Annotated in this window: 48 protein-coding genes; 22 read left to right on the forward strand and 26 right to left on the reverse strand. The window is 33.7% G+C overall.

Going from position 1 to position 54,303, the window contains the following annotated elements; genetic code table 11:
- Positions 1-3,622, reverse strand: a 3,622-nt coding sequence (locus tag ACM39_RS18105) for a fibronectin type III domain-containing protein (protein ID WP_048512458.1), incomplete at its 3' end; no start/stop codon positions are given.
- 666 nt (positions 3,623-4,288) lie between these two features.
- On the reverse strand, positions 4,289-4,735 hold the full coding sequence (locus ACM39_RS18110) for a hypothetical protein (RefSeq protein WP_048512459.1): 447 nt from the start codon (positions 4,733-4,735) through the stop codon (positions 4,289-4,291).
- 359 nt (positions 4,736-5,094) lie between these two features.
- On the opposite strand from ACM39_RS18110, the gene ACM39_RS18115 reads away from it, so the two are divergent.
- The 8 genes from ACM39_RS18115 to ACM39_RS18150 all read left to right on the forward strand — a co-directional run bounded on the left by ACM39_RS18115 (position 5,095) and on the right by ACM39_RS18150 (position 14,387).
- Positions 5,095-5,637, forward strand: coding sequence for a YMGG-like glycine zipper-containing protein (locus ACM39_RS18115; RefSeq protein WP_048512460.1), 543 nt, complete (start codon positions 5,095-5,097; stop codon positions 5,635-5,637).
- A 53-nt stretch (positions 5,638-5,690) separates the two neighbouring features.
- Positions 5,691-7,325 (forward strand): LIC_10190 family membrane protein, encoded by a 1,635-nt coding sequence (locus tag ACM39_RS18120; protein WP_048512461.1) that lies wholly within the window; start codon positions 5,691-5,693, stop codon positions 7,323-7,325.
- 50 nt (positions 7,326-7,375) lie between these two features.
- Complete coding sequence (aroC, locus tag ACM39_RS18125; RefSeq protein ID WP_048512462.1) at positions 7,376-8,446, forward strand: chorismate synthase; 1,071 nt, start codon at positions 7,376-7,378, stop codon at positions 8,444-8,446.
- Between the two features lie 16 nt (positions 8,447-8,462).
- Positions 8,463-9,026: a thioredoxin family protein gene (locus ACM39_RS18130; protein ID WP_048512463.1), complete on the forward strand. Its 564-nt coding sequence runs from the start codon at positions 8,463-8,465 to the stop codon at positions 9,024-9,026.
- An 8-nt stretch (positions 9,027-9,034) separates the two neighbouring features.
- Positions 9,035-9,574: a TlpA family protein disulfide reductase gene (locus ACM39_RS18135; RefSeq protein ID WP_048512464.1), complete on the forward strand. Its 540-nt coding sequence runs from the start codon at positions 9,035-9,037 to the stop codon at positions 9,572-9,574.
- Between the two features lie 85 nt (positions 9,575-9,659).
- Positions 9,660-10,007, forward strand: coding sequence for a YkvA family protein (locus ACM39_RS18140; RefSeq protein WP_048512465.1), 348 nt, complete (start codon positions 9,660-9,662; stop codon positions 10,005-10,007).
- Positions 10,008-10,130: 123 nt separating this feature from the next.
- Positions 10,131-11,510, forward strand: coding sequence for an orotidine-5'-phosphate decarboxylase (gene pyrF / locus ACM39_RS18145; protein WP_048512466.1), 1,380 nt, complete (start codon positions 10,131-10,133; stop codon positions 11,508-11,510).
- A 54-nt stretch (positions 11,511-11,564) separates the two neighbouring features.
- Positions 11,565-14,387: an aminopeptidase gene (locus ACM39_RS18150; protein ID WP_228377148.1), complete on the forward strand. Its 2,823-nt coding sequence runs from the start codon at positions 11,565-11,567 to the stop codon at positions 14,385-14,387.
- A 125-nt stretch (positions 14,388-14,512) separates the two neighbouring features.
- On the opposite strand, the gene ACM39_RS18155 is transcribed toward ACM39_RS18150, so the two are convergent.
- Complete coding sequence (locus tag ACM39_RS18155) at positions 14,513-15,382, reverse strand: lamin tail domain-containing protein (RefSeq protein ID WP_048512468.1); 870 nt, start codon at positions 15,380-15,382, stop codon at positions 14,513-14,515.
- Positions 15,383-15,569: 187 nt separating this feature from the next.
- On the opposite strand from ACM39_RS18155, the gene ACM39_RS18160 reads away from it, so the two are divergent.
- Both ACM39_RS18160 and dusB read left to right on the forward strand, forming a co-directional pair.
- Positions 15,570-18,767: a hypothetical protein gene (locus ACM39_RS18160; protein WP_048512469.1), complete on the forward strand. Its 3,198-nt coding sequence runs from the start codon at positions 15,570-15,572 to the stop codon at positions 18,765-18,767.
- Between the two features lie 105 nt (positions 18,768-18,872).
- Positions 18,873-19,868 carry a tRNA dihydrouridine synthase DusB gene (gene dusB, locus ACM39_RS18165; RefSeq protein WP_048512470.1) on the forward strand — a complete coding sequence of 332 codons (996 nt, stop codon included), beginning with the start codon at positions 18,873-18,875 and terminating at the stop codon, positions 19,866-19,868.
- Between the two features lie 53 nt (positions 19,869-19,921).
- Here the strand turns inward: dusB and deoC are convergent, their stop codons facing one another.
- The 5 genes from deoC to ACM39_RS18190 all read right to left on the reverse strand — a co-directional run bounded on the left by deoC (position 19,922) and on the right by ACM39_RS18190 (position 24,428).
- The gene (gene deoC, locus ACM39_RS18170; protein WP_048512471.1) at positions 19,922-20,668 is read right to left on the reverse strand and encodes a deoxyribose-phosphate aldolase; all 747 of its coding nucleotides are present in this window, start codon (positions 20,666-20,668) and stop codon (positions 19,922-19,924) included.
- A gap of 3 nt (positions 20,669-20,671) precedes the next feature.
- On the reverse strand, positions 20,672-21,142 hold the full coding sequence (locus tag ACM39_RS18175) for an Lrp/AsnC ligand binding domain-containing protein (RefSeq protein ID WP_048512472.1): 471 nt from the start codon (positions 21,140-21,142) through the stop codon (positions 20,672-20,674).
- Between the two features lie 28 nt (positions 21,143-21,170).
- Positions 21,171-22,115 carry an endonuclease gene (locus ACM39_RS18180; RefSeq protein WP_048512473.1) on the reverse strand — a complete coding sequence of 315 codons (945 nt, stop codon included), beginning with the start codon at positions 22,113-22,115 and terminating at the stop codon, positions 21,171-21,173.
- Positions 22,116-22,497: 382 nt separating this feature from the next.
- Positions 22,498-23,169, reverse strand: coding sequence for a tRNA (guanosine(37)-N1)-methyltransferase TrmD (trmD, locus tag ACM39_RS18185; RefSeq protein WP_048512474.1), 672 nt, complete (start codon positions 23,167-23,169; stop codon positions 22,498-22,500).
- Positions 23,166-24,428: an NAD(P)/FAD-dependent oxidoreductase gene (locus tag ACM39_RS18190; RefSeq protein WP_048512475.1), complete on the reverse strand. Its 1,263-nt coding sequence runs from the start codon at positions 24,426-24,428 to the stop codon at positions 23,166-23,168. Before ACM39_RS18190 ends, trmD begins: the two co-directional genes overlap by 4 nt.
- Positions 24,429-24,494: 66 nt before the next feature.
- On the opposite strand from ACM39_RS18190, the gene ACM39_RS18195 reads away from it, so the two are divergent.
- Positions 24,495-25,358 carry a glycoside hydrolase family 25 protein gene (locus ACM39_RS18195; RefSeq protein ID WP_048512476.1) on the forward strand — a complete coding sequence of 288 codons (864 nt, stop codon included), beginning with the start codon at positions 24,495-24,497 and terminating at the stop codon, positions 25,356-25,358.
- A 391-nt stretch (positions 25,359-25,749) separates the two neighbouring features.
- Here the strand turns inward: ACM39_RS18195 and ACM39_RS18200 are convergent, their stop codons facing one another.
- The 4 genes from ACM39_RS18200 to ACM39_RS18215 all read right to left on the reverse strand — a co-directional run bounded on the left by ACM39_RS18200 (position 25,750) and on the right by ACM39_RS18215 (position 28,558).
- Positions 25,750-25,989 (reverse strand): carboxypeptidase-like regulatory domain-containing protein, encoded by a 240-nt coding sequence (locus ACM39_RS18200; protein ID WP_048512477.1) that lies wholly within the window; start codon positions 25,987-25,989, stop codon positions 25,750-25,752.
- Positions 25,990-26,074: 85 nt separating this feature from the next.
- Positions 26,075-27,205 carry a peptidogalycan biosysnthesis protein gene (locus ACM39_RS18205; RefSeq protein ID WP_048512478.1) on the reverse strand — a complete coding sequence of 377 codons (1,131 nt, stop codon included), beginning with the start codon at positions 27,203-27,205 and terminating at the stop codon, positions 26,075-26,077.
- Between the two features lie 46 nt (positions 27,206-27,251).
- Positions 27,252-27,767, reverse strand: coding sequence for a DUF1761 domain-containing protein (locus ACM39_RS18210; RefSeq protein WP_048512479.1), 516 nt, complete (start codon positions 27,765-27,767; stop codon positions 27,252-27,254).
- A gap of 161 nt (positions 27,768-27,928) precedes the next feature.
- On the reverse strand, positions 27,929-28,558 hold the full coding sequence (locus ACM39_RS18215; protein ID WP_048512480.1) for a hypothetical protein: 630 nt from the start codon (positions 28,556-28,558) through the stop codon (positions 27,929-27,931).
- Positions 28,559-28,658: 100 nt separating this feature from the next.
- Between ACM39_RS18215 and ACM39_RS18220 the strand changes: the two genes are divergently transcribed.
- Positions 28,659-30,548: an ABC-F family ATP-binding cassette domain-containing protein gene (locus ACM39_RS18220; RefSeq protein WP_048512481.1), complete on the forward strand. Its 1,890-nt coding sequence runs from the start codon at positions 28,659-28,661 to the stop codon at positions 30,546-30,548.
- An 82-nt stretch (positions 30,549-30,630) separates the two neighbouring features.
- On the opposite strand, the gene ACM39_RS18225 is transcribed toward ACM39_RS18220, so the two are convergent.
- Positions 30,631-31,689 carry a Gfo/Idh/MocA family oxidoreductase gene (locus tag ACM39_RS18225; RefSeq protein WP_048512482.1) on the reverse strand — a complete coding sequence of 353 codons (1,059 nt, stop codon included), beginning with the start codon at positions 31,687-31,689 and terminating at the stop codon, positions 30,631-30,633.
- Positions 31,690-32,000: 311 nt separating this feature from the next.
- Between ACM39_RS18225 and ACM39_RS18230 the strand changes: the two genes are divergently transcribed.
- Positions 32,001-32,591: a hypothetical protein gene (locus ACM39_RS18230; protein ID WP_048512483.1), complete on the forward strand. Its 591-nt coding sequence runs from the start codon at positions 32,001-32,003 to the stop codon at positions 32,589-32,591.
- Positions 32,592-32,683: 92 nt separating this feature from the next.
- Here ACM39_RS18230 and ACM39_RS18235 read toward each other — a convergent pair whose 3' ends face one another.
- On the reverse strand, positions 32,684-33,319 hold the full coding sequence (locus ACM39_RS18235) for a peroxiredoxin (RefSeq protein WP_048512484.1): 636 nt from the start codon (positions 33,317-33,319) through the stop codon (positions 32,684-32,686).
- 100 nt (positions 33,320-33,419) lie between these two features.
- On the opposite strand from ACM39_RS18235, the gene ACM39_RS18240 reads away from it, so the two are divergent.
- The gene (locus ACM39_RS18240) at positions 33,420-34,301 is read left to right on the forward strand and encodes a mechanosensitive ion channel family protein (RefSeq protein ID WP_048512485.1); all 882 of its coding nucleotides are present in this window, start codon (positions 33,420-33,422) and stop codon (positions 34,299-34,301) included.
- A gap of 60 nt (positions 34,302-34,361) precedes the next feature.
- On the opposite strand, the gene gap is transcribed toward ACM39_RS18240, so the two are convergent.
- From gap to ACM39_RS18265, 6 genes are all read right to left on the reverse strand, one after another.
- Entirely contained in the window at positions 34,362-35,366 is a 1,005-nt protein-coding gene (gene gap / locus ACM39_RS18245; protein ID WP_048512486.1) for a type I glyceraldehyde-3-phosphate dehydrogenase, read from the reverse strand.
- 30 nt (positions 35,367-35,396) lie between these two features.
- A complete protein-coding gene (gene pfkA / locus ACM39_RS18250; protein ID WP_048512487.1) occupies positions 35,397-36,383 on the reverse strand; it encodes a 6-phosphofructokinase in 987 nt (328 codons plus the stop codon).
- An 83-nt stretch (positions 36,384-36,466) separates the two neighbouring features.
- On the reverse strand, positions 36,467-36,718 hold the full coding sequence (locus ACM39_RS19510) for a DUF4846 domain-containing protein (RefSeq protein WP_262483806.1): 252 nt from the start codon (positions 36,716-36,718) through the stop codon (positions 36,467-36,469).
- 35 nt (positions 36,719-36,753) lie between these two features.
- A complete protein-coding gene (locus ACM39_RS19515) occupies positions 36,754-36,942 on the reverse strand; it encodes a DUF4846 domain-containing protein (protein WP_228377149.1) in 189 nt (62 codons plus the stop codon).
- Positions 36,943-37,020: 78 nt separating this feature from the next.
- Entirely contained in the window at positions 37,021-37,779 is a 759-nt protein-coding gene (locus ACM39_RS18260; RefSeq protein ID WP_048512488.1) for a TIGR03915 family putative DNA repair protein, read from the reverse strand.
- Positions 37,780-37,893: 114 nt separating this feature from the next.
- On the reverse strand, positions 37,894-39,153 hold the full coding sequence (locus ACM39_RS18265; protein ID WP_048512489.1) for a putative DNA modification/repair radical SAM protein: 1,260 nt from the start codon (positions 39,151-39,153) through the stop codon (positions 37,894-37,896).
- Between the two features lie 194 nt (positions 39,154-39,347).
- Between ACM39_RS18265 and ACM39_RS18270 the strand changes: the two genes are divergently transcribed.
- The 4 genes from ACM39_RS18270 (at position 39,348) to sucC (ending at position 43,884) form a co-directional block, all read left to right on the forward strand.
- Positions 39,348-40,676, forward strand: coding sequence for a hydroxymethylglutaryl-CoA reductase, degradative (locus tag ACM39_RS18270; RefSeq protein WP_048512490.1), 1,329 nt, complete (start codon positions 39,348-39,350; stop codon positions 40,674-40,676).
- A gap of 153 nt (positions 40,677-40,829) precedes the next feature.
- Complete coding sequence (locus ACM39_RS18275; protein ID WP_048512491.1) at positions 40,830-41,216, forward strand: DUF423 domain-containing protein; 387 nt, start codon at positions 40,830-40,832, stop codon at positions 41,214-41,216.
- A gap of 68 nt (positions 41,217-41,284) precedes the next feature.
- A complete protein-coding gene (locus tag ACM39_RS18280; protein ID WP_048512492.1) occupies positions 41,285-42,562 on the forward strand; it encodes a chloride channel protein in 1,278 nt (425 codons plus the stop codon).
- A 131-nt stretch (positions 42,563-42,693) separates the two neighbouring features.
- Entirely contained in the window at positions 42,694-43,884 is a 1,191-nt protein-coding gene (gene sucC, locus ACM39_RS18285) for an ADP-forming succinate--CoA ligase subunit beta (protein WP_048512493.1), read from the forward strand.
- Between the two features lie 60 nt (positions 43,885-43,944).
- On the opposite strand, the gene ACM39_RS18290 is transcribed toward sucC, so the two are convergent.
- On the reverse strand, positions 43,945-44,508 hold the full coding sequence (locus ACM39_RS18290; RefSeq protein ID WP_048512494.1) for a hypothetical protein: 564 nt from the start codon (positions 44,506-44,508) through the stop codon (positions 43,945-43,947).
- Positions 44,509-44,877: 369 nt separating this feature from the next.
- Here ACM39_RS18290 and ACM39_RS18295 point away from each other — a divergent pair, with 369 nt between their 5' ends.
- Positions 44,878-45,651: a response regulator transcription factor gene (locus tag ACM39_RS18295; protein WP_048512495.1), complete on the forward strand. Its 774-nt coding sequence runs from the start codon at positions 44,878-44,880 to the stop codon at positions 45,649-45,651.
- 68 nt (positions 45,652-45,719) lie between these two features.
- Positions 45,720-46,907 carry an oxygenase MpaB family protein gene (locus tag ACM39_RS18300; RefSeq protein WP_048512496.1) on the forward strand — a complete coding sequence of 396 codons (1,188 nt, stop codon included), beginning with the start codon at positions 45,720-45,722 and terminating at the stop codon, positions 46,905-46,907.
- Positions 46,908-46,926: 19 nt separating this feature from the next.
- On the opposite strand, the gene ACM39_RS18305 is transcribed toward ACM39_RS18300, so the two are convergent.
- Positions 46,927-48,339 (reverse strand): hypothetical protein, encoded by a 1,413-nt coding sequence (locus ACM39_RS18305; RefSeq protein ID WP_131701492.1) that lies wholly within the window; start codon positions 48,337-48,339, stop codon positions 46,927-46,929.
- A gap of 195 nt (positions 48,340-48,534) precedes the next feature.
- On the opposite strand from ACM39_RS18305, the gene recA reads away from it, so the two are divergent.
- Together recA and htpG are read left to right on the forward strand one after the other, a co-directional pair.
- The gene (gene recA / locus ACM39_RS18310; RefSeq protein ID WP_048512498.1) at positions 48,535-49,536 is read left to right on the forward strand and encodes a recombinase RecA; all 1,002 of its coding nucleotides are present in this window, start codon (positions 48,535-48,537) and stop codon (positions 49,534-49,536) included.
- 262 nt (positions 49,537-49,798) lie between these two features.
- Positions 49,799-51,691, forward strand: coding sequence for a molecular chaperone HtpG (htpG, locus tag ACM39_RS18315; RefSeq protein WP_048512499.1), 1,893 nt, complete (start codon positions 49,799-49,801; stop codon positions 51,689-51,691).
- Positions 51,692-52,132: 441 nt separating this feature from the next.
- On the opposite strand, the gene ACM39_RS18320 is transcribed toward htpG, so the two are convergent.
- The 4 genes from ACM39_RS18320 to ACM39_RS19320 form a co-directional block, all read right to left on the reverse strand.
- Positions 52,133-52,417, reverse strand: a complete 285-nt coding sequence (locus tag ACM39_RS18320) for a hypothetical protein (RefSeq protein ID WP_048512500.1) — start codon at positions 52,415-52,417, stop codon at positions 52,133-52,135.
- Between the two features lie 589 nt (positions 52,418-53,006).
- Positions 53,007-53,324: an immunity 53 family protein gene (locus tag ACM39_RS18325; protein ID WP_082140650.1), complete on the reverse strand. Its 318-nt coding sequence runs from the start codon at positions 53,322-53,324 to the stop codon at positions 53,007-53,009.
- Positions 53,325-53,334: 10 nt separating this feature from the next.
- Entirely contained in the window at positions 53,335-53,970 is a 636-nt protein-coding gene (locus ACM39_RS18330) for a hypothetical protein (RefSeq protein ID WP_131701493.1), read from the reverse strand.
- 119 nt (positions 53,971-54,089) lie between these two features.
- A partial coding sequence (locus ACM39_RS19320; protein WP_048512502.1) for a hypothetical protein occupies positions 54,090-54,303 on the reverse strand: 214 nt, incomplete at its 5' end.

The raw sequence follows: 54,303 nt of genomic DNA on the forward strand, positions 1-54,303 counted from the left end.
AATCCCAAACCACTACAGCCGTTGTTGGTGTAAGGTTAGTAATCGTTAAGCCCGGTGGAGGCAATTCACAAGTTCTTTCTGTTGTAAATACTTTTGGATTCGACCATGGATTAGGAGTAGTCTCTCCAACACACTGATTAGCTATCTGAACTTCATAGCTTGTATAAGGATCCAAGCCTGAAAGCGGATAAGTATTCGCCGGTGGGTTGGGTAAATTAACTGTAGTCCATGTAGTAGTTCCTACGATTCTATATCTCATGATATATGTAGAATTAGGAACAAGAGGTGCCCAGGTAACCGACGCAGAATTTGTAGTAATATTACTGATTGTAATGCTTGGAGGCGTAGGATCACATCTTGTAGTGAATGATGTAATCGGTGAATATGTTCCAACATTTGAACCACAAACAGTAGCAATCTGTACATCATAAATGGTAGCAGGATCTAAACCATCAATTAACAATGGAATGTTTGCTAATTGCGTAGAAGCATATTTTACTTCCCACGGTCCTGCAGGAGGCCCCTGTTTTCTATATCTTACCTGGTATGTTACGTTAGCTACAGCCGTCCAGTTTATAGTGGTTGAATTGTGTGTAGTTAAAGTAAACGTAGGTGTATTTGGTACTACAGTAGAACACGGTCTTAATCTTACCGCATAGTCTTCTACCTCACCGTTATCAACAGGTGTTTGACACATTACAGGTGCGCTTGTACGTCTTGAGATTACTCTCATTGTAGTTGTCAATGGCCCGTTGTATGCTGTTGCAGGTACATCAAAATAAGCTGCTACCGGAGTAGTAGTACTTGCCGCAGAAATAAGGATACGTTCTGAATCTTCAAAAGTACCGTTTCTGTTAAAATCTATCCATGCAGTTACTGCATCACTATATGTGCTTCCTGTCCATCCTTTAGCAACCGAAATTTGGTTTCCTGTAGATCCAATGTCAAGGTTGATAAGTGTAGCAGGTGTATTATAACTAGTATAATTTGTCTGAAGTGTAGTATTACTCATTGGTAAGAAACCAACGTTTGCAGAAGTTACTGTAACATTAGCAATATAATCAGCTCCATTACCTGTCATATTACAATATGAAAGAGGTGGAGTTGTAAACACTGTTGAAGGAGAATAACTTCCTTGAGTACCACTACAAGTAGTAGCTATCTGTACTTCATAAGTCGTTTGCTCTGTAAGACCAGGAATCGTAATACTGTTTCCAGGAGAAACTACAGTACCTGCGGTAGTCCACGCTCCTGTGCCTTGCACTCTATATCTGATAGTATAAGTAGCACCAATAGCCGGAGTCCAAGTAACCGTAGCGGTTGAAGCCGTAACTACTCCCATCGCGATATTAGCAGGAGGGTTAGTACTACATGGCAATAATGGCTCTCCTTTAAATTGAATTCTAGGAATATCTGCATATCTGTTGCTCGCTGAAGGAGGACTCGCAGGATTAGGATTAGTACCATCAGCATAATAAAGAATACCTCTGTTACTTCCTGCTGTATAACTTCCCCATGTAGCTCCTGAAGAAGAATATCCTGGTGAGTTTTCATCAACTGCTACCACAATATTACTGTCACCATCCCAAATGAATGGGGTTGATAAAGGTATCTCCACCCAGGTTCCGGCAGTCATGTTCGGTAATGTCCCAGAATACACTTGTGTTAGGTTTGCTAAAGGTATCCAGTTTGTATTTGATGCAAATGTAGTTTGAGTTGTATTACCCAAATATACCACCCATTGGTTATAATTAGCCTGAGGAGTCTGCGGAGTAGCAACATAAAATCTAACTGCTGTAATATAGTTGTTAGCTCCTACTGCTGCAACAAGTTCAGCCTTCGTATAAATTTGCTGCGAATAATTATATCCGTAGTAAGAATATATAGGAAGATACCCTGAAGTACCTGTACCTGTACCAATTTGACCGGTAGTAAATGCGGGACCGGGTATCCAGATACTCTTATTAGTAGAAGAACATATAGATCGTACCCACCAGTAATAAGTTGTATATGAAGCTAACCCTCCCGGAGTAGCTGTCGTTCCCGTAACCGCAGTTCCAACAGTTGCTGCAGTCGGAGCTGTGTTTGTTGTAGATAAATAATATTCATATCCATTTCCCGGCGCAGGAGCAGCTGCAGTCCATGCTAATGAAGCTCCGTTTGAAGTCTGAGCACTAACAGTAAGTGCAGTAGGCACATTACAGCTAGGAACAAATAAATTTACATTATCAACAGCAATTGGTGGCTGTGATCCACCGCTGCCATCATTTCTCCACTGGAATACCAAACGCATTGTAGTACCAGCAAAACTGCTGATATTTAAGCTTGGATTCATATAATTTTGCCAAGCACTCTGCAAATTAATATAATCCGGGCCAACCTGAATTCTTCCAGAACCTGCGGTAATTAAAGTTCCTGCAGTAGGCGTATAAGAAACCGGAACCAACCAAACTTTTAAATAATCATAAGTACTCTCTCCCACTCCTTTCCAATCAAATGAAAAAGTAGCAGTAGTAGTTCCTGCAGGGATAGTAATATCTCTGTAAGCATGAACAGTACTTTCAGAACTAGAAAGCGTATAGGCATTGGTAGTACCATTATCATTTGAAATATAAATAGCTCCTGCCGGATTTCCAGCAGCATTTCCATAAGCCCACTTATTAGTATAAGTACCGTTTGTGAACCCAAAATCATTGTTTGTTGTAAAATCCTGAGAATACGGAAGAGTAGCAGGAATCTGAGTTGTCGTGAAATTACCACCAGGTAACCAAACACTCTTATCTGTTGCACTACACACAGAACGTACCCACCAGTAGTAGGTAGTACTCGTTGTTAAGCTTGGCAGAATCACAGAAGTTCCAGCAGCAGCAGTTCCAGTTGTAGCCGCTGTAGGCGCCGTATTTGTTGTTGAAAGATAATATTCATATCCGTTTCCTGGCGCAACAGTAGGTGCTGTCCAGGCAATTGTAGCTGTATTGGCTCCAATTGCAGAAGTAACCGGCGCTGATGGCTGTACGCAAGTTGGAATTAGTAATGAAATATTATCCACCGCTGCAGGTGGCTGAGTCCCAAATGAATCATCATTTGTCCACTCATAAACAAGACGCATTGTATTACCTGCAAAACTACCCACATTTAAAGAGTAGTTAGTGTAGGTTTGCCATGCTGAAATTTGATTGAAATATGCTCCAACCTGAATCCTTCCGCCCGCAGCAGTAATAGCAGTTCCGGCTGTAGGAGTATAAGTAGCGGGTACTAACCAGACTCTTAAATAGTCATAAGTACTTTCCCCATATGCTCTCCAATCGAATGAAAAAGTTGCAAGCGTAGACCCCGCCGGAATTATAAAATCTTTATAAGCGTGCGAAATAGACGGACTACCTGTGGTATACGCATTAGCTGTTCCGCTATTATTAGAAATGTAAATAGAACCACCCGGATTACCGACTGCGGTACCATAATTCCAGATATTGGTTTGACTTCCGTTAACAAAAGTAAAGTCATTGGCTGTTGAAAAGTCCTGACTATACGGTAATGCTACTGCCTGACCATACACATTGGGGACAAAACCAATGTCAATCAAGCACAGAAGAAGTACTAAAATAGTAGAGAGTTTCTTCATAAGTTGTTGTATTTATATTAATCCTACAAATCTAAATCGTTTTTCCGGCATTTTTAGTATATAATTCAATGTTTTTTATAAAAATTTTATAATTTTTGATATATATTCTCTGCCGAAAGCATTAGTTTCCAGAACATTCAAGATAAGTGATATATACTGAATTAAAGCAATCGTTATCAAATTCCCATTAATTCATCAAATTGACTTTTAAAAGAATACCTATTTCACTAATTCACATTAAACTAAACAATTAAGAAAGAATAAAACAGTATGTGTTAAATGGCAGGAGTTGTAATTTTTAAAGAAATATGTTTGGAAAATTTCAAATAATAAAAAAAGAAACCTCCCATATAACTATGAGAGGTAAAAACACAAATGATGAAAAAAAATTTTCATTACAAAGATAACTAAATTTAATTAAACACAAAACCACATTAATTAAACTTATAATGTGTAATATTTCTATAAAAAAGACATTATATAGAAAATATTTCAAAATTTAAGAATTTAAAAGACATAAGAGTTTACGTAAATTCTCTGTACTATAATTTAGAATAAGAAAGTCCCAAAAAGGAGGAGTAAATATGAAATGAATAAATTTATAACCGAAAATAAAAAAAATTCCTCAAAAACGAGGAATCTCAAAGTTAGGTATGCGTGTAAAAATTATTCTTCCCAAGCAATCGGAATATAAACCGTAACATATCCATCAGCATCTACTTCCAGATCAGAAACTGTGCCTACAACAGAGCCATAGCCCACCCAGCCGCCTTGTCCCTGCATGGCTGAAAATGTATATGTTCCCGCAGGAATCCCTTCATAATAAACGGGAAGAGACTGAAAACCACCTCCGTAATATGTATCAAAAGACTCTCCTGTCATATTGTTTGTAGCAATAAAGCTTCCAACATCATAATTTCCTGAAAGTATTTTCGTACCGTTTTTCGAAAGAAGACCAAATCTTATTTTATAAGTTTTGGTCTTAGATATTTCTTTTAAATCAGCGGATTTTTCGGATGCATGAGCAACATTCATTAAATTATCACTGGACGAAAACGCCGTAAACACGATTCCTCCTGCAAAAGCCAAAGTTGTAAGTATTAAATTTTTCATATATATAATTTTGTATATCAAATTTAAGTGATTTATATTAATTAAATCAAAATTTTTAATTAACACTATATTACATTTATTGAAATATCACAAATAAAAATTCTCTGGAAGATATTGGTTTTCATTCTGAAAATTTAAATCGATGACATACAAATTATTAAACATTGAGTATCAATCAAAATTCGCAAAATAATTAATAATATTAAGTTCAGAACTTCTTTTAAAAACGCATTATTTTAATATTTATTAAGAATTTTTAACATTACTTAACTTAATCTTGGCGTTATAATTGAGAAGAATAATATAATCATTGTCATTGTCATTTTTTTTGACTTTGATATTTTATTAAAATTTGAGTTATGAAAAATATAGTGTTGGCAGGACTTGTGTCGGTTTTTATGTTGACAGCCTGCAAGAAAGATGAGCAAGTAGCAGAAAAATCACTGGATCAACAAAAAGTGGAATTCCAAATGAGACAGCTTGAAATTGAGAAACAAAAATTAGCCATTGAAAAAGAAAAAATGGCTTATGAAACGCAAAAAAAAGCAGACAGTATGGCGGAAGCTAAAAAAATAAAAAGTGAAGCAGCTGCAAATTCAAAACCTCAAGTGATACGAGAAACACGAACAATATATAGAGACAGAGAAACAAATTCCGGCTCAAACGGAAATTATGCAGATAACGGCAGTACCTCCACACAAGGTACAACCAAGAAAAAAGGCATGAGTAAAGCTGCCAAAGGTACTATTATCGGTACGGTAGGTGGTGCTGCCGCAGGTGCGATTATTGCCAAGAAAAACAGAGGTCTTGGTGCTGTAATCGGTGGTGTGGTAGGAGGTGCAACCGGTTATACAATTGGTAGAGCGGGAGATAGAAAAGATGGCAGAGTTCAGCCTAAATAATTAATTTTTACCATAACTATAAAAGATTGCTTATTTTTAGGCAATCTTTTTTTATGTTTTTAGTTTTGCTTTCCACGATTTTTATTGTTCCGATTTTAATGGGTTGGGGAAAAATTATGGATTTCTTCTTCGGACAACTTCTCACAGGAATTTCAGGAAAAATCTTATCAGGAATTTTTATAATAAGTTTGTTTTGGACTGTTTTGTCTTTCTTTATACCCTTGAGTATATACATAGAAAGCATTACTATTTTACTTGGAATATTCTTCTTTTTTAAAAATAAATTATATCTCAATTTCTATCAACTTCCAAAGGAAAAAGTTCTGTTACTAAGCTTAATTACCTTAATCATTTTATTCTGCAGTTCGTTTCATCCTTTTATATTAGATCATTTCGGATATTATATCCCAACCATAAAATGGCTCACGGAATACGGCTTGGTAAAAGGAATTTCAAATTTGGATCTCACCTTGGGACAAATGTCGGTTTGGCATATATTTCAGGCAGGGTTTTCACATTTTGCTGATCCTTTTTTAAGAATCAATGCAATTTTACTAATCGTCTATTCGATATATATTATAGAAAAGAAAAGTTGGATGCAACTATGTTTTCTTCCTATTTTATTATTATTTTCACAATCTCCAAGTCCGGATCTGCCCGTAATTATTTTCTCACTGATTATTTTAAATGAAATTTTAAATAGTAATAAAAACATAAAATTGCTTTTTGCATTTTCAGCTTTTGTATTCGTTATAAAACCTACAATGATTTGGTTACCGATTTTAGCCTTCTTCTACTCTATTTTTATTATCAAATCAAATTTTAAAAATTTTATCCCGGGAATTTTAATTATCCTTTTGTTTTGCCTGAAAAATATTTGGACGTTTGGCTATCCAGTTTTTCCTGTTTCAATCGGAGATTTTGGTATAGGCTGGAAACCGAATCCTGAAATGTTGAAAATATCATCACAATATGCTATTTTAAAGACATATGACATGCAATATTCTTATGAGAAAATCCAGAATTTTTCAGGGATAGGCTATATTAAAAACTGGGTTTTCTTAAGTGGCATCAAATCAACAATTAATATTCTTTTCATTGTAAGTTTATTCGTATTTATTGTTTTTGCTTTTATTAAAAAAAATAAAACAATTAGCTTAATTTGCATTTCAATACTTATCAAAAGTATTTTAATTATTTTATTTTCAGCTCAATACAGATTTTTCATCGATGTGTTTTTTGTGATATTCTTTGTCATATTTTTTAATTATTTTAATCGAAACAAATCACTCGTCATTTTCTCAGCATTAAGTATATTTTTCATCACATTTTTATCATTCCCTGATTTCGTTCAACAGTTGGTTCCAAGCTTCAGATTAGGAAATTTCATGACCAAATTTGATAAATCACAATTTTACAAACCTGCCGATTATGAGTATAAAAAATTTAATTCTTTCAAAATTGGAAATTTAAAATTCAATGTATCAAAAAATTATCCTTATAATTTTGACACTCAACTTCCGGCAATTTCAACAAGCTTTATTTTTGATGATGTAGACGCAAATATTTTTCCGCAATTAATTGATGAGAATAATATGCAAAAAGGATTTATCTGGAAAAATTTAACAGAAAAAGAAAAAAAAGAAGCCGAAAATGTTATCAATACCATCAAAAGCACTGATAAATAGAACAAATCCTGAAACTTTATTATCTGAAGAAAAAACGGTAATTTTGTATCATGTTCAATAGTTTAGGTAATCTTCTCAGTCTTACAACATTTGGGGAAAGCCACGGAGTGGCTTATGGTGGAATCATTAATAATTTTCCGGCAGGTTTGACGGTTGATTTCGATAAAATTCAATACGAATTGGATCGAAGAAAACCAGGGCAGTCAGCTATCGTGACACAAAGAAAAGAAAGTGACACGGTAAAATTCCTTTCAGGAATTTTTGACGGAAAAACTACGGGAACCCCAATTGGATTTATCATCGAAAACGAAAATCAAAAATCAAAAGATTATGATCATATCGCGAATGCTTATCGCCCAAGTCATGCAGATTTTACATATGATCAAAAATTTGGGATCAGAGATTATCGCGGTGGAGGTAAATCTTCTGCCAGAGAAACGATAAACTGGGTCGTTGCCGGCGCGCTTGCAAAGCAACTTTTATCAAATATTGAAATCAATGCCTATGTATCCTCTGTAGGTGATATTTTCTGTGAAAAACCTTATCAGGCCTTAGACTTTTCACAAACTGAAAACAATGAAGTTCGTTGTCCGGATGCAGAAACTGCCGAAAAAATGATTTCAAAAATTAAAGAAATCAAAAAAGAAGGAAACACCATTGGCGGAACAATCACCTGTGTGATAAAAAATGTTCCTGTAGGAATTGGTGAGCCTATTTTCTCAAAACTTCAGGCAGAACTGGCAAAAGCTATGTTAAATATCAATGCATGCAAAGGATTTGAATACGGAAGCGGATTTTGCGGAGCGAAAATGACAGGAAAAGAACACAACGATCTCTTCAATGAAGATTTTACTACAAAATCTAATCTTTCAGGTGGAATTCAGGGTGGAATTTCCAACGGGATGGATATTTATTTCCGTGTTGCGTTCAAACCTGTTGCAACTATTATCCGGCCTCAGGACAGCATTGACAAAGACGGAAATCCTGTAATCGTGGAAGGAAAAGGACGCCACGATCCTTGTGTAGTCCCAAGAGCGGTACCCGTTGTAGAGAGTTTAGCTGCTTTTGTATTGGCAGATCTATTTTTAATCAACAAAACAAGAAATATTCATAATTTTTAATAAAATACTTTTGGTAATGAAAAATTACTGGGATAAAGGAATCTCTTTTGACGAATACATTACAATCGCTGAAGAAAGATTAAAAAACCCTTCTAATCAACAAGAAACTGATTATAAACAATACTATGAATTGGGGCTTCAAAGAATGGAAAGAACTTTAAAAAAGTACATTCCCGACGAAGAGCAACTGAAAGAATTGGATACTAAAAACTTCGACGGAAAAATTTTAATTATATCTGAAGCGTGGTGTGGTGATGCAAGTGCTACCGTTCCCGCTTTGGTAAAATTTTTTGAAGGTAAAAATGAAGTTAGAATTTTCCTTAGAGACAGTGATAAAAGTTTAATCAGTCAATTTTTAACCAACGGGACAGAGTCTATCCCAAAAGTTATTATCCTTAATGAAGATTTTAATGTAAAAAATTCTTGGGGACCGCGCCCGAAATATGGGAAAGAATTATTAATGAAATACAAAGCGGATCCTGAAAATTACACAAAACATCATTTTTACAATGATTTACAGCTATATTATGCCAAAAACCGAGGAAAAGATGCTGTTCAGGAAATTTTAGAATTATTATAATAAAATACATGAAAAAAAATATAATTTATCTTGTATTAATCGCCATTATCGGGGTAATTGCTTTCGTTCCGGGAGTAAAAGATACATTGAGAGATGCTTTCTTTCCCGTTGCTGCGATTGAAAATGCTGTTCATGTAAGTGAAGAAGATTACGATATTGATTTAAAAGGCATTAACGTTCCAAGCACGAATCTTAAAACGTTTAAAGACAAACCTGTTTTTCTTAATTTTTGGGGAACCTGGTGCCCTCCGTGCAGAAAAGAATGGCCGACGATTCAAAAATTATACGACACAAGAAAGGAAAATGTAGATTTTGTATTAATTGCGATGAATGATCAGGAAGAGGCTGTGAGAAAATTTTTGAAAGATAACAATTATAACGTTCCTGTTTATATTGCACAAAGTCCTATTTCTGAAAAATTATTACCAAAGGTTTTCCCTACGACTTTCCTTTTAGATAAATCAGGAAGAATATTGATAAAAGAAGATGCTTACAGAGATTGGAATACAGAATCTGTGCACCAATTTATTGATAACATTATTAAATAATTTTTTTTAACTAAACTTTATAATTATTTGGTATAGAATTTGCGAAATTTGTAAGGTTGAAAAATTATTTTAAACTAAACACAAAATGAAGTATTCTAAATTAAATTTAGCTAAGCAGGCTATCAGTCACAAGGGCTTCGTAAAAAAAATTCCTGACATTTTCAGAATGATAAAATCCTGGAAGAAAGGATTTTACCCGATGAAATCCATCGACATCATTTTACCTTTATTAGGTATACTGTATATTATCTCGCCAATAGATTTAATTCCTGAGGTAGCCATTCCGGTAGTGGGAGTATTAGATGATTTGGCAGTTTTATCATTAGTAATACCCAAACTGATAAAAGAAGTTGATAAATTTTTGCTTTGGGAAGCTGAGCAAAAATACAGCGCTGCCGGTACAAAGGTTATCGATACGGAAATCGTAAAATAAACATAAGCCATCTCAAAAGGATGGTTTTTTTGTGAACAATAAACTGCCAATTGACCAATTCATTATTCACAATTTCCCAGTTCACTTTCAAATCCTTAAATTTGCAACATCTAATAAAAAATAATGGAAAGTAAAAAAGAATTCTTTTTAGAATGCTACAAACTAGGCATCATTAAATTCGGAAGGTTTACATTAAAAAGCGGAATTGAAAGTCCGTTTTATGTAGATTTACGACCTTTGGCATCAGATCCTAAAATCTTAAAAAATCTTGCCAATTATTTATTGGAAATGCTTCCTTTGGATAATTTTGATTTGATTTGCGGAGTTCCTTATGCTGCACTTCCTATGGCTACTGCAATGTCTTTGGAAAGCTACATTCCGTTGATTATCAAAAGAAAAGAAGCTAAAAACTACGGTACTAAAAAATTGATTGAAGGGATTTACCAAAAAGGACAAAACTGTCTTTTGGTAGAAGATGTAATTACTTCTGGGAAATCTTTAGTAGAAACCATCGCTGAAGTCGAGCAGGAAGATCTTAAAGTTGCTGATATTGTGGTAGTTCTTGACCGAGAACAAGGCGGAAAACAACTTTTGGAAAGCAAAGGATACAGAGTTCACACGCTTTTCAATATTTCAGAAGTTTGTACTATTCTTCAGGAGGACGGTCAGCTAACTGATGAAGAAGTAAAAAGAATTCAGGATTTCTTACAAGGAAACCACATCCAGTTTGAGGAAAAACAAAGATGTTCTTATGAACAGAAACTAAAAGCTTCTCAACATTCTGTTTCTAGAAAATTATTAGAAATCGCTTTAGAAAAAAAATCAAACCTTATTGCTTCTGCAGACGTTACAACGACTCAGGAATTGTTGGATTTGGCAGAAAAAGTGGGCCCTCATATTATTGCATTAAAAACTCATATTGATATTATTTCTGATTTCGAATATGAAAAAACCATTATTCCATTAAAAACATTAGCTGCAAAACACCAGTTTTTATTAATGGAAGACAGAAAGTTCGCAGACATCGGAAATACTCAGGAACTTCAGTTTACAAGCGGAGTTTTCAAAATTACAGATTGGGCAGATTTCGTAACTTCGCAGGTTATTGGTGGTTTTGAATCTTTAGACTGCTTCAAGAATGTAGGCGTGGTTGCTATTATCGGAATGTCTTCAAAAGGTACTTTGACAACAAGCAGCTATAGAGAAGAGGCTTTAAAGATAGCTTTATCTCATCCAAATGTTATTGGTGGGGTTTCTCAAAATCAGCTTCCTGACGAAATTTTACTATTCACTCCGGGAGTAAATCTGGCAGATTCCGGTGACGGAAAAGGACAACAGTATAACACTCCGGAATATGTTTTCAACATGCTTCATACAGATTTCATCATCGTAGGAAGAGGAATTTATAAGTCTGAAAACCCCGAACAAGCTGCTGTAACATATAAAAACGGAGGCTGGAATGCTTATTTAAATTCTTTAGAAAAAAAAGCAATTCAAGGCTAAAATCATTATAAAATATATTCAAAATAAGCTATATTTGACACTTTATCAGAATTATTGAAAAAGTTTAGTATTTGTCTTATATTGTTTTGGGGAGTTGTTCAGGTTTCTGCACAAAAAGACAGCATATATATTGAAGCGAAATTATCCGCAGACAGAAAAATGCTGGATGTGAATCAGGAAATCACCTATTATAACCACTCTGAGAAAGATTTAAATGCCATAAAACTTTTAAACTGGATTTCTGCATATAACAAAAGAGGGACATCGCTTGTTTACAGAAAACTTGAAGACAGAAATAATGATTTGCATTTTGCCAAACCAGAGCAATTGGGCAAAGTATTAAGTTTAGATATAAAAAATTCAGTTAATAATCGGGATATTCCTGTTAATAATATTTCAGATGAAAATCTTTTCCTTCCATTGGAAAAAGCTTTGAAACCTGGAGAAAATGTAAAATTACTGCTTCATTATCAGATGCAGCTTCCTGATAAAAAATTTACCGGATACGGTACATCTGATAAAAATGTGGCTTTAAAATATTTCTTTATTGTTCCGGATCATTTTGATCCGGACAATATTTCCAAAAGAGATTATTATGATATTGAGGAATCTGTAAACTTCAATACTTATTGGACGGTCAATTTCGACATTCCCATAAATTATTTTATCGAAAGTAATCTTCAACAGATTCAGATGAATTCTTTCAAAGGCTATCTTGATTCTGATCCCGAATTTTTAATTTCCGAAAACCAATTCCCAGCTATTATTATTAATACAGAAGGGATTAACACTGAAATAAAATTTGGATATAATTTAACATCTCAGGAAAAACAAAACCTTGAGTTTTATCTTCCTCTACATTTAAAATTTATCAAAGACAGAATCGGAGCTGTTCCTGACAGATTATTTATTTCTGATAAATTCCGAGGTAAAGAAGATTTTTTTGGAAATAATGATATTACATTCTGGAAATTCAAATTCCAAATGTTTACAGATACAGAAAAAACAGATTTAGATTATTTTGGAATTATTGCCAAAAAAATTCTTGATGAAAGTGTTATCACAGACAAAGAAGACAATCATTGGTTCAAAAACGGCCTAAAATCTTATCTGGAACTGCAGTATTTGAAAAAGTTTTACAGCGAAACAAAAATACTTGGAAACCTCCCTGAAACTAAAATTTTTGGCGTAAAACCGTTAAAATTATTTCATGCTTCGAATGTGAAATTGGTTGACCGTTACGGTTTAGCTTATCAATATATTATGTCTCAGAATCTTGATCAGAAAATTGATGAAAACTTTACAGGTTTAAGTAATTTTAATGATATGGCAATCAGCAGTTTTGAAACAGGAAGCCTGTTTAATTATTCTGCCGATAAAATGGGATATGAAAATTTTAACAGTACCGTTAAAGATTTTATTGTTAAAAATACTGACAAGCCAATAAAACCTGAAGATTTTCTGAAAGAACTTTCCGAAAAAGATAAAACTACAAATTATCTGGATGCATTTTTGAAACAGAAAAATAGAGTTAATTTCAAATTAAAAAGAATCAGAAGAGATGATGATTCCTTAAATATTAAAATCACAAAAAATACAGATACCGCAATTCCTGTAAAATTGGAAACGGAAACCAGAAATGGAGAAACAAAATCTTATTGGATTGATACAGACGAGAATGAGAGAATCAAAACATTTTCAGTTCCTGCTTTAGATATTTATAAAATCACTCTGAATGATGATTATATTTTCCCTGAATCTAATTACAGAGATAATTTTCTATATGCTAAAGGGTTCTTTTCAAATAACAAGAAAATCAAATTAAAACTTATAAAAGATATTCCAAATCCGGAATTCAATGAGATTTATATAACTCCGAGAGTTCGTTTTAACAATGCTTATGACAAATTTCTTTTTGGAATTAATTTTAAAAATCAATCATTATTTGACCAAAAGTTCCTATATTCTTTCACGCCGATGTATAGTTCAGGAACAGGGAAAATGACTGGTTCAGGGGCAGTTTCATATTCTTTTTTACCAGCTGAAAGCATTATAAGAAGCTTGACTTTTGGTATTTCAGGCTCTTATTTTCACTATGATTATGATTTAGCTTATAGAAAAGCATCATTCTTCACAAACTTAAATTTCAGAAAGAACCCGAGAAGTACGGTAAGTCGCGGAATTGCTTTTTCATATAATTACCTTGAAAGAGATCTTAACCAGCTTATGATTAACAGAGGAGATTATGATAAATATAATCTTTGGAGCTTAGGTTACGGATACGCTGACAGTCAGATGATTCACGAAAAAAGCTTAAGTGTAAGTACTCAGGGAATGGAAGATTTCAACAAAATTACTGCAGAAGGTTTCTACAGATGGGAATTTGCTCCAAAACAAAAATTGAGTTTAAGGGTATTTGCCGGGTATTTTGCAAGGAACGAAACCCGAAATAATATGTTTAATTATGGAATTTCCAGAGTCTCAAACTATGCCTTTTCTTATACTTTATTGGGCGAAAGTGCAAACAGCGGGATTTTATCACAGCAATATATTCTTGCCGACGGAGGATTCAAATCTTTCATTCCGGGAACGGTAAACCACTGGATTACATCTTTTAATGTAGATTCCAGTGTCTGGAAAATTTTTCACGTATATGCCGATGCCGGAGTTTATAAAAACAAAAATCAACCCACTAAGTTTATTTGGGACAGTGGTATAAAAGTGAGAGTAATTCCCGATTTTCTTGAAGTATACTTCCCTATTCAGTCTTCTTTAGGCTTTGAACCCGGTTTTAGAGACTATGCAAAACGTATTAGATATACTTTGGTATTAAACCTGGGCTCTATCATTAATGCCGCAAGAAGAGGCTGGTATTAAAATAAAAGATAACCCACAAAAAATGTATTTATAAGTATCCTTTCTATGCTTTTAAAATTCAATCATAAAAAAGCAGCCATTTCAAATTTGAAATGGCTGCTAATATTTTATAAAATCTTATAGGATTAGTCTTTTAAGATTTTTTGAGAAACCGGTTGATTGTTTACAGTACCAGTAACAATATAGTTTCCTCTTCCCAATTCAGAAACATCTAAATTAGAATCAGCTTTTACAGAAGCACTTTTCACAACCTGTCCAAGCATATTGTAAATTTTCACATCCTTAGCATCAGATCCGAAAGTAATTCCGTTTTCTTTTACAAAAGTGTTTTTTACGAAATTAGCTTTATTTAAAGATATGATATCATTAACAGATAAAGTCGTACATACATTAGTTGGTGAAGCTGAGTTTGTTGGTGCAACAGCTGCTAGTACAAAATCTGCGGCATTATTATTAGTATCTGTACAGCCTCCGTTTGATCTAAAAATAGCATTTGTTGTCGAACCTGCAGGAGCTGTATCTCCCCCTTCAGAAGCATTAGCAGTTCCCATTCCTACAAAATCAATAGCACCTGTTGGAGCTGTACCATTTATAGTAGTATCATTACTCATTAAAGCAATTTTTCCGTTACCTCCCATATTAACGTTACCAGATCCTGTAAATCCTCCGTCATAATCGACTGTCACCGGTAATGCAGCACCATTAGCAGCATTTCCAGCAAATCCAACCAAATAATATGAATAAGGAGCAATAGTAGCACCTGATGGAAGGGTTATCTTACCTGACCAGTTTCCTGTAGATGTAGCAGAACCATATTGCAAAGACCATCCGGCAATATTTACAGCTGCCGCTGTCTTATTGAAAAGAACAACAAAGTCTCTATTATAAGTAGCCCCAGAGTTACCCCCGTTCGCATAAACCTGGGCAATTGTCACTTGTGCATTCATCAATGCTGCCGTAGCGAACATCCCTAAAACAGTAAAGATTTTTTTCATGATTTAAAAATTTAATTATTAATAATTTAGACTGCTAAAATACAGGTATTTTTACTTTTTACACAATAATTAATGTAAATTTTTGTTAATAATGCTAAATCCTCTATTGTAAACAATTTTTAGTTATTTTTACCAATTATTTTCCAAGAGCTTGCGGAATTTTTTTTTAATATTCGTGCTGTTTTTCATGGGCTTATCATATAATAATGCTCAGGTTTTCTCGTGGAAAAATCCGAACCTTCCGGAAGATTCTATAAAAAAAGACAGCGTTCTTGCAGCTAGACTTGAACAGGATATATTTTCAAAAGATACATTAGATTTTGTAAAAACCAGTAACAGAATTATAGTTGACGAAGCTGTTCTTGCCAGAAATGATAAAAAAAGATTTTTAGGAGAACTTAATTCTAAAGGTTCTATTATCCGGGGTATTACTTTTGGTAACAATCAGGGACAATCTGTGCAAAGCTCAATGGATTTACAGATTTCAGGGCGATTATCTAAAGATGTTACCATTCTGGCCAGTATTTCAGACCACAACTTACCGATTCAGGCAGATGGTTACACTCAGACTTTAGAAGAATTCGATAAAATCTACATGCAGCTTAATATTAAGGATAAATCTATTCTTAGAGCAGGACATTTAGATTTAATAGAGGCCAAAAATTATTTTGCCAAATATCAAAGACGAAGCATGGGACTTGAGTTCCAGACTGAATTCGGGAAAGAGAATAAAACTTTTGTAGATGTTTCAATGGGAGTTGCACGAAGCGAATTCCACAGGGTTCGTTTCCAAGGGGTCGAAGGTAACCAAGGACCTTATCGTCTGACAGGTAAAAATGGAGAACAGTTCATTACCCTTATTTCAGGTTCTGAGCAGGTTTTTATCGACGGTATTTTAATGAAACGTGGCGAAAATCAGGATTATACCATTAATTATAATACAGGTGAGGTTACTTTCACCAGTTTCCGACCTATTTTTCAGCAAAATTTCATTACGATATCATATAATTATACAAATAGAAATTATTCCAGATATTTATTCACAGGAAAAGTTGAGCACACAAGGGAAAAGTTTAAAATCGGCTTAAACTGGTTTATGGAAAATGATAATAAAAATGCTCCACTTGCCCTTAATTTATCTAAAGAAGATGAACAAATTTTGGCTGATGCAGGAAATAATCAGGATTTAATGTATGCACCTTCCGCAATTGTCACGCCATACGATGTAAATAAAATCTTATATAAACTGGTTCAGAACCCAAATGGAAATTATTACGAATTTTCCACTGATGCTAATGAAACACTTTATCAGGTTTCATATACCTATTTTGGAGTAAACCTCGGAGATTATAAAATTACCCAGACTACCAACAATGGCCGTGTTTTTGAATATGCAGGGCCAAACCAGGGCGATTATAGAGCTGTAAGAAAACTTCCTTCACCCCAAAAAGCACAGGTTTATTCATTAAACACAGAAGTTGCTTTAAAAGATGGTAAAATTGGAGCCGATTTTTCATTAAGTAATTATGATTTAAACCTATTTTCATCAAAAGACTCAGATCAGAACATCGGGTATGCAGGGCGTATTTTCGGAAATAAAACATTTACAAAAAACAGCTGGAAAGGCACACCAAGTTTTGAATATCAATACATTGACAAACAGTTTCACATTTTAGACCGTATTAATGATGTTGAATTTTCCAGAGACTTCAACTTAACTCAGGAATTTAGTGGAAGAACCCAAAACAGATTTATATTTAGCTTCTTAAATAAATGGAATAATAAATCTAACGTAAACTATAGAATTAATTATCTTGATGAAAAAGATTCTTACAAAGGGATTAAAAATGACTTAGATTTTGGATGGTTTAAAGGCAAATTTTTCACCAAAGGAAATTTATCTTACTTAGAAACAAATGCCACTCTTCAAGATACAAAATTCATCAGAGGTGGGGTTTCTACTGAATATACAGGCAAAAAAGGAAGCTGGGCATTCGGTGGAAGCATGGAGCATAATGAGAAAACCTATAATGACACTCAGTTGATGGATGTTACAAGTTTCAGCTGGAAAGAAATTTTTGTTCAAAAGAAAATTGGTGACAGTACAAGAACCAAATTACTGACGAAACTTTACATGAGAGACAATGACTCCGTGCGTGACAACAGGCTCCAGAATATGAACAATATTTTGGGAGTTATGGCGGAAAGCCAGCTTATCAAAACTGAAAAAACTACTTTAAATATATTGCTTCATTATAGAAAATTCTTTTATCAAAATCAGGATATTGATATGTCCAGAAATAATGATTTTGTGGTTGGAAATATTCTTTACAACCAGCAGCTTTTCAGAAATGGTATGCGTTTACAGGCTTTCTATGAATTAGGAAACGGACAGGAGGCTCAAAGAGAATTTCAATACATTAAAGTTACAGACGGGCAAGGGGTTTATAAATGGACGGATTATAACGGAGACGGAATTCAGCAGCTTGATGAATTTGAAATTGCCGAATATTCGGATTTAGCACAATACATAAGGGTGTACACCAATTCTGTACGATATATACCATCCAATAAAAATAAATTACAGCTGGCTCTGTTTGTCAATCCATCAATAGTTTTCAATTCTGAAAATAAATTTTTAAAACGTTGGAATTTTAATATTTCATTAAATTCTCAAAATTCTTTCTACAAAAAAGATAAGGTTTTAGTTTTAAATCCGTTTGAAAAAAGTGATGATCAGATCCTTAAGAATCAAAATATTTTAGCCTCTGTTCAGTTTAGCCCGACAGAAAAATCCGGCTGGAATGGTAACTATCGATTTATATCAAATGACAACCTCATTAATGCCAATTTCAGTAATGAAGAGAGGGAACAAACTTCACACTTTGTAAACATCGGATATTGGTTTAATAAAGAATTCAGAATAGACTGGGAAAATTCGGTTCACAGCATTCAAAACTCTTCGCAATTGTTTGCAACAAGAGATTATCATTTAAGCAATTTCGAAACCAAGCCAAAAGCAACCTATAAATTTACCGATGCTATTCAGGCTGAGCTTTCATCTGCCTTCCGTCAAAAGCAAAGAACAGATGGTGAAGAACTATTAAAAGCATTTGATATCACAGGAACAATTCAGTGGGAACGTAAGAAAACTTCTATCAGAGGTAATTTTTCATTTATCAATAATAATTTTACAGGAAATAATTTCACAATTGTCGGAAACCAAATGTTAGATGGTTTAAAACCAGGAAAAAACCAGGTCTGGAGTGTATTTATTCAGCAGGCAATTAATTCTTTCTTACAATTAAACTTAAATTATGAAGGAAGAAATTCCGGTGAAAGAACCATTCATATCGGAAGTATGCAGGTGAAAGCAAGTTTCTAGCATTTTAAATTCACTCTAAAATTAACTTATATCTTGTTTCAACTTTAAAAATATTCAGAAAATCCTGATAGATTATATCATTTTTAATTTTTGTAAATTTGCGCCATGATAAAAATAGGCAACATAGAACTGCCGGAATTTCCGCTTTTGCTAGCTCCGATGGAAGATGTAAGTGATCCTCCGTTCAGAAGATTATGCAAAATGCATGGTGCAGATTTGATGTATTCAGAGTTTATTTCTTCTGAAGGCTTAATTCGTGATGCAATAAAGAGTAGAAAAAAACTGGATATTTTCGATTATGAAAGACCTGTCGGAATTCAGATTTTTGGAGGTGACGAGGAAGCAATGGCTATGTCTGCGAGAATTGTGGAAACCGTAAATCCCGATTTAGTAGATATCAATTTCGGGTGTCCTGTAAAAAAAGTTGTTTGTAAAGGCGCCGGCGCAGGGGTGTTAAAAGATATTGATTTAATGGTCCGTTTGACTAAAGCTGTTGTAAGCTCTACCAGCCTTCCTGTAACTGTAAAAACCCGCTTAGGATGGGACAGCCATTCCATTAATATTGATGAAGTGGCTGAACGTCTTCAGGAAACAGGTATCAAAGCATTAACGATTCATGCAAGAACCCGTGGCCAAATGTATAAAGGAGAAGCTGATTGGGAACATATTTCAAGAATTAAACAAAATCCTAATATCGAAATTCCTATTTTCGGAAACGGTGATATTGATTCTCCGGAAAAAGCTTTAGCATATAAACAAAAGTATGCCTGTGATGGTATTATGATTGGTCGTGCAGCAATTGGATATCCTTGGATTTTTAATGAAATTAAACATTTTTTTAAAACAGGAGAAAATTTACCTGCTCCCACTATTTCGGACAGGTTATTAGCCGTTCGCCAACATGCGGAATGGAGTACAGAATGGAAAGGTGAAAAATTAGGTCTAATCGAAATGAGACAGCACTACAGCAATTACTTCCGTGGAGTTCCTCATTTTAAAGACTTTAGAAAAAAATTCCTCGAAGTATTCACTTTAGAAGAAATGGATGCCCTGATAAAAGAAACGCAACAATTCTATACAGAATATCAGGAACAAGTATAAATAAAAAACCATCAAATATTTGATGGTTTTTTATTTATTATTTAAATTATTCTTTAATAACCTTCTGAGGCTGATTGATTTTTAATCAAAGCTAATGCTGAAGAAGTTCCTATTCTCTTCACTCCTAAATTTATCATTTTCTCGGCATCTTCCGGAGTTCTCACTCCACCTGCTGCCTTCACAGGAAGTTTTCCGGCATTCTCAAGCATAATTTTGATACCTTCGAATGTTGCCCCATTCGGTTTCCCATCAGTTGTTTCATAAAAACCTGTTGAAGATTTTACGAAAATTTTTGACAAATCGTTTTCCGGGAAAGTTTCTTCTGCCCAAGTTGAAATATTTTTAGTAATATCAGCAATTTGCACATCTGTTAAAGCTGCAATTTCGATAATCCATTTTGCAATTTTATGATGCTGTACTACCAGCTGTGTACATTTTACAAATTCTTCTTTTATTAATTCTAAATCTCCTTTTAGATAAGCATTATAATTAATAACAAAATCAAGTTCGTCTGCTCCGTCTGAAATTGCTTTTGAGGCTTCTGCAAGCTTTTCATCAATAGAATAAGTCCCTTCATGAAAGCCAATCACAGTTCCTACTACAACATCTGAATTCTTTTCCTGAATATATTTCTTTATGTCAGCTACATAATCAGGGCGGATCATTACTGCAAAAATACCATTATCAATAGCCTCCTGCGTAAGTTCTATATCCTTCTGTAAAGTTTCTGCTTCTGAAAGCCCGGATTGTACCGGAGTTTTCAGGTATGTTGAATCCAAATATTGAGCAATATTCATAATCTGTTATACTTTCAATTGTCTGTAAATACCTTGTTCCAAAGATATGAAAGTTTCTGTTCTTGTCACGCCTTTTAGTTTTTGAAGTTTGCTAAGAATTTGCATCAGGTGATCATTATCTTTACAAAGTACCTTCAAGAATGTCGTATAATTTCCTGTCGTATAGTGAGCTTCCACCACCTCATTAATATCTTTCAGGGATTTTACAACCTCCGGATAATGACTTGGCTGGTCTAAGAATACACCGATATAAGAAATTACTTTATATCCTATTTTCTTTGGATTAAGGAACGAAATTGAGTTCTCAATAACGCCAGCATGTTCCAATTTTTTAATTCTCTGGTGAACTGCAGTTGTTGAAATCCCAACATTTTTCGAGATATGAGCTAACGACGTTTTAGCATTGTCCATCAACATATAGATGATTTCCTTGTCAATTGAATCTAAATGATAGTTTGTGTTGCTTGAATTTTTCATTTTCTAATTTTTTTTATTATTCATGTTTTTACTTTGTCCATAAACCTTTGAATTTTACAAAAACCGGGAAATGATCACTGTAGCCTCCCAGATACCGTGTACCTGCATACGTCCGGAATGGTCTGCCTTCGAAATTTCTTATCCGGCTGCTAATCTTCTCAGAGTTGAATACTCCCGCTTTATCGAAAGATAAAGCCAGATTACGGTCAAATAATGATTCCGACAATATGATCTGATCAAACAGCAATCCAGATTTATAATGAAAAGTAGAATAATTTCTTGTAGAAAACAACTCCTGAAAAGGGTTTATCAAAACTTTCGCACAATCGTTGTCATAGAGAATTTTTATTAAATTTTCATCATCCGGGTTTTCGTTAAAATCACCACACAAAACAACATGTTCTTTACTCTCATTTAAAAGCTTCATAATTCTGCCCCGAATTTCTGAAAGTATAAAGGCTCTTTTAGGCTGGTTAATATCTTTTTCACGCTTAGAGGGAAGATGGGCGATAAAAATATTAATAACTTCTCCTTTATATTTTACTTTTACATAGAGTACATCCCTAGTTGTATCATAATTTCCTATTTTCCTGTCTATAATTTCAAAAAAGTAAGTAATAGCTTCTGAATCTATCACTTCTACTTTAGTTTTGTCATATAACATGGCTACATCTACCTTCCTTTCATCCATAGAATTGTAATGTACAATTCCGTATTGAGAATTAAAAGGTTCCATCTCCACAAGCTCTTCCAAAACTTTCCTTCCGGAAATTTCCGAGAGCCCAATCATAAATGGCAAAACGCCATGCTCCTCCTCCATCAATTGAAAAACGTGCGCAATTTTAAAAAGTTTGTTCTTATATCTTTTTTCGTCCCAATTCCTTAGCCCAGATTTTGTAGGATCAAGCCTGTGCTTTGGCGGTGGATCTGGTAAAAATAAATTTTCTACATTATAAAAAGTGAACAACTCCATCTACACGCTTTCTTATTCTTGAAATTTTACAAATCAATTTCAGAATGTAAATTTATTATTTTTTTTTAAATATGATTAATTATTTTACAATATATTCTGGTTAATTTTATACTCATAGTACATAAATCCCCGTGAATAATTACATCTAAACCACGAATATACATTAAAAATTTTAACTACATCTTGAAATCAGATTTCAAAACAAGAAAAAAATAATCTTTAAAATTTAAAATAACCTAAATAAAAAACTAATATAAGTATAAAATAGAGTTATTTTTTAAACTTTATCGTCTATTATTACAATTTTCATTCCATTTTAAGAAAAAAAATTCTCAAAGGGGGAAAAAAATCTTATTCTTTTAGCGGAATTAAGTACGTAAAACTATAATAAATCGGGACGTTTTTCTTTTGTAATCCTTACCGCTTCATCATGGCGCCATTCTTCAATTTTACTAAAATTTCCACTTAGTAAAACTTTTGGAACCTCTAAACCTTTATAAACTTCAGGCCGGGTGTAAATAGGCGGTGATAACAAATCGTCCTGAAAACTATCTGTCAGAGCACTCTGCTCATCATTTAAAACGCCAGGAAGTAGACGGATAATAGAATCTGCCAAAACACAGGCGGCAAGCTCACCTCCTGTAAGGACATAATCTCCGATAGAAATTTCTTTTGTAATATGTAAATCTCTTACACGCTGATCAATACCTTTATAATGTCCACACAAAAACATTAAATTATTTTTTATTGAAAGTGTATTGGCTATTTTTTGATTCAGCGTAATTCCATCCGGTGTAAGATAAATAACCTCATCGTATTCTCTTTGAGATTTAAGTTCAGAAATGCATTTATCTAATGGCTCAACCATCATTACCATTCCCGCTCCACCTCCATAAGGCTCATCATCAACCTGTCTGTGTTTATTGATCGCCCAATCTCTCAGATGATGAAAATGTACTTCTGCCAATCCTTTATCCATCGCCCTCTTCAGAATAGAAGTTTGAAATGGACTTTCCATCAATTCTGGAAGCACGCTTATAATGTCAATTCTCATTGTAATGTTCCGTTTTTCTTATTAGGTAAAATGATTAATCGTAAAGATGAATCTTTGTTAAAATAGCTCCACATCCAGTTGAAGAACACAGCTAATTTGTTTCGAACGCTCAAAATTAGCATTAAATGTAAAAACATCCAGAAATACCAAGCAAAAAATCCCTGAAATTTTATAAACGGTAAATCCACAACAGCTCTGTGTTTCCCTATTGTCGCCAATGAGCCTTTATCATCATATTCATATTCTACCCAGTCATTCTTGGTTTTCTTTAAAAGATTCTTACCTAAATTTTTTGCCTGATTAATCGCTACGTTTGCGACCTGAGGATGACCTTGTGGATATTTTGGGGTTTCCATATAAGATATATCACCAATCGCAAAAATATTGTCGTACCCTTTTATTTTATTATACCGATCTACAATGTATCTGTTTCTCGATAATTTTTCCTCTGGAAAACCGTCTACCACATTCCCGGTAACTCCGGCTGCCCAAATCACATTATTAGAAGGAATCTGCATTCCGCTTTTCATGATAACTTTATCGCCATCATAGTCTGTGACATATTCCCCGCTTAGGAAAGTTACGCCAAGCTCTTTTAAATATTCTTCTGATTTTTGCTGAGCTTCAGGACTCATCACTGCTAAAGGTTTTTCGGTAGAGCTTACCAAAATGATTTTGAGGTTATCAAAATTCATGTAAGGATAATCTCTTGGAAGAATCTCTTTCTTCATTTCTGCGAAAGCTCCCGCCAGTTCTACACCAGTTGGGCCGCTTCCTACAATTACAATATTCCAGTTTCCGTCGTCACTCCTGCTTTTTTCAATAATCAGTTTTTCAAAAGTCATTAAAACATGATTTCTGATACCTATTGCTTCCTGAGTATTTTTCATTCCGAAAGCTTTGCCTTCCAAATCCTGATTTCCGAAGAAATTGGTTTTACAACCTGTTGCAATGACTAATTTATCATACGTAAACTCGGCTTCATCAGTAATCACCTTATTGTTTGCTGCATCAATCTCACGAACTTCCGTCAAACGAAACTGTGTATTTCTGGACTGTTGAAATATTTTCCTGAAAGGGAAAGAAATATTGGAAGGTTCTATCCTTCCGCACGCTACCTGATAGAAAAGAGGCTGGAACATATGGTGGTTTACCCTGTCTAAAACAATTACTTTTTTGTTCTTGTTATTTAATGTTTTTGCAAGTTGCAGCCCCGCAAAGCCTCCTCCTATAATGATGATCTTTTCGCGTGTTTCCATAGTACACAAATTTACTGATTTTATTTTAGCATTTAGTAGTGAAAAAAGTTAGTTTTGCAAAACTTTATGTCACCTAAAAAGTACAGCAAAAAGACCGCCAAAAAGATACATCTGAACCGTCGAAAGAATTATTTTTTCCGGCGAAAAGTTGTATTGGCAATTTTAATTATAGCATTAATTGGAACCGGCTTATATTTAAAACAATCAATCAGTTACTATTACGCGCTGTATTTCAATAAATTTACCCATAAAAAACTTCACAATAGTGAAACTGAAACGTTAAGGATTCAAAAAATCCTTTCCAATAATCTTGACAAAACCTACGGCTTCGATATTTCACATTATCAAAATAAAGAAGATATAAAATGGGATAGCCTGAGCATAGGAAATAAGACAATCCCATTAGAGTTTGTTGTGATGAGAGCAACAATGGGAGACCGAAGCGCAGACAAACATTTTAGTGAATTTTGGGAGCTGGCAAAAAAACATAATTTGATTCGCGGAGCCTACCATTTTTACAGAGCCGATGAAGATCCTGTGATTCAGGCAAATAATTTTCTTGAAAATGTAAAACTGGAAAGCGGAGATTTGCCACCTATTCTTGATATTGAAAAAATCCCTAAGCGTAAAACCAATAAAAAGCTGATTGAAGATCTAAAAACATGGTGTAAAATCATTGAAGAGACTTACGGTGAAAAACCAATCATTTATACTTACTACCACTACTATAAAGACCTTTTGAAAGGTGAATTTGACAACTATCCGCTTTGGCTTGCAAATTACAACGACGTTCCTGCTCCATCTCCCGAGGGCGAGTGGAATTTTTGGCAATTTTCAGAAAACGGAATTGTGCACGGGATCAATACCAAAGTAGATTTAGACATTTATAATGGTAGCTTGTGGTCTCTAAAAAGATTGACATTAGATTAATTTTTCAGAAAATCTATTATATCTTTATTCAATTCATCCGCAATTTCAAAAGGGAGATAATATGATGCCTGTGAATAAATTTTCAATTTTGTATTGGGAATTTCTTTTGCTATCATCTCGGTATGGTCTTTTTTAATAACATCATTTTCGCCTGCAATTACAAAAACCGGACTTTTTATTTAATGTAAAGACATCTTGCTGATATTCGGCTCATACAGCATCAAATTAAGCAATCTTTTTTCAGCTTCATGTTCAGGCTGGTTGGCAAGTGCCATGAATTTTACTTTACCCCTAAAGTTATTTAATAACTCACTGTCAACTCCTGCTGGAAAAACATTTGCACCGATGATAATTAATTTATTTATGTTTTGTGGGTATTTTAAAGCAAATTCTAATTCTGTATTCCCTCCGTCACACCAACCTTCACTTTATGAGAAGTATTTGAGTTCGAAAGATCGATGGAAAAATTTCCTTTTTCATCTGAAATTATACCGTTATTTTCTTTTTCCACCCCTATTTTTACATAAGGAATTGGCTTATTTTCTTCTTTAAAAATTACTGTTCCCGAAATAACCTGTGCATTAATATAAAAAGCAGAAAATACAGGAAGTAAAAAATTAAGTTGTTTCATGTTAATAGTTCACTGCAAAAATCAATATTTTCAGCATAAAAGACTCATAACATGATATTAAAATTAATTTAGTTTTAGTTAAATTTTATTTAAAAGGTCTTCTCTGAATCCATTCTGTTGCAGGAGAAAGTGACGGAAAAATATTTTTCATGAAAGGATTGATCAAAAAATTATTATGTTTAATCAATCCAAAAATTTCGAAAGGTTCAGCTCCGACAGTTGATTTAATTTCAAGGGCGGTTCTTCCAAAAATAATTCTTGAAAAGCTTTTATCAATTCCAAAATCTACCATATCCAAAAGCATATTAAGATACAACTGCATTGGTTTCTGAAGCTCTCTGTTATACCCTAAAAAATAGGTATCAATATCTTTTACATTAAGAATCAACGTATAAAAACCAATCAGTTTTTCATCCGAAAAATATCCAAAAACTTTAAAATTTCCATTTAGGCTTTCCTTCATGTTTTCAAAATGGTTTTCAGCAAGAAAAAAAGTATTGAAAGGGGCATTATCAGCTACATTCTGATACAAAATATTCATTTGAATTTGATGATTTCTTATATCATTTAAGTTTAATTCTTTTTTTTCAACTCCTTTTAGTTTCTTTTTCGCCGATTTAGCCCTATCTCTGTATTTTTTAGAAAAATCGCGGATATAATCTTCAAAGCTTTTCCAATCATCTCTTATTTTCAGCATCATGTTGGGCTGCACTGAAAATCTAAAATAAGTTTCATGCTTTTTATCCTGAAAATATTTCACAAAATTTGACTGATAATCTTTATAAATAATTAAAGACGTTTTCCTGATTTTCTTCTGCATCTCCTGAACCGCTTTATCCAAAAGAGGAACAACCTCCTTCAAGGTAATCTTTGAAGAATCAAAATAGAACCCGTTTTGCCCCGTCAACATATTATTTCCGAGAATCATTACATCTTTACTGACCTGTCTGGCCAAAAAACTTCTGAAACTGCACCAAACCTCATTTTTTTGAAAAGTTTTGTGTTGAATAAAATTCAGATACTGAAACAAAGCTCCGCCAATCAATTCGTTATTCTGAAAAAATCCAACGAAAAAACATTCCATATTCTGCGGTTTTGAAATTTTAAGAACACGGAAATATTCTTTGGAAAGCATAATATTATAATTCCCAATGACAGTATTCCAGTTTTCAGGTAAACCGGAAGTTGTTTCGTATATTTTTAAATAATATGGCATAAAAAAGGCCACAAATGTAGCCTTATCTTTTTAAAATCGTTACAATTTATTTTTGTGTCACCCAGTGAAAACCGTCGGCCACATACCAACCACAGACAATTCCCCCCATAATGGTAATCGTAATCGTCCAGTACGCTGAGTTAATCATCGTGTACTTCCAGGATTTTCTTTCAAACATTGCATTAATTGCCGTCAATGGAAATACAAATAAAAATCCCGCCATAAAAGAATGTAAAGCCCCGTGACCAAAAGAGCGGTAGGCCATTCCATAATCTTTCATGAAAACATGGTAAGAAGGATTAGCATTAATCTCATCACCTCCAATCATCCCCAATGCCCCAAACTGATGAATTGTGACAAATTGAAGAAAAAGCGCCATGAAAATTGATAAAATAAAGGTAAAAACAAAAACTCCGATCATAGAACCTTTCATTTTTTCTTCAGTCAATCCGGCTTCTTCCATCCAAACACGCCCGAAAAGTTTTGGATGATACCAGATAAATCCCATAAATAAGGGAATAAGTGCGGCTACAAAAATAGCCCAAAAGTTGATTTGCGTCATAGTTTTAATTTTAATAATAAGTAGTATAAATCTACATTAAAAATCAAAACAAAATACACTTATCATAAAAATTAATCAATTTTAATCGAAAAACAACAAACAAAACACTATTCAACAAATAATAATTTAAAACAAATTGAAAATACTTATTAAATTCAACTTTAAAATAATTTATGAAAAACTTGTAAAACAAAGTCAAAAACTTTGTCTGGTTCTGTAATGAAATGATAAACCAATTGGGGAATACCTGCAGAAACCTCGAGAAATATAGCAAACACAGGAATCATTCCGTATAAAATTATAGGAAATCTCAATTTCATAGAAAAATCTTTAATCATAGCTTTCCAGATAATTTTCATTCTTTCTCTTTCATGCCATAAAATCAATCCACATAAAATGAAATACAAAATAAATCTTTTTACAAAGCCCATAGCGAGGCCTTCCGGCATAAAACTAATATCCATCAACAAAATATTACTGGCAATCGAAATAAAAAAGAAGACTCCTAAAATAACTGTTCTATGAAAAAGCAATAAAATACCTGTGACAATCTGTAACACTCCAACGACAGATTTAAATGGTTCATGATCAAACAAATACCACATTACCCGAAACAGAGAAAGATCTTTAATAGGTGTTGCCAATTCTTTAGATGATATTCCAAATTGCCCGTCTTCCGTAAGTTTGCCAAATCCATAACTTATAAAAATAAAAGCCAATAAAAATCTTGCTACCAGAATAAAATATTCGTAATATCTCTCTTTAGGAATGGCGCGTAATTTTGTTATCATATTAATCGTTTTTTGGTATTAGTTTATTTAAAAGTTTTCTTGTTACATTTTCGTACTTTTGCGTCTCAATTAAAATTAAAAATCAAACTATCAAATTCCAATGAATTACGTTTCTGTCGAAAATCTTACCAAATCCTATGGCATCAAGGTATTATTCGAAAATATCACTTTCCATGTGAATGAGGGAGATAAAATTGCCATCGTTGCCAAAAACGGGAGCGGAAAATCTACACTATTGAAGATTTTGATAGGTAAAGAAGTTGCAGACAGTGGAACAGTGATTATCAATAAAGATATTCAGGTGGTTTTGTTTGATCAGGAAATTAATTTCGATCCGAATCTTACAATTGATGAGTTTATGATGACATTGGATTCTGCTCCGATTATGGCTCTTAAAAATTATCATAAATCGCTTCATTCTGCAGACAGTGATTTCATTGAAAAAGCTCTGGCTGAAATGGAAACTCAAAAAGCCTGGGATTTGGAAAATGAAATGAAACAGATCCTTTCCCAGCTTAAAATCACTGATTTGGAAGCCAAAATGGGAACCCTGTCAGGAGGGCAAATTAAACGTGTCGCTTTGGCAAAATTGCTAACAGAAACCAGGGCTGAACACCGCCATACTTTATTAATTATGGATGAGCCAACCAACCACCTCGATGTAGAAATGGTAGAATGGCTTGAAAATTATCTGAATAAAGCTAAAATCACTTTATTATTGGTAACTCACGACAGATATTTCCTTGACAGTGTTTGTGACATTATTTGGGAAATGGAGGATAAAAATCTTTATGTTCATAACGGTTCTTATGCGACTTATCTTGAAAATAAAATGATTCGCGAAGACAATATGAACGCAACCATCGACAAAGCCAATAACCTTTACAGAAAGGAACTGGAGTGGATGAGAAGACAGCCAAAAGCAAGAACAACAAAGTCAAAATCAAGGATTGACTCTTTTTACGAAACTGAAAAAGTGGCCAAAACCGACACCAGAAAACAAGGCTTAGAACTTGATTTTGAAATGAAACGTTTAGGACAAAAAATTCTGGAACTTCATCACATTGATAAAAGTTTTGGAAATAAAGTTTTGTTAAAAGATTTCAGTTATCAGTTTCAACGGGGCGAAAAAGTAGGAATTATAGGAAAAAACGGGGCGGGAAAATCTACACTTCTAAACATCATTCAAGGGTTTGAAAAAGCTGACAGAGGTGAAATAGAAACGGGAGAAACTATTTCTTTCGGTTATTTTTCACAAAAAGGTTTAGCATATAAAGAAGACGAAAGAGTTATTGATTTTATCAAAGATGTTGCAGAATATTATCCGCTAGCCAATGGAAAAAGTCTTTCTGCATCACAGTTTTTGAGATTATTTTTATTTGATGATCAGTCACAGTACTCTCCTATTTCAAAACTTTCGGGTGGTGAAAAAAGAAGACTGCATTTAATGTACATATTATATCAAAATCCAAACTTTTTGATTTTTGATGAGCCTACCAATGACTTGGATTTACCTACATTGACAGTTCTTGAAAACTTTTTACAGCAATTTCAGGGCTCATTAATTATCGTTTCTCACGACAGATATTTTATGGATAGAATTGTTGACCATATTTTAGCTTTTGAAGGAGAAGGAAAAATTAAAGATTTTGTTGGAAATTTCTCAGAATACCGAGAAGCAAAAAGCAAAGAAGAAGCTTTAGGAAAATCAACAACACCAAAGCCAGAGCCTGTAAAAGAAATGGCTGCCCCTTCAAACAATTCTCAAAATTTGACTAAAAAGAGGAAATTATCCTTTAAAGAACAAAGAGAATTAGAATTAATTGAAAAAGAAATGCCTGAGCTTGAAAAACAAAGAGATAAAATTCTTGAGCAGCTTAACAACGAGACGGATTACGAAAAAATTGCCAAACTTTCTGCTGAGTTAGAATCTGCTTCTGAAAAACTGGAAAACCATGAAATAAGATGGTTGGAACTCCAGGAAGACTAAAATAATAATGAGTTATAAAATTATGAATAAAAGTGTGTTGAAAACCAACTCAAACTCATAATTTATAACTCATAATTCACAACTAAATAAAGCTTATTACTTTCTGAGCATCTGAGCTTTCCATTGCTGTATCAATAATTTTCATATTCTGAATAACTTCTCCCGCCGGCGAAGGCAAGTAATATCCGAAAACAACATGCTCATAAATATGCTGATAATAATTCATATAATTTCCGGGTTCGCTTGAGGTAAAGGATCTTTCAGTTTCTTTCTTTTCATTTAAAAAATTCAAAATTCCGTCTGCTTCTTTTAAAGGCTGAGTCCACTCTTCTCCATAAGTAGGAATTGCTCCTGCAACCAATTCATTCTCCTGATTATCGGTTCTTTCCTGCAAAAAGCTTCCTTTCTCTCCATGAACCGCATATGCGTAATGAGCTTCTTTGGTAAAAACAGAAGATTTTAATCTCACTCTTAAATCATTTTTATAATAAAGTAAAATTTCAAAATAATCATTGGCAAACTCAATCCCTTTCATAGAAAATACATCGGCAAAAAGTTTTTCCGGAAAACCAAATAGCTGTACCGCCTGGTCTACTAAATGAGCACCCAAATCATGAAGTGAGCCAGAAGCCATTTCCTGTGGATTTTCTTTGTGGGATTTTCCGCTAGGTTCTGTACGGAATCTGTCGAAACGAATTTCAACTTCCTTGATATCCCCTAATTTTTTTTCACTAATAATTTTCTGAATCTGAAGATAATCACGGTCAAACCTTCTGTTTTGATAAACACTTAGAAATAATCCTTTTTCTTCAGCCAATTTCACCAATTGCTCTGCTTCAGAAACATTTACCGTAAAAGGTTTTTCTACAATTACATTCTTTCCTGCTTCCAAAGCCATTTTTACATATTCAAAATGTGTCTGAACGGGTGTATTTACTACCACCAATTCAATATCGGAATTTTGCAGCATCTCCTCAACAGAGCGATAAATTATAGCGTCAGGATATTTTTCTTTAGATGCTTCTTTACTTCTTTCCACTACAGCAGACATGAAAAATCCCGGATGCTCTTTTAAAAAAGGAGCATGGAAAATTTTCCCACTCATCCCAAAAGCGCAAAGACCTACTTTTATCAATTGCATAATTTTATTTTTAACAAAGATATTTATAAAAACTTAAAATATCAGGCATTACGAACAATTCAAAGCCGGTAATAAAACAAAATTTTCAAATAAGGAATGATATTTACCATTGCAGGAATTATTGTTTCTATTATCCTATTATTTATTTAAAATTGTGAAATAATCAAATAAGACCGTTAAAATCAATGAATTATATTATTGTAATTTTAACATTATTTTAAGAATTTTATCTAAAAATAAGCATTCTGGCACATTTATTGAATTTCACTAGTTTTAGAATAATAAACATTAATTATTAAAAATTATAAATTATGAAAAAACTAATCCTAGCAGGAATATTAGCCACAGCAGGTTTAACTACTTCTATGAATGCTCAAATTCAAAAAGGAAACTGGTTAGTAGGAAGTAGCTTAGTGTCAAGTAATTTTGGTCTTAATACTGGTGGTGGATATAGCATTGCAATACAGCCAAAGGGTGCTTATTTCTTACAAGACAATGTAGCAGTTGGGGGATATGTAAATTTAGGTATCAGCAAAGTTACAAACGGTTCTCCTACAAGATTTGATTATGCAGTAGGTGGTTTAGGACGTTATTATCTGTCTCCTGGAGAAAAAGGTGTTGACAACTTATTAAATCACGGAAGATGGTTCTTTGAAGGTAACGTAGGTATCGGAGGTTCATCTGTTGAAAACGGAAATTCAACTACAGGTCTTGACTTCGGAGTTGGTCCTGGTTATTCTTACTTTATCACTCCAAACATCGGTTTAGAAGGTTTAGTAAAATATCAGGGACAAGCAGGATTTGGTAACGAAGGATTAAATTCAAACATTACTTTTAATGTAGGATTTAGTATTTATTTACCCACTTCAAAAGCTAAGCAAGTAGTAAACGACGTTAAATAATTTTTATTTAATATAAAAATGAAATCGCCTCGAAATAAATTTCGAGGCGATTTTCGTACAAATTAAAACTAAACTATAAAAAATCAAATAAATCATGTATTAGGTTGGGGCGTATATCTCAGATACGGTTTTATTTCTGTCACACCTTTCGGAAAAATTTTTCTTGCATCTTCTGTAGAAACTGTTGGCGGAACAATTACATCTTCTCCATTTTTCCAGTTTACCGGTGTTGCTATTTTATGTGAATCAACCAATTGCAGAGAATCCAAAACTCTTAATATTTCATTGAAATTTCTTCCTGTAGAAGCCGGATAGGTAATTATCAGCCTTACCTTTTTTTCAGGATCAATAATTAATAAAGAGCGAACAGTTGCTGTTGCCGAAGCATTGGGATGAATAAAATCATACAATTCTGAGACTTTTCTGTCTTTATCGGCAATGATAGGAAACTGCACTTCCGTATTTTGAGTTTCGTTAATATCTTTTATCCAATTTTGATGATCCTCTACTCCATCTACACTTAATGCAATTACTTTTGTATTTCTTTGATCAAACTCAGATTTCAATTTTGAGGTAAAGCCTAATTCTGTAGTGCAAACCGGTGTATAATCTGCCGGATGTGAAAATAAAATCCCCCAGGAATGTCCTAAGTAATTATAAAAATCAATATCTCCTGATGATGATTCTGCCTGAAAGTTTGGTGCTGTATCTCCTAATTTGATTGACATAATATTTTGTTTTATTAGTCTACAAATTTAGTAGACTTTCTGGAACTGGCAAAATTTTTGTTTAAAATTTTAATATATTTAATTAAAAATAATAGGATCCATGCGCAAAGAAGGTTTAAGCTACATTGAAGTTGTCTATAATGTATTAGAAAATTGGTATCTAAAGTTTGCCGAACTTACACCAAAATTAATCGTCGGAATTTTAGTTTTTACTTTTTTCCTGTTTACAAGTAAATATTTAAGTCAATTTTCTGTAAAATTATTTCACAGATTCTTTCCCAAAAGTAAAAAAGAAAGTTCTTTGGTCACTCTGATAGGAGTTTTCAGGTTCATTATTATGTTGATGGGGAGTTTTATTGCATTGGAAATTATGGGATTCAGCGGCTTTCTCTGGAAGTTTATCGGAAGTTTAGGAGTTGCAGGGGTAATTGCAGGGGTAGCGTTGAAAGATTTGGTATCAAGCATTTTTTCGGGCATGCTAATCGGAATTGATAAAGCTTTTAAAGTTGGAGATTACATTACACTTGGTACAAATTCAGGAACGGTAATGGAAATTGGTTTTCTAACCACAAAAATCATTACTGATGATGGGAAAAAAGTTTATATTCCTAATCAGGTCATTTTTAACGCTCCTTTTTCAAATGTTACCGCTTCTCCTCAGCGAAGAATTATTTTAAATTTTGAAATTCCGGCAGACGAAGATGTCAGCAAAGCTCAAAAAGGAATAATAGAAGTTATCAAAAGTTTAGAAAATATAGATAGAACAGATACCACTGAAGTTATTTTTACAGATTTGAAACAGGGTGTTTTTAACCTTCAGGCTAAATTTTGGATGAAAGTGGGTGCCAATATGGTCCAACTAAAAAGTGAGGCTTATTTAAAAATAAAACAACGTCTTGATACCGACGGAATACAGTTGGTAACCCCTACAAGCATTAATATTACCAACGGTGAAAGTCTTATCAACGAAAATCATGATTAATATAAAATAAAAAAACCTTCCAATCGGAAGGTTTTTTGTATTGCTAATTGCTCATTACTATTATAAAGAAGCAGAGTGGATTAGCATATCAACTAACTTGTTTGAATAACCCATTTCGTTGTCATACCAAGAAACAAGTTTTACGAAGTTAGGAGAAAGCATAATACCAGCATCTTTGTCGAAGATTGAAGTTCTCTTATCTCCTACGAAATCCTGAGAAACTACAGCGTCTTCAGTATATCCAAGAATACCTTTCAATTCTCCTTCGGAAGCAGCTTTGATAGCAGCACAGATTTCCTCGTAAGAAGTGGCTTTTTCTAATCTTACCGTTAAATCCACTACAGAAACGTCAACAGTTGGTACTCTGAAAGACATACCTGTTAATTTTCCGTTCAATGAAGGAATTACTTTTCCTACCGCTTTAGCAGCGCCTGTAGAAGAAGGAATAATATTATTAAGAGCAGCTCTACCACCTCTCCAGTCTTTCATTGAAGGACCGTCAACAGTTTTTTGAGTTGCAGTTGTAGCATGTACAGTTGTCATTAAACCTTCTACAATTCCGAAATTATCGTGAATAACTTTAGCTAAAGGAGCTAAACAGTTAGTCGTACAAGAAGCGTTTGATAAGATTTTGATATCATCAGTAAGTTCAGTGTGGTTTACCCCCATTACAAACATTGGAGTATCATCTTTAGAAGGGGCGGAAAGAATTACTTTTTTTGCACCTGCGTTGATGTGTTTTGCCGCACTTTCTTTATCTAGGAATAAACCTGTAGATTCAACGATATAATCAGCTCCGATTTCGTTCCATTTAAGGTTGTTCGGATCTCTCTCAGCTGTTACTCTTATTCTTTTTCCGTTTACCACAAGGTCATTTCCTTCAACAGAAACTTCTCCGGGGAAAATACCGTGTACAGAATCATATTTAAGCATATAAGCCATGTATGTAGCATCGATAAGGTCATTGATTCCTACTACTTCGATGTTATCTCTTTCAGTCATTGCTCTGAAAACAAGACGTCCAATTCTACCAAACCCGTTGATACCTACTTTGATTGTTGACATAATAGTTTGTTTTAATTATATTAAAAAATATTAGATTGCTAAGATTTCTGAAATCAGTAAAAGGTCTCTATTGATTTCGTTATGTTTTTTTATGGCTTCTTCGATGGGTGTATAAACCATATCGTTGGAACGCATTCCTGCCATTACGTTTGTTTGTCCTTCCATTAATCCTGTTACGGCTCCATACCCTAGTCTGCTCGCCAAAACCCTGTCTGCACAGCTTGGAGAACCACCTCTTTGGATATGTCCTAAAATTGCCACACGAATATCATAATCAGGGAATTCTTTTTTTGTTTTTTCAGCTAATTCGTAAATATTCGCTAATTTTTCTCCTTCGGCCACCACAACAATACTTGAAGCTTTTCCTGTTTTTTCAGCATTTCTGAAGTTCGCAAAAAGCTCATCAATACTGTCTTTTCTTTCAGGAATTAAAATATCTAAAGCTCCGGTTGCCAATCCGCTGTTTAAAGCGATAAAACCTGCATCACGACCCATTACTTCCACAAAGAAAACCCTGTTGTGGGAAGTTGCTGTATCACGGATTTTATCAATTGCTTCCATTGCGGTATTCAGGGCTGTGTCATAGCCAATGGTATTATCCGTCCCGAAAATATCATTATCAATAGTTCCCGGTACACCGATTACTCTGATTCCAAATTCTTCATTAAAGATTTTTGCTCCTGTGAAAGTCCCGTCTCCGCCAATACACACCAATCCGTCGATACCAAGCTTTACACAATTGTCATAAGCTTTTTGGCGGCCCTCTTTTGTTTTAAATTCCATGGAACGGGCAGATTTCAGAATAGTTCCGCCCTGGTTGATTATATTTTTTACGGAACGAGGCCCCATTTTCAGGAAATCGTTATTGATAAGACCGTTGTAGCCCTCTCTTACTCCGTAGCATTCGATATTATAGTAATTTGCGGTTCTTACTACCGCTCTTAATGCTGCATTCATACCTGGAGAATCACCTCCAGAAGTAAGAACTGCAATTTTTTTTACAGCACTCTCTTTCATCTAGTAAAAAATTTCGAACACAAATTTACAAAAACAAGTTCAGATAATCGCAGTAACTTTATAAGAGTTTTGAATATAAATTATTAAAAACTTCTAAAATTTGATGGTTTAAAAATATATCTTGCAGTTTTGGTTCCCTGTGCACTTACATCTAAATTGTACCAAGGCGAAATATCTTTATGAGAAGGATTTGAAATCAGGTTAATCGTTTGTGCAGGAGTAAAACCCTCACTTAATAAAAATAATTTTTTCCCGTCTTTATTTTTACAGGCTCCCGCAATGAAAACGACATGCCCCGGGCTCCCCGATGTAATCAAAATATCTCCTGTTTTCAAATCTGAATTTTTTGTAACCGATTTTGTTTCTTTATTTAATGAAATGGTCCTGCATAATTAAAAATCAAATCTAAATAATTTCTAAAATTTTTATATGAATCATCAAATTCAGAAGTTTTCCTGAAATTAACAGAATTACCATTCACGAAAGCTCTTATTCCATTATCTTTTTTACAACTTGCAATCATAGAAAGAGTAATAATACTCAAAATAATCTTTTTCATGTAATTTTAAAAGTTTAAATAAAAGATATAAAAGTTTCTGAATACAAATGGCTCATGAAAAAAGAAACAATAAGAAAACTATTTTTTTTCAGTAAGATACTTCCAGTACCTTTTCGGAATATGCTGAATATGCAATTTTAAATTCTTTCTTTCCACAATATTAGTCTTTGTAAAATACCGTTGCCAGAGCGTTTGATATTGAGCTTCTTCATTATGGAACTTCTGCTGATAGGTGCTCAAATCTAATTTTTCATCAGGATAAAAGAAATCACAGTTTTCCAAATCATAGAGAATTCCATAATTTCTCCTTAAATCATAAATCATCCATTTTTGATCTTGATAGCGGTCTTTAAAATGTTTTCGAATTAAAGGGATTACATTAAAATCAGGATCAATTTTAGCAAAAAAGGCATCATCCTGCATTTTCTCAAATCTTACAAAAGCAGTCATTCGATGTCTTTCCCGGCTTACAGATTTGCAGATTTTAGAGATTTTCAACATATCGTTGTCAGCATAATTTTGCAGAATGTTCTCTTCAGGATGTTGTATTGATTGTTTTACGGCGGATAGAATAAGCAGTTCCAATTCTGAATCCTCGGATAAATAAACTTTTAACAGCTCATGAATCCCGGACTTTCCGATGTTTTGTTCCAATTTATTTAAAACTCTTTCTGCCTTATCATTTTGAGTAATCACCTCATGAATTTCAGCAAAAATATTTTCCTGGTAAAATCTTTCTCTGCCCACTATCTCCACATCTTTATAACGATATTCAAAAACTTCAAATATCGCTGTGAAAAGTCCGTCGAAACTGCCGTCGTAAAGTAGAGTGGTCATTTTTATTCAAAAACGAATTAATTAGTTGATGTTTTTTGCATCTAGTTTGCCATTCTCACGGAGATAGAGCTTTACGAATTATTTATAGATTCTTTACCCCGCTTTATTCCGTTATTAAAACAAACTCAACTGCTGCGAAAACTGATTATGGAACTTGGAAGAACTTCCGCCAATCAACAATTTTCTAAAATTTTTATCTGTCAAATATCTTAAATAAGCATTTCCCGCATTAAAATCAATAAAATATTTTGCGCGATTTACAGCTGCTCCCAATTTTTTCAGATGATCCATATTCAAAACCTGAAAACGTCTTGCATTCACAATTTTCTGTGCGGTTTTTACGCCAATCCCCGGAATTCTTAAAATCATCTGGTAATCTGCAGTCTGAAGATTCACTGGAAACTGATGAAGATGTCTCAAAGCCCAACTTAATTTTGGGTCGACTTCCAAATCTAAAAACGGCATATTCGGATCTAAAATTTCTTCCGCTTTAAAACCATAAAACCTCATCAGCCAGTCAGACTGATATAAGCGATTTTCACGGAGCATAGGAACTTCTGTTGCTAAAGATGGCAGTCTTTTATCTTCTAAAACCGGAACATAGCCGGAATAATAAACTCTTTTGAGATTAAAATTTTTATAAAAATGATCGGCAACTTTGATGATTTGTAAGTCATTTTCATTGGTCGCACCAACAATCATCTGTGTTGATTGACCGGCTGGAGCGAATTTTGGAACTTTCCTGAAAATTTTCTTTTCATCTTTATATTGCGCAATTCCGTTCTGAATATATTTCATTGGATTGAGCATATCCTGTCGGTTTTTTTCAGGAGCCAATAATTTCAATCCGCTTTCGGTCGGTATTTCAAGATTGATGGATAATCGGTCTGCATATAAGGCTGCTTCCTGCATCAATTCATCACTCGCACCCGGAATTGATTTTAAATGAATATATCCGTTAAAATTTTCTTCCAAACGTAATTTTTTCGCCACCCGAACCAAACGTTCCATGGTGGTGTCCGCATTTTTGAAAATTCCCGAACTTAAAAACAAACCTTCAATATAATTTCTCCGATAAAAATTTATCGTTAAATCAACGACTTCTTCAACGGTGAAAGCGGTTCTTTTTATATCATTTGAACTTCTGGAAACACAGTAAGCGCAATCATAAATACAGTGATTGGTCAAAAGAATTTTGAGAAGCGAGACACATCGGCCGTCTTCGGTATAAGTATGACAAATCCCACTTGCGGAACTGTCTCCCAAAGCGCCTTTTTTATTCTTTCTTGAGCCTCCGCTTGATGAGCAGGAAACATCATATTTCGCAGCATCTGCAAGGATTTCGAGTTTTTCTTTCAGGCGGTCAAAATTCATATTTTTAATTGAAAATGATAATTTTAAATATTATTTTCTGTTCAAATGTAGTTCCAAAATTGATAAATGTCAATCTTTTTTGATGGAAGTTATCAACAATTGGCAGAGACAAATTTACTATATTTACGGTCATTAATTTATGAGTCTACTCGCAAACTTGTGACTGCAGACAACATATAAAAATAAATATACATATGAATCATAAACCGGTAGAAGGTTTTTCCAAACTGACAAAACAAGGAAAAATCGATTGGCTCGTAAATGAGTATCTTGAAGGAAACGAAGAATATCAAAATATATTAAATCAATACTGGAACGAAAATGCTGATCTTCAGAAACTTCATGATGAGTTTTCTGAAAATACGATTTCCAATTTCTATATGCCCTACGGAATTGCTCCGAATTTCTTAATTGACGGGAAATTATTTGCCCTTCCGATGGCTGTTGAGGAAAGTTCTGTCGTAGCTGCTGCCTCAAAGGCTGCGAAGTTCTGGATTGATAAAGGGGGATTCAGAACAACCATCATTAATAATGAAAAACTGGGTCACACCCACTTTATCTTTAATGTTGAATCTCACAAACTGCTTCATTTTTTCAATTTCAGTTTAAAGAAAAAATTGTTGGAAGCTACAGATGATATTACAGCCAACATGAGAAAACGAGGAGGAGGAATTTTAAATATAAAATTAGTTGACAAAACTTCCGAAATGCCCAATTATTACCAGCTTAAAGCAAGCTTTGATACGGTAGATTCGATGGGTGCAAATTTCATTAACTCTTGTCTGGAACAATTTGGAAAAACATTGAAGCAGGAAGTTGCAACAAGCGAAGATTTTACACAGGAAGAAAAGAATTCGTTACAAATTGTGATGAATATCCTTTCCAATTTTACCCCTGATTGTATCGTGAGAGCTGAGGTTTCTTGTAAAATTGAGGATTTAAAAGACGATAGCGGAATTTCCAATGAAGAATTTGCCTGGAAATTTAAACAGGCTGTGACGATCGCAGAAATTGAGCCTTTCCGTGCGACAACTCACAATAAAGGCGTGATGAATGGAGTAGATGCGGTGGTCATTGCAACCGGAAACGACTTTAGAGCAACAGAAGCCTGTGCACACGCTTATGCTGCGAGAGATGGGCAATATCGTTCTTTAACACATTGTACAACCGAAAACGGAATTTTCAGATTTTGGATCGACCTTCCGATTTCTGTAGGAGTTGTGGGTGGCCTGACGAATCTTCATCCGTTGGTAAAATTTTCTCTGGCTCTTCTTGGAAAGCCTTCTGCCCAAGAGTTGATGAGTATTTTGGCAGTTTCCGGTTTAGCTCAGAATTTCGGAGCGTTACGTTCTTTGGTAACAACGGGAATTCAAAAAGGTCATATGAAAATGCATTTATTAAATATTCTAAATCAAATGGGCGCTACGGAAGAGGAAAAGCAACATTTTGTGGCGTATTTCAAAGATAAAACGGTAACCCATCATGAAGTTATCAATGAGTTTAATAGATTGAGAGCTCAATAACATGTTTGGAATTTTCGTATCTGCCTGCATATTGGCTTTTGGAATATTTATAAAAGTAACTAAAAATCCTGGCTTTGCTCAGAACAAAAAATTTGCTTGGGTTTTTATTATACTGGGAATTATATCTTTAATATTTAAGATTTTAAATTATAAATGAAAACAATAACTTTAGTTTTTGGTGCCGTTTACGGGATGTTATCCGTAATTTTAGGTGCATTCGGCGCGCACGCTTTAAAGAAAATATTATCTGTAGAAAGACTGGAAAGTTTTGAAACAGGAGTGAGATATCAAATGTATGCTGCTTTCTTTTTACTGATTATCGGCTATATTTTGAAGTTTGAAACTTCATCAGAAAAATGGACTTCAATTTTAATGATTGTAGGAACTTTCATGTTTTCTGTGAGTATTTATTTTTTAAGCCTTCAAGATTATTGGGGGACAAATCTTAAGTTTTTAGGGCCGATCACTCCGTTTGGAGGTTTATTAATGATTGTAAGCTGGGGAATGCTGATTCTTTATTTTACGAAAAATAAAATTTAGCCATTAGTTAAAAAATTAAAATTCGGTAATACAAAGAAAGATGATCGTATTTTATAAATAAATTAAAAATGAAAATCAATAGAAGACGGCGAATAATCAAAACATTTAATCTATTGGATCAGCCCATGAGATTTAACCCTTTTGTGTTCAGTCGGACTTTCTTCATGTGGGCTTTTACCGGTCTTGTCGGCGGGATTATCGCCGGTATTTATTGGATCATTCTTGAACATTTTACGGAGTTTTTAGCTGAATTTCAGGGTTGGATGGTTATTCCGACAATGGCAATTTCTGGTTTGTTGGCGGGTTTAGTGATTCATTTTATTGGAGATCCGGGAGAAATTCATTTGATTGTCAATAACATCAGGTTTAATAAAGGAAAATTAGAACCTAAAAATAATCCTTCCATGATTTTATCATCGCTTTTTTGTGTAGCATCGGGTGGAAGTTTAGGCCCGGAAGCACCTTTAGTTCAGGTGACGGGATCTACAGGGACCTGGCTGGGAAAAATTTTCAGGTTGAAAGGTGAAGAATTACGTTCTTTGAGTATTGCCGGCATGGCTTCGGGTTTTACTGCTTTGTTCGGAGCTCCGCTTGGAGGAAGTCTTTTTTCTTTGGAAATTCTGCATCACAAACATGCTGTTGAATATTACAAAGCAATTATTCCTGCTTTGGTGGCGAGCTGTTTCAGTTATCTGATGTTTGCTTTAATTATTCATTTGGGAATAGGGGCGACTTGGGATTTGAAAGCCTATCATTACACAGGAGTTTATGATTTTGCGTATGCAACAGCTTTTGGGATTGCCGGAACTGTATTCGGGTGGATTTTTATTTTTGTAGTTAAATTTTTTAAGAAAGTTTTTGAGTATAGAAAATTTCCGATTTATATTAAAACTTTAGTCGGCGGAATAATTTTAGGAATTATCGCTTTCTATTTTCCATTAACAAGATATTTTGGGCATAACGAAATCAATCAGCTCATTCATGGGAATTTTGCATTGAACTTTTTAATTGTAATCTTAATTTTCAAAATATTAGCAATAGCCATTACTGTAACTTCAGGTTGGAGAGGTGGTTTTATCATTCCACTTTTCTTTGTGGGAACCACTTTAGGCTTGATTATTCATCAGTTATTTCCAACTGTTGATACAACGTTGGCGATTGTAAGTTGTATGGCTGCAATTAATGCCTGCGTGACGAGAACTCCGATGAGTACAACCATTATTTTGGGATCTTTAACGGGGTTTACCTATTTTGTTCCAATACTTTTTGCAAGTTTGACAGGTTATTTTCTTGCTCCTAAAATTCCGTTTATTGGTTCTCAGTCTGAAAAATTATCTGAAGAATAAAGCAAATTTGAGAGATATGTTAAAAATCAAGTTCTTTGCACTTTAAATTTTAAGTCAATAAACTTGAACTTCCATGTCTTTTTAGTAAATTTGTCAACCTTTAACTATTAAAATAAAATAATAAAAATAATATGAATCTTCACGAGTATCAATCAAAAGAGATTTTATCAAAGTATGGAGTAGCTATTCAACGTGGTTACGTAGCCAACAATGCAGATGAGGCTGTAGCTGCTGCTGAAAAACTAACTGCTGAAACCGGCGCTCAAGGTTGGGTAGTAAAAGCTCAGATCCACGCAGGAGGCCGTGGTAAAGGTGGTGGTGTAAAGTTCTCTCCAAATATGGATAAACTTAAAGAAAACGCTCAAAACATCATCGGAATGCAGTTGGTAACTCCACAAACTTCTGCTGAAGGTAAAAAAGTAAATTCTGTTTTGGTTGCAGAGGATGTATATTATCCGGGAGAAACGGAAACTAAAGAATTTTATGTTTCTATTCTTTTAGACAGAGCTGAAGGTAAAAATACAATCGTATATTCCACTGAAGGTGGTATGGATATTGAGCACGTTGCGGAAGTAACTCCTCATTTGATCCACAAAGAAATTATTGATCCTGCTTTAGGTCTTCAAGGCTTCCAGGCTAGAAAAATTGCTTTCAACTTGGGTCTTGAAGGTAATGCTTTCAAAGAATTTGTAAAATTCATAGTGTCTCTTTACAATGCTTACACAGGAATTGATGCTTCTCTTTTTGAAATTAACCCTGTATTAAAAACTTCTGATAACAAAATTATCGCTGTTGATGCTAAGGTAACTTTGGATGACAACTCATTGTTCCGTCACAAGGATTTAGCTGAATTAAGAGATACAAGAGAAGAAGATCCAATGGATGTTGAAGCCGGTGAAGCTGGTCTTAACTTCGTAAAACTAGACGGTAATGTTGCTTGTATGGTAAACGGAGCCGGTCTTGCAATGGCGACAATGGATATCATCAAATTATCAGGAGGTAATCCTGCAAACTTCCTTGATGTAGGTGGTACTGCTGATGCTCAAAGAGTTCAGACTGCTTTCGGAATTATCTTGAGAGATCCAAACGTAAAAGCTATCTTGATTAATATTTTCGGAGGTATCGTAAGATGTGACAGAGTTGCTCAGGGTGTTGTAGACGCTTACAAAGCTATGGGAAGCCTTCCTGTTCCATTGATTGTAAGATTACAGGGAACTAATGCTGTTGAAGCTAAAAAATTAATTGACGAATCTGGTCTTCCGGTTCACTCAGCAATTACTTTAGAAGAAGCTGCAAATAAAGTAAAAGAAGTTTTAGCTTAGTCTAAACTTTAATATAAAATAAAAAAACCGCTTTTCATAAAGCGGTTTTTTTATTTTATATTATTTGATAACAAGATTAAAAAATTTGTCTGTATCCTCCTCAACAGCCAAAGCTGTATAATCAGATCTGTATTTAAATGTCGCAAATAAAGTCCCTTCATTATAACCCTTTCCTGCTACCGTCATTTTCAATCCAACAGCACTCCCATCTGGCTTAAGATCTATTCCTTTATTAGTACCAATCACCCTAAGCCAATTTTTCTCTGTATAAAAGGCTGAGGAAGGAGCTCCAATGTATTTATATCCACAATTCTTAACACCTCCCGAAGATTTACTTGTACACCAGTTCTTAACTGAAAGCTCTACTGATTTACTTTCAAATTCTTGTTTTCTTACTTGTTTAAATTTATTTTTAAGTTTAGAAATTTCTTCATTTAATAATCTTAACTTTTCAGATAAAGAAATATTCGGATTAGTTTCAATTTGAGAATATACCATTTCGTAATATGGTTTATATTCTGACAAATAAGCAATATAAGGTTTTACTTCATATTCTTTTTGTTTCTCTTGAGCAAAACTCATTACTGATGCAGTAATAAGAATAATCAATGATAATTTTTTCATGATAATAATTTTTAAGAGTTATATATTTTGCTTAAACAAAGATTGGAAATTAAATAGCTCAAAGAAATTACCCGTTTGTGTGATTTTGAAACAAAAAAAACCTCCCAAATAATTAGGAGGTTATTAGCTTATCATTTTCAAACAACTAATAAGAAAAAGTATAAACCATTTAATCTTTTTTCTTTTTGGTTTTCACCTTAGTATATAACTAAAAACACACGAAAAACCAGTTTCCAAACAAACTGTTTTAGAAGTTGAGTTTTCATGGTTAGTAGTTACACAAAGTTTGGAATTTTATCAATGTAAAAAAATAACCCTTTTGTGGTATTTTTAAGAAATCTTTAACTATTTTAGCCCAAAACCCAACCCATGGCAAGCTCCGAAAAGAAACATCCTTTAATCGAAATCTGGAATACCTATCCCGGAACCAGGAATAGTATAAAAATTCTAAACAAACCTCCTATTGAGAGAATTATTGGAGAAATGTTCGCCATCGGTGAATTCTACTATTACGCCCTGAATCTTACCAACAGTAAAATCTCTTATCATCATGAAAATATTTTAAAGCTTCATGGCTTAAAAAAATATCCGGAACATTTAAAAGATGTTATCGATCTTACCCATCCTGATGATATTCCGTTTGTAATGCAGGCTGAACAAACCGTTATACAAAAAATGTTGGAAATTGGCCTCCGACATCAACTTTATATCAAATCAAGCTATTGTTTCAGGATGAAAACTGCGAGCGGAAGCTACGAATTATTCCATCATCAGGCTATTCCTACATTGGAAAATGAAAACGGACATCTTATACAGTCTATAAATATTCATACCAATATCAATCATATTACCAAACAAAATCCCTACACTGTTTTAGTTTCAGGAATCGGGCCCAGAAATGACTTTCATCAGGTAAAGCTCTATGATTTTTCGAATTGTGGTAAGTTCTTGGAAAATCTAACCAAACGGGAAACGGAAGTTTTATCATTTATGGCAAAAGGATATTCCGGATCCGAAATCGCTCAGATACTTATCTTATCAGAACACACAATTCGTACTCACAGAAAAAACATCCTACGAAAAACCAATTCCAGAAACAGTAAAGAACTTTTGAAAAAAGCTTTTGAATGGGGATTAATTTAAATGCAAACTGACAAATCTCACTAAGGAATTTCGGTGTAAAACTTGTATTTTTATCCTAAATAAAAGAGATGATTTTACAACCTCACTTCAAAAACTCAAAGCACTTTAAAGACTTTTGGACAAAAGGTAACGGAAGACAATTAATTGAATTTTCCGGAGCTGAAGTGAGTTTTAATGATTTTGAAAAATTTTCTCAATATTTTTATCACGTCGATAACATTGGAAACGAAGTCGCAAAGGATGTCTATCTGACAAAAAAATTTCAGGAAGCATCAAGGGAAATTGAAGATTATATCAGAAATGGAGTTTTCGAAAATGATAATGTTCCTGAAAGTGTAAAAAAACTTTTCTCCCAAACTCAGAAAATTCCCGATTGGCTCGATTATGACTTACTAAAAAATGGTGCAGAACTGTGTATGAGAAGTAATCTTGATTCCTTAATTTCATTAAGAGATTATTGCTTGATTGGGGGTTATGATTATGCTTACCTCAACAAACCTTTAATCGCAACAGAAGCTCTGAAGAAAGGAGCGGTGAAGCGCCTTTCGGAGACTTTGGATTTTTGGGTTAATGTTACCAGATACAATGCTTTAGAAATTCACAAAAAAGGATATGAATTTGCTATAAAAACCAGGTTGATTCACTCTTATGCAAGGCTGTCCATAAAAAAATATTATAAAAACTGGGATGCGGAAAACTGGGGTGAACCCATCAATTCATGGGATATGATGGCGACTTATATTGGCTTCAGTCTTGTTTTTCTTCATAGCTTAAAAAAACTAGGAAATACATTTTCAATCGAAGAAGAAAAGGGTCTTTTTCATCTTTGGAAGTACGTTGGATATTTATTGGGAATCCCTGAGAATCTTTTACCGAACGATAAAAAACAGGCTACAGAATATTTTTATTTATGGACATCTGTTCAGCCTTCGGCAGATAAAGACTCTGTTTTACTGGCACATTCTTTATTAAATGAATCTTTGGAGAATCCTATTTTAAAATATAAATTCCAGCGAAAAAATTTACGTTACCTGCACATTTGCTGCACTTGGTTTTTATTGGATGAAGAGGTCTGTAAAAGACTTCATATTCCGGATGTACCGAACAAAAAACTGTTTCCAAATTCCAAAATTTTCTTCAATAAAATTTACGACACCATTGTAAGCCGGGAAGCCAGGATAAATAAAGGAAATAAAGCTCAGATGAAAGTTTTACAGAATTATTTAAATATAACAAAAAACTCAAATTTTCATTGAGTTTTTGTTATTGATAAAATTATTTTTTATCCTTTTTCTGAAATACATTGAATGGAACTCCAATGTAGGCTTTAATGGCAAAATAATCTTTGGCTTTAGCTTTAGGCGGAAGATTATCATATCCTGCAGATATTCCAAACGTGGCTTTTGCCCAATTATCTTCTCCCTGCATTTTAAAAATCGGGCCAAGTGATATGGTATAATTTTCTTTATAATTTTCAGCTATTTCGCTCTTAAAAGCATTGTTATACATTCCACTCAAGCTAAGACCTAAATGTTTTTTAAATGCAAAAAAACTTGCACCATAAATATTGAAAGAATATTGCCAAAGTGGTTTTTTCAGCTTTTCAACATCCCCAATCAAAACCCCATCATTAATAATTTCTCCGCCGCTATTTATAAGAGGCGTAATTCCCCTTAAAGAAGGATCACTCAAAAAACTCCCTCGAAATCCAGAAATACCTCCTGTTAAGTAATTTGCCGTATTCTTTGTCAAATTATTCCACATCACAGACGCATTTATATTTGCATGAAACACATTAATATTCGAAATTTTTTCTGAGTTATTGTTATCCTTAAATGTATATGTATTATTCAATAATTTAGATGTTATTTGCCACCAAACAATATTATATCCATGAAAAACTTCATATCTTAAATCAAATTCTGAAAACTTATCTGTTACATAATCATTTACTTTTTCATTTTTAACAAGGTTATCTAAAATTTTATAATCATTAATTTTTTTCTCAAAAAAATTAATCCTTTTTGTATACATATTAATTTTAGATTCTAATTTCAAATCAATAATTTCTTCATTTAAAAGAGTATTATTTATATCATCTAATTTATCTTGATACCATTTTAATGAATCTTTCAAAAAATTTTGCCTTAATAAAGCAGTATATTGTATCATTGCCTGAAGTGAATCTTTAAACAGTTTTCGTTTTTCATCTAATTTGATTTCTTTAATCTTACCAACCGTATAAGGTTGACTTCCCCAAAATCCTCTGCTGACACCAACAGTTAATGCCGTATTATTACTCCAAGATTTTGATGAATAAATATTGAAAATACCATTTTTCCCTTCTGCGCTTATCCCAATGTTTAGGAAAGTTTTGGAAACATCTGAAAATTGATAAGCTGTAGAAATAGCGATTTTTTGATTATCATCTGTCTGAACATAAGAAAATGATGAAGTATTATCATTAAAAGGCTGGCTATTTGGAATTATCGATTGATAAATTGTTGTCAAATTTTTAGATAATGTTTTAGGTTGCACAACATGTTTAGGATCATAATTAGAATAAACTTTCTTTATATGATATTTATATACTTTAGCTATTTCATCTCCTCCAATTGTATCTTTTTTTTGTCCAAAAACCACCCCTACCCATCCGGATAAAAGCAATATTAAAATTTTAGTTTTCATGGTGATTAGTTTTTATTAGTTATATTTTATTTTCATTGATATTATTCTCATTACAAGCGTTATAAAAAATCAATACTCAAAATTATTCCATATAAAAACTCAAAGAAATTACCCTTTTGTGTAATTTTTCAAATTGAAAAAACATTAGTTTTTGAAGTTTAAATTGTGTATTTTTGAGAAATTATTTTAATCGAAATGAGTAATATAGATGATAAGAAAAAAGCACTGGCATTGGTGCTTGACAAACTAGATAAAACATACGGAAAAGGAACTGTAATGACGTTGGGAGACAACACTGTTGATAATACTATTGAGGTGATTCCTTCCGGATCTTTAGGCTTAGATATCGCTCTGGGAGTTGGAGGATATCCAAGAGGAAGAATCATTGAAATCTACGGCCCCGAATCTTCAGGTAAAACAACTTTAACGCTTCACGCTATTGCTGAAGCTCAAAAAGCAGGTGGTATTGCAGCATTTATTGACGCTGAACATGCTTTCGACAGAACTTATGCGGCAAAACTAGGAATTGATTTAGAAAATTTGATTATCTCTCAACCGGATAACGGCGAACAGGCATTGGAAATCGCCGACAACCTGATCCGTTCAGGAGCAATTGACATCGTTGTCATTGACTCTGTTGCAGCATTAACTCCGAAAGCCGAGATTGAAGGTGAAATGGGAGATTCTAAAATGGGGCTCCATGCAAGATTGATGTCTCAGGCATTGAGAAAATTGACGGGAACCATTTCAAAAACAAAATGTACTGTAATTTTCATTAACCAATTAAGAGAAAAAATTGGTGTAATGTTTGGAAATCCTGAAACAACAACAGGAGGTAACGCGTTAAAATTCTATGCATCTGTAAGAGTAGACATTAGAAAAGCAAGTGCCCCAATCAAAAACGGAGATGAAGCAATTGGTAGCCGTGTAAAAGTGAAAATTGTAAAAAACAAGGTAGCCCCACCTTTCAAGCAAGCAGAATTTGACATTATGTATGGCGAAGGGGTCTCTAAAAGCGGAGAAATTCTTGATCAGGCAGTAGAACAAGGAATTGTGAAAAAAAGTGGTTCTTGGTTCAGCTATGAAGATACAAAACTCGGACAAGGTCGTGATGCCGTAAAAGATGTTTTGAGAGATAATCCTGAGCTTTCTGAAGAATTGGAAAATAAAATTAAAGAAGCATTAAAAAACAAATAAATTTTTTGATTTTAAAATATTTGAAGACAACCCAAGGGTTGTCTTTTTTGTTGTCATTGTGAACAGATAATTTTTCGCTGGTGATTTGCAATGTATTTTGTAATTAACCCGGCAAAAATTCTTTGAATTTTTGCCGGGTTTCAAAGAAAGGAAATTTTAAAGTTTCAACAGTATAATTACCAACACAAATAATGTCAAAATGTCACTTTTTTTCAAACGGTATTTTTTTTGAGACAGAAATAGAAAACAAAACTAAATTATTATGACTAAAGGAAATATTAATGTATCTGTGGAAAATATTTTCCCGCTTATCAAAAAATTTCTTTACAGTGATCACGAAATATTCTTGAGAGAATTAATCTCAAATGCAACGGATGCCACTTTAAAATTAAAGCACTTAACAAGCATCGGAGAAGCGAAAGTTGAGTACGGAAATCCTAAATTAGAGGTTAAAATCGATAAAGAAAATAAAACACTCTGTATCATCGATCAAGGAATCGGGATGACAGGTGAAGAAGTCGAAAAATACATCAATCAGGTAGCTTTTTCGGGAGCTGAAGAATTCCTGGAAAAATATAAAGATTCTGCAAAAGATTCAGGAATTATCGGTCACTTTGGACTTGGGTTCTACTCTGCTTTCATGGTTGCGGAAAAAGTTGAAATCTTAACTAAATCTTACAAAGATGAACCGGCAGTCCGCTGGATCTGTGACGGAAGTCCTGAATTTACACTTGAAGAAACTACAGATAAATCCGATAGAGGAACAGAAATTATTCTTCATATTGCAGAAGATTCTTTAGAATTTTTGGAAGAAGGGAAAATTCGTGAATTGTTGTTGAAATATAACAAATTCATGCCTGTTCCAATTAAATTTGGTACTAAAACGCATACGTTGCCTTTACCGGAAGATGCTCCTGAGGGTGCAGTTGCGGAAACAGAAGAAATTGATAACATCATCAATAACCCTACTCCTGCTTGGACAATTGCACCAAGTGAACTGACAAATGAAGATTACATGAAATTCTACCACGAATTGTATCCGATGCAATTTGAGGAACCTTTATTTAATATTCATTTGAATGTTGATTATCCGTTCAATCTGACGGGGATTTTATTCTTCCCAAAACTGAGCAATAATTTAAATATTGAAAAAGATAAAATTCAATTATATCAAAATCAGGTATTTGTAACAGATGAAGTGAAAGGTATTGTTCCTGATTTCTTAATGCTTCTTCGTGGAGTTATCGATTCCCCGGACATCCCGTTGAATGTTTCCCGCTCGTACTTACAGGCTGACGGCGCAGTGAAGAAAATTTCTTCTTATATCACTAAAAAAGTTGCCGACAAAATGTCTTCTTTAATCAACGAAAACCGTGAAGATTATGAGAAAAAATGGAACGACATTAAAATAGTTATCGAATACGGAATTATAACGGAAGAAAAATTCGCGGAAAAAGCAGACAAGTTTACACTATATCCGACAACTGACGGAAAATATTTCTTATGGAATGAATTAGAAGAGAAAATCAAACCGAATCAAACGGATAAAGATGGAAAATTGGTTGTTCTTTATGCTTCAAACGCTGATGAACAGCACAGCTATATCCAGTCTGCAAAAGATAAAGGATATGAGGTCCTACTATTAGATTCTCCGATTATTCCTCATGTTATTCAAAAACTGGAAACATCAAAAGAGAAAATTTCTTTTGTAAGGGTGGATTCTGATCACATCAATAATTTGATTAAAAAAGATGAACCAATTATTTCCAAATTGAATGAAACTGAAAAAGAAGCATTAAAGAAGAACGTTGAAGAAGCCGTAAACGATACGAAATTTACAGTTCAGCTTGAAGACTTAGACAGTAATGATGCTCCGTTTACCATTACTCAGCCGGAATTCATGAGAAGAATGAAGGATATGCAGGCTACCGGCGGGGGCGGAATGTTTGGAATGGGCGGTTTTCCGGAAATGTATAATTTGGTAGTAAACTCAAACAGTGAATTTGCCAATCAGATTTTAAAAACTGAAAATGCTGACGAAAAAGGGAATCTAATTAAATACGCATTAGATTTGGCTAAACTTTCTCAGAATTTATTAAAAGGAAAAGATTTGACGGACTTCATCCAAAGAAGTTATCAGCACCTTAATAAATAATTTGACTATTTTATATTGAGAATCGGGGCTAGCCCCGGTTTTTTATTTTCCCTTAAATTAAATTTAAATTTTATTAATACTAGATTTAATAGCTTTTTTATAATATTTTACTGATATCAATATTTAAAATATCAGTTAAACTACTTTCAGAATATCTTGTTTTTATAAGGATATCAAAAATATCTTGAGGTAAATCATCTAGAATCAAAGGAGATAGTGCTCTAGCAACTAGAGATAGTGAGGGTCTGAAAAACGATTTGGATAAGTTTTATCAAAAGAATATAGTCCTTTTTTTGTCATTGACACATAATATTCCAAATATCTTTCATCAACCCCCGCACCAAATATTTTAATTAATATATTGTCTAATTTTGGATTAATCACCACCTCTGATATTTCAGGCAAGCTTCTAAAATATTCAACCAATATTTCATTAATTTTTTAGACTTGGCTACGCTCTAACGCATACCAACTATGTTCGGTATCAGTTTGATGTTGAACATTGTCTTCTTGTTGAATTTGAGTAATTGCTGTGGAGTACGTGTTGTAAAATTCACGCATTACTTCCTCGTCATAATCTTCATAATGATAAATTGTTTTCATTCCAAATTTTTTCACCAAAGAGAAAAAATCAAGGGGTTCATCTTTTGCCAAGAATTTTTTAAGGCTGTCTTTTGGTTCATTTGCCATAGCCTTTAATTTTTCAAGTGCTGTTGGTTTATTCATAATGCGATTGATTTGCAGAAAGTTAATAAAATGAGATTCTATCGTAGCAATAATCAGTGTTAATATATTACATGGCAGTTTAGCAGAACGACAGGCAAAATCAACTCTTTTTATTTCATTAAAATGATCCCGATCGTATTAAAAGAATCCGTCTTGATTGAGACGGATTCTTTATAGATTAACGGAAGTTATATTTTATTACTCAGATATAAAGCCCACAAAGATTATTGCTTGTGTAAGCCGTCCCTTCTGTAAGAGATTTTACATCAACATTGTCTACCTTAAACCCAAACTTTTGAAAATCATCATCATTAAAATATGCATCTATAGGATCGATTTTGAATGAATAAATTGCTCCTATTTAAAACAAAACTATCTTTTCAATCTTACTGATATCTGTTTACGGGATTTCAGCATCAATAAAAACGCTTTATAAAAATATTTGTTGCCAATTTGACAACCGATTTCTTTGCTTTTTAGTTGTCATTTCGGATATTATAACACAAAAACCCTCGCAAAAATGCGAGGGTTTATTTTATCTACTGGTGCGAGCGAGACGCTCGCGCCAACGGGATTCATATTTATTTCTTTAGCTTTCTAATTTTTTTATAAAATCTTTTTCATTTATTAATTTCTTTTCTATTAAGTTTTTAAATATCTGAATTATTAAGCTCAATGAAGTCCCTGCTCCATTAAACTTATTATTTTCAATCTTATATCCTATCCATTTTTTCTCAAAATTACCAAACAAGATCCAAGATTTAGGATTTAAATAAATATCTGTATTATTTAAATCTATAGTAACTTCCCAACCAGGATTATCTAAAGTTTCTATTTTTATTCCATAATTATGCTCCCAATCTCCATTACATTGAGAATCAAACCATTTTTCTAACCAATTTAACATATTTTAATTCTTATAGATTAATAGGCATATCTTTACCAGGAATTGCTGGTTTAATTGTTGAATTTTTTCCTGTTCCCTCGTGGACGTGAGGTGTTGGAACCGTTTCTCCTGACTTATTTTTATGGGCTGTCCCTTCATAATCAACCCTTTTAACAGTTTCAAAACCCTTACCTTGTGAATTTTTATTTGGATTATTTGGGTTTTCTTTATAAGTAGTTGATCCTTTTTCATTACGAACAGTATGATCTCCAATAGCCTCATCATCATCAGTTCTGTTATTTGACCCTCTACCTTCTCCTGTTTTAGAAACTTGTTCAGTTATATTTTCAGGTTTTATATTCTCTACGGTATTATCCATAGTCTTAGGAGTGGAAGTTTCTTTTGGAGTATTTTTTGAGAAAAACTCTATATCGCTTACAAAATCTTTCGCCCCATTCCAAATCCCTTCAATCGGAGCTTCTCTAATTTGTTCTGCAATAGGGATAACAGGTTCTACCGAAGAGTTAGACATCATCAAGAACTCGAAAGGCACTAATTCTAGCCCTTCAAATTCCCTTCCCATTCCTAATTTGTTTTCCTGGAATGCATACGTAGAGTTATAACGGAATTTCTCACTCAAAGGAGCAATTGCGATAAACCTACCCACATCTGGCATATAATTTCTCCACTTAAACGAGTAAAAACCTGTTTCCTGAAGCTCTTGTCCCTGATACTTATAATTAAAATAACTTCCCAGCTGTGCGTGACCTGTTCCGCCTATATGGTTTAATCCGAACGGATAATAATTGTTGGTATCCGTGGTTTCCAGAACGCCTTCGCTGTTTTTTCCAAACTTACCCTTGCATTTCCCAGGTGGTCTCTGTACTGGTAAATATAACGGTTTTCCGTGAAACTGTAAAATCCTTCTGCTGTAGGTACAAAATCAAGGTCCCATTGCGGGATGGTGGGCAGGGGATCAAATGTTTTGAAAGCCTGCTGC

Origin of the sequence: Chryseobacterium sp. FH2, from assembly GCF_001045455.1 — a bacterium.
In the GTDB taxonomy this organism is placed as follows: Bacteria; Bacteroidota; Bacteroidia; order Flavobacteriales; family Weeksellaceae; genus Chryseobacterium.

Bases quoted from the DNA above. Each gene is read 5' to 3' on its own strand.
- trmD (WP_048512474.1), bottom strand. From the start codon at position 23,169: ATGAGAATTGACATTATAAGCGTGCTTCCAGAATTGATGGAAAGTCCA.
- ACM39_RS18260 (WP_048512488.1), bottom strand. From the start codon at position 37,779: ATGACCACTCTACTTTACGACGGCAGTTTCGACGGACTTTTCACAGCG.
- ACM39_RS18205 (WP_048512478.1), bottom strand. From the start codon at position 27,205: ATGCCATATTATTTAAAAATATACGAAACAACTTCCGGTTTACCTGAA.
- ACM39_RS18275 (WP_048512491.1), top strand. From the start codon at position 40,830: ATGAAAACAATAACTTTAGTTTTTGGTGCCGTTTACGGGATGTTATCC.
- ACM39_RS18215 (WP_048512480.1), bottom strand. From the start codon at position 28,558: ATGATAACAAAATTACGCGCCATTCCTAAAGAGAGATATTACGAATAT.
- ACM39_RS18325 (WP_082140650.1), bottom strand. From the start codon at position 53,324: ATGTTAAATTGGTTAGAAAAATGGTTTGATTCTCAATGTAATGGAGAT.
- dusB (WP_048512470.1), top strand. From the start codon at position 18,873: ATGATAAAAATAGGCAACATAGAACTGCCGGAATTTCCGCTTTTGCTA.
- ACM39_RS18130 (WP_048512463.1), top strand. From the start codon at position 8,463: ATGAAAAATTACTGGGATAAAGGAATCTCTTTTGACGAATACATTACA.
- ACM39_RS18305 (WP_131701492.1), bottom strand. From the start codon at position 48,339: ATGAAAACTAAAATTTTAATATTGCTTTTATCCGGATGGGTAGGGGTG.
- ACM39_RS18225 (WP_048512482.1), bottom strand. From the start codon at position 31,689: ATGCAATTGATAAAAGTAGGTCTTTGCGCTTTTGGGATGAGTGGGAAA.
- ACM39_RS18295 (WP_048512495.1), top strand. From the start codon at position 44,878: ATGGCAAGCTCCGAAAAGAAACATCCTTTAATCGAAATCTGGAATACC.
- ACM39_RS18115 (WP_048512460.1), top strand. From the start codon at position 5,095: ATGAAAAATATAGTGTTGGCAGGACTTGTGTCGGTTTTTATGTTGACA.
- ACM39_RS18320 (WP_048512500.1), bottom strand. From the start codon at position 52,417: ATGAATAAACCAACAGCACTTGAAAAATTAAAGGCTATGGCAAATGAA.
- ACM39_RS18270 (WP_048512490.1), top strand. From the start codon at position 39,348: ATGAATCATAAACCGGTAGAAGGTTTTTCCAAACTGACAAAACAAGGA.
- ACM39_RS18135 (WP_048512464.1), top strand. From the start codon at position 9,035: ATGAAAAAAAATATAATTTATCTTGTATTAATCGCCATTATCGGGGTA.
- sucC (WP_048512493.1), top strand. From the start codon at position 42,694: ATGAATCTTCACGAGTATCAATCAAAAGAGATTTTATCAAAGTATGGA.
- ACM39_RS18290 (WP_048512494.1), bottom strand. From the start codon at position 44,508: ATGAAAAAATTATCATTGATTATTCTTATTACTGCATCAGTAATGAGT.
- ACM39_RS18155 (WP_048512468.1), bottom strand. From the start codon at position 15,382: ATGAAAAAAATCTTTACTGTTTTAGGGATGTTCGCTACGGCAGCATTG.
- ACM39_RS18280 (WP_048512492.1), top strand. From the start codon at position 41,285: ATGAAAATCAATAGAAGACGGCGAATAATCAAAACATTTAATCTATTG.
- ACM39_RS18160 (WP_048512469.1), top strand. From the start codon at position 15,570: ATGGGCTTATCATATAATAATGCTCAGGTTTTCTCGTGGAAAAATCCG.
- ACM39_RS18195 (WP_048512476.1), top strand. From the start codon at position 24,495: ATGTCACCTAAAAAGTACAGCAAAAAGACCGCCAAAAAGATACATCTG.
- ACM39_RS18190 (WP_048512475.1), bottom strand. From the start codon at position 24,428: ATGGAAACACGCGAAAAGATCATCATTATAGGAGGAGGCTTTGCGGGG.
- ACM39_RS18230 (WP_048512483.1), top strand. From the start codon at position 32,001: ATGAAAAAACTAATCCTAGCAGGAATATTAGCCACAGCAGGTTTAACT.
- ACM39_RS19515 (WP_228377149.1), bottom strand. From the start codon at position 36,942: ATGAAAAAGATTATTTTGAGTATTATTACTCTTTCTATGATTGCAAGT.
- ACM39_RS18220 (WP_048512481.1), top strand. From the start codon at position 28,659: ATGAATTACGTTTCTGTCGAAAATCTTACCAAATCCTATGGCATCAAG.
- ACM39_RS18235 (WP_048512484.1), bottom strand. From the start codon at position 33,319: ATGTCAATCAAATTAGGAGATACAGCACCAAACTTTCAGGCAGAATCA.
- ACM39_RS18210 (WP_048512479.1), bottom strand. From the start codon at position 27,767: ATGACGCAAATCAACTTTTGGGCTATTTTTGTAGCCGCACTTATTCCC.
- aroC (WP_048512462.1), top strand. From the start codon at position 7,376: ATGTTCAATAGTTTAGGTAATCTTCTCAGTCTTACAACATTTGGGGAA.
- gap (WP_048512486.1), bottom strand. From the start codon at position 35,366: ATGTCAACAATCAAAGTAGGTATCAACGGGTTTGGTAGAATTGGACGT.
- ACM39_RS18110 (WP_048512459.1), bottom strand. From the start codon at position 4,735: ATGAAAAATTTAATACTTACAACTTTGGCTTTTGCAGGAGGAATCGTG.
- ACM39_RS18180 (WP_048512473.1), bottom strand. From the start codon at position 22,115: ATGGAGTTGTTCACTTTTTATAATGTAGAAAATTTATTTTTACCAGAT.
- ACM39_RS18240 (WP_048512485.1), top strand. From the start codon at position 33,420: ATGCGCAAAGAAGGTTTAAGCTACATTGAAGTTGTCTATAATGTATTA.
- htpG (WP_048512499.1), top strand. From the start codon at position 49,799: ATGACTAAAGGAAATATTAATGTATCTGTGGAAAATATTTTCCCGCTT.
- ACM39_RS18300 (WP_048512496.1), top strand. From the start codon at position 45,720: ATGATTTTACAACCTCACTTCAAAAACTCAAAGCACTTTAAAGACTTT.
- ACM39_RS18200 (WP_048512477.1), bottom strand. From the start codon at position 25,989: ATGAAACAACTTAATTTTTTACTTCCTGTATTTTCTGCTTTTTATATT.
- ACM39_RS18265 (WP_048512489.1), bottom strand. From the start codon at position 39,153: ATGAATTTTGACCGCCTGAAAGAAAAACTCGAAATCCTTGCAGATGCT.
- ACM39_RS18175 (WP_048512472.1), bottom strand. From the start codon at position 21,142: ATGAAAAATTCAAGCAACACAAACTATCATTTAGATTCAATTGACAAG.
- ACM39_RS18120 (WP_048512461.1), top strand. From the start codon at position 5,691: ATGTTTTTAGTTTTGCTTTCCACGATTTTTATTGTTCCGATTTTAATG.
- ACM39_RS18140 (WP_048512465.1), top strand. From the start codon at position 9,660: ATGAAGTATTCTAAATTAAATTTAGCTAAGCAGGCTATCAGTCACAAG.
- pfkA (WP_048512487.1), bottom strand. From the start codon at position 36,383: ATGAAAGAGAGTGCTGTAAAAAAAATTGCAGTTCTTACTTCTGGAGGT.
- recA (WP_048512498.1), top strand. From the start codon at position 48,535: ATGAGTAATATAGATGATAAGAAAAAAGCACTGGCATTGGTGCTTGAC.
- pyrF (WP_048512466.1), top strand. From the start codon at position 10,131: ATGGAAAGTAAAAAAGAATTCTTTTTAGAATGCTACAAACTAGGCATC.